This window comes from Streptomyces sp. NPDC107654 (genome assembly GCF_055639035.1).
In genome coordinates this window covers 1-56,500 of sequence record NZ_JBVKBI010000003.1, presented here as the reverse complement: position 1 = coordinate 56,500, position 56,500 = coordinate 1, and the positions used below count along the sequence as shown (strand labels likewise).

The 56,500-nt window shown below is 74.3% G+C and carries 47 protein-coding genes and 2 pseudogenes (1 of these 49 cut by a window edge); 15 read left to right on the top strand and 34 right to left on the bottom strand.

Annotated elements, in window-relative coordinates; genetic code table 11:
* The 14 genes from ACZ7N4_RS06305 to ACZ7N4_RS06240 all read right to left on the bottom strand — a co-directional run.
* On the bottom strand, positions 1 to 49 hold the 5' portion of the coding sequence (locus tag ACZ7N4_RS06305) for a hypothetical protein (protein ID WP_471354390.1). 158 nt of this gene lie to the left of the window's left edge; the window shows 49 of its 207 coding nt (coding positions 1-49); the start codon lies at positions 47 to 49; the stop codon falls past the left edge of the window.
* Positions 50 to 99: 50 nt separating this feature from the next.
* Positions 100 to 690, bottom strand: a complete 591-nt coding sequence (locus tag ACZ7N4_RS06300) for a DUF5947 family protein (RefSeq protein WP_471354388.1) — start codon at positions 688 to 690, stop codon at positions 100 to 102.
* Positions 687 to 1,229 (bottom strand): NifU family protein, encoded by a 543-nt coding sequence (locus tag ACZ7N4_RS06295; RefSeq protein WP_471354386.1) that lies wholly within the window; start codon positions 1,227 to 1,229, stop codon positions 687 to 689. Before ACZ7N4_RS06295 ends, ACZ7N4_RS06300 begins: the two co-directional genes overlap by 4 nt.
* Positions 1,222 to 3,021: a nickel-dependent hydrogenase large subunit gene (locus tag ACZ7N4_RS06290; protein ID WP_471354384.1), complete on the bottom strand. Its 1,800-nt coding sequence runs from the start codon at positions 3,019 to 3,021 to the stop codon at positions 1,222 to 1,224. Before ACZ7N4_RS06290 ends, ACZ7N4_RS06295 begins: the two co-directional genes overlap by 8 nt.
* A 51-nt stretch (positions 3,022 to 3,072) precedes the next feature.
* The gene (locus tag ACZ7N4_RS06285; RefSeq protein ID WP_471354382.1) at positions 3,073 to 4,167 is read right to left on the bottom strand and encodes an NADH-quinone oxidoreductase subunit B family protein; all 1,095 of its coding nucleotides are present in this window, start codon (positions 4,165 to 4,167) and stop codon (positions 3,073 to 3,075) included.
* Complete coding sequence (locus ACZ7N4_RS06280) at positions 4,164 to 4,709, bottom strand: hemerythrin domain-containing protein (RefSeq protein WP_471354380.1); 546 nt, start codon at positions 4,707 to 4,709, stop codon at positions 4,164 to 4,166. Before ACZ7N4_RS06280 ends, ACZ7N4_RS06285 begins: the two co-directional genes overlap by 4 nt.
* On the bottom strand, positions 4,696 to 6,462 hold the full coding sequence (locus ACZ7N4_RS06275; protein WP_471354378.1) for a hypothetical protein: 1,767 nt from the start codon (positions 6,460 to 6,462) through the stop codon (positions 4,696 to 4,698). Before ACZ7N4_RS06275 ends, ACZ7N4_RS06280 begins: the two co-directional genes overlap by 14 nt.
* A gap of 721 nt (positions 6,463 to 7,183) precedes the next feature.
* Entirely contained in the window at positions 7,184 to 7,792 is a 609-nt protein-coding gene (locus tag ACZ7N4_RS06270; protein ID WP_471354376.1) for a hypothetical protein, read from the bottom strand.
* A gap of 100 nt (positions 7,793 to 7,892) precedes the next feature.
* The gene (locus ACZ7N4_RS06265) at positions 7,893 to 9,080 is read right to left on the bottom strand and encodes a PP2C family protein-serine/threonine phosphatase (RefSeq protein ID WP_471354374.1); all 1,188 of its coding nucleotides are present in this window, start codon (positions 9,078 to 9,080) and stop codon (positions 7,893 to 7,895) included.
* A gap of 47 nt (positions 9,081 to 9,127) precedes the next feature.
* Positions 9,128 to 10,255, bottom strand: coding sequence for an FUSC family protein (locus ACZ7N4_RS06260; RefSeq protein ID WP_471354372.1), 1,128 nt, complete (start codon positions 10,253 to 10,255; stop codon positions 9,128 to 9,130).
* Between the two features lie 155 nt (positions 10,256 to 10,410).
* Positions 10,411 to 10,728, bottom strand: a complete 318-nt coding sequence (locus ACZ7N4_RS06255) for a cupin domain-containing protein (RefSeq protein WP_471354370.1) — start codon at positions 10,726 to 10,728, stop codon at positions 10,411 to 10,413.
* A 292-nt stretch (positions 10,729 to 11,020) separates the two neighbouring features.
* The gene (locus ACZ7N4_RS06250; RefSeq protein WP_471354367.1) at positions 11,021 to 11,434 is read right to left on the bottom strand and encodes an SRPBCC family protein; all 414 of its coding nucleotides are present in this window, start codon (positions 11,432 to 11,434) and stop codon (positions 11,021 to 11,023) included.
* 76 nt (positions 11,435 to 11,510) lie between these two features.
* Positions 11,511 to 11,741, bottom strand: coding sequence for a response regulator transcription factor (locus tag ACZ7N4_RS06245; RefSeq protein WP_059247198.1), 231 nt, complete (start codon positions 11,739 to 11,741; stop codon positions 11,511 to 11,513).
* 320 nt (positions 11,742 to 12,061) lie between these two features.
* The gene (locus ACZ7N4_RS06240) at positions 12,062 to 12,877 is read right to left on the bottom strand and encodes a serine hydrolase (RefSeq protein WP_471354365.1); all 816 of its coding nucleotides are present in this window, start codon (positions 12,875 to 12,877) and stop codon (positions 12,062 to 12,064) included.
* 276 nt (positions 12,878 to 13,153) lie between these two features.
* Here ACZ7N4_RS06240 and ACZ7N4_RS06235 point away from each other — a divergent pair, with 276 nt between their 5' ends.
* From ACZ7N4_RS06235 to ACZ7N4_RS06215, 5 genes are all read left to right on the top strand, one after another.
* Complete coding sequence (locus ACZ7N4_RS06235; protein ID WP_471354363.1) at positions 13,154 to 14,191, top strand: permease; 1,038 nt, start codon at positions 13,154 to 13,156, stop codon at positions 14,189 to 14,191.
* Complete coding sequence (locus tag ACZ7N4_RS06230) at positions 14,188 to 15,024, top strand: TIGR03943 family putative permease subunit (RefSeq protein WP_471354361.1); 837 nt, start codon at positions 14,188 to 14,190, stop codon at positions 15,022 to 15,024. Before ACZ7N4_RS06235 ends, ACZ7N4_RS06230 begins: the two co-directional genes overlap by 4 nt.
* A 176-nt stretch (positions 15,025 to 15,200) precedes the next feature.
* Positions 15,201 to 15,803, top strand: a complete 603-nt coding sequence (locus ACZ7N4_RS06225; protein ID WP_471354358.1) for an Rv1733c family protein — start codon at positions 15,201 to 15,203, stop codon at positions 15,801 to 15,803.
* A 176-nt stretch (positions 15,804 to 15,979) separates the two neighbouring features.
* Positions 15,980 to 16,435 (top strand): peptidoglycan-binding domain-containing protein, encoded by a 456-nt coding sequence (locus ACZ7N4_RS06220; protein WP_471354356.1) that lies wholly within the window; start codon positions 15,980 to 15,982, stop codon positions 16,433 to 16,435.
* Positions 16,436 to 17,420: 985 nt separating this feature from the next.
* Positions 17,421 to 18,428, top strand: a complete 1,008-nt coding sequence (locus ACZ7N4_RS06215; RefSeq protein ID WP_471355107.1) for a YihY/virulence factor BrkB family protein — start codon at positions 17,421 to 17,423, stop codon at positions 18,426 to 18,428.
* A 31-nt stretch (positions 18,429 to 18,459) separates the two neighbouring features.
* Here the strand turns inward: ACZ7N4_RS06215 and ACZ7N4_RS06210 are convergent, their stop codons facing one another.
* From ACZ7N4_RS06210 to ACZ7N4_RS06200, 3 genes are all read right to left on the bottom strand, one after another.
* A complete protein-coding gene (locus tag ACZ7N4_RS06210) occupies positions 18,460 to 19,209 on the bottom strand; it encodes a 3-oxoacyl-ACP reductase family protein (protein WP_471354354.1) in 750 nt (249 codons plus the stop codon).
* 82 nt (positions 19,210 to 19,291) lie between these two features.
* Positions 19,292 to 19,951 carry a response regulator gene (locus ACZ7N4_RS06205; protein WP_471354351.1) on the bottom strand — a complete coding sequence of 220 codons (660 nt, stop codon included), beginning with the start codon at positions 19,949 to 19,951 and terminating at the stop codon, positions 19,292 to 19,294.
* A gap of 8 nt (positions 19,952 to 19,959) precedes the next feature.
* Positions 19,960 to 21,330, bottom strand: coding sequence for a phosphotransferase-like protein (locus ACZ7N4_RS06200; RefSeq protein WP_471354349.1), 1,371 nt, complete (start codon positions 21,328 to 21,330; stop codon positions 19,960 to 19,962).
* Between the two features lie 162 nt (positions 21,331 to 21,492).
* Here ACZ7N4_RS06200 and ACZ7N4_RS06195 point away from each other — a divergent pair, with 162 nt between their 5' ends.
* The gene (locus ACZ7N4_RS06195; protein WP_471354347.1) at positions 21,493 to 22,389 is read left to right on the top strand and encodes an NAD(P)-dependent oxidoreductase; all 897 of its coding nucleotides are present in this window, start codon (positions 21,493 to 21,495) and stop codon (positions 22,387 to 22,389) included.
* 16 nt (positions 22,390 to 22,405) lie between these two features.
* Here the strand turns inward: ACZ7N4_RS06195 and ACZ7N4_RS06190 are convergent, their stop codons facing one another.
* Entirely contained in the window at positions 22,406 to 23,098 is a 693-nt protein-coding gene (locus ACZ7N4_RS06190; RefSeq protein WP_471354344.1) for a hypothetical protein, read from the bottom strand.
* Positions 23,099 to 23,448: 350 nt separating this feature from the next.
* Here ACZ7N4_RS06190 and ACZ7N4_RS06185 point away from each other — a divergent pair, with 350 nt between their 5' ends.
* Complete coding sequence (locus tag ACZ7N4_RS06185; RefSeq protein ID WP_471354342.1) at positions 23,449 to 24,255, top strand: FG-GAP repeat domain-containing protein; 807 nt, start codon at positions 23,449 to 23,451, stop codon at positions 24,253 to 24,255.
* 162 nt (positions 24,256 to 24,417) lie between these two features.
* Here the strand turns inward: ACZ7N4_RS06185 and ACZ7N4_RS06180 are convergent, their stop codons facing one another.
* Both ACZ7N4_RS06180 and ACZ7N4_RS06175 read right to left on the bottom strand, forming a co-directional pair.
* On the bottom strand, positions 24,418 to 25,074 hold the full coding sequence (locus ACZ7N4_RS06180) for a maleylpyruvate isomerase N-terminal domain-containing protein (protein WP_471354340.1): 657 nt from the start codon (positions 25,072 to 25,074) through the stop codon (positions 24,418 to 24,420).
* Between the two features lie 73 nt (positions 25,075 to 25,147).
* Positions 25,148 to 25,339, bottom strand: coding sequence for a hypothetical protein (locus ACZ7N4_RS06175; RefSeq protein WP_471354338.1), 192 nt, complete (start codon positions 25,337 to 25,339; stop codon positions 25,148 to 25,150).
* A gap of 388 nt (positions 25,340 to 25,727) precedes the next feature.
* Here ACZ7N4_RS06175 and ACZ7N4_RS06170 point away from each other — a divergent pair, with 388 nt between their 5' ends.
* Entirely contained in the window at positions 25,728 to 26,960 is a 1,233-nt protein-coding gene (locus ACZ7N4_RS06170) for a glycoside hydrolase family 88 protein (RefSeq protein WP_471354335.1), read from the top strand.
* 43 nt (positions 26,961 to 27,003) lie between these two features.
* On the opposite strand, the gene ACZ7N4_RS06165 is transcribed toward ACZ7N4_RS06170, so the two are convergent.
* Positions 27,004 to 27,798: an SDR family NAD(P)-dependent oxidoreductase gene (locus tag ACZ7N4_RS06165; RefSeq protein ID WP_471354333.1), complete on the bottom strand. Its 795-nt coding sequence runs from the start codon at positions 27,796 to 27,798 to the stop codon at positions 27,004 to 27,006.
* A 310-nt stretch (positions 27,799 to 28,108) separates the two neighbouring features.
* On the opposite strand from ACZ7N4_RS06165, the gene ACZ7N4_RS06160 reads away from it, so the two are divergent.
* The 3 genes from ACZ7N4_RS06160 (at position 28,109) to ACZ7N4_RS06150 (ending at position 33,591) form a co-directional block, all read left to right on the top strand.
* A complete protein-coding gene (locus ACZ7N4_RS06160) occupies positions 28,109 to 28,477 on the top strand; it encodes a hypothetical protein (RefSeq protein WP_471354331.1) in 369 nt (122 codons plus the stop codon).
* Positions 28,478 to 28,691: 214 nt separating this feature from the next.
* Positions 28,692 to 32,588, top strand: a complete 3,897-nt coding sequence (locus tag ACZ7N4_RS06155; protein ID WP_471354329.1) for an nSTAND1 domain-containing NTPase — start codon at positions 28,692 to 28,694, stop codon at positions 32,586 to 32,588.
* A gap of 142 nt (positions 32,589 to 32,730) precedes the next feature.
* Positions 32,731 to 33,591, top strand: a complete 861-nt coding sequence (locus tag ACZ7N4_RS06150) for a C40 family peptidase (protein ID WP_471354326.1) — start codon at positions 32,731 to 32,733, stop codon at positions 33,589 to 33,591.
* Between the two features lie 19 nt (positions 33,592 to 33,610).
* Here ACZ7N4_RS06150 and helR read toward each other — a convergent pair whose 3' ends face one another.
* Both helR and ACZ7N4_RS06140 read right to left on the bottom strand, forming a co-directional pair.
* Positions 33,611 to 35,794 (bottom strand): RNA polymerase recycling motor ATPase HelR, encoded by a 2,184-nt coding sequence (gene helR, locus ACZ7N4_RS06145; RefSeq protein WP_471354324.1) that lies wholly within the window; start codon positions 35,792 to 35,794, stop codon positions 33,611 to 33,613.
* Between the two features lie 80 nt (positions 35,795 to 35,874).
* Positions 35,875 to 37,086 carry a glycosyltransferase gene (locus ACZ7N4_RS06140; RefSeq protein ID WP_471354321.1) on the bottom strand — a complete coding sequence of 404 codons (1,212 nt, stop codon included), beginning with the start codon at positions 37,084 to 37,086 and terminating at the stop codon, positions 35,875 to 35,877.
* A 269-nt stretch (positions 37,087 to 37,355) separates the two neighbouring features.
* On the opposite strand from ACZ7N4_RS06140, the gene ACZ7N4_RS06135 reads away from it, so the two are divergent.
* Entirely contained in the window at positions 37,356 to 39,509 is a 2,154-nt protein-coding gene (locus ACZ7N4_RS06135; RefSeq protein WP_471354319.1) for an FUSC family protein, read from the top strand.
* A 550-nt stretch (positions 39,510 to 40,059) separates the two neighbouring features.
* On the opposite strand, the gene ACZ7N4_RS06130 is transcribed toward ACZ7N4_RS06135, so the two are convergent.
* Both ACZ7N4_RS06130 and ACZ7N4_RS06125 read right to left on the bottom strand, forming a co-directional pair.
* Positions 40,060 to 40,410: a GNAT family N-acetyltransferase gene (locus ACZ7N4_RS06130; protein ID WP_471354316.1), complete on the bottom strand. Its 351-nt coding sequence runs from the start codon at positions 40,408 to 40,410 to the stop codon at positions 40,060 to 40,062.
* A gap of 684 nt (positions 40,411 to 41,094) precedes the next feature.
* The gene (locus ACZ7N4_RS06125; protein WP_471354314.1) at positions 41,095 to 41,670 is read right to left on the bottom strand and encodes a PadR family transcriptional regulator; all 576 of its coding nucleotides are present in this window, start codon (positions 41,668 to 41,670) and stop codon (positions 41,095 to 41,097) included.
* Between the two features lie 136 nt (positions 41,671 to 41,806).
* On the opposite strand from ACZ7N4_RS06125, the gene ACZ7N4_RS06120 reads away from it, so the two are divergent.
* Positions 41,807 to 42,193 carry a nuclear transport factor 2 family protein gene (locus ACZ7N4_RS06120; RefSeq protein WP_471354313.1) on the top strand — a complete coding sequence of 129 codons (387 nt, stop codon included), beginning with the start codon at positions 41,807 to 41,809 and terminating at the stop codon, positions 42,191 to 42,193.
* Positions 42,194 to 42,462: 269 nt separating this feature from the next.
* On the opposite strand, the gene ACZ7N4_RS06115 is transcribed toward ACZ7N4_RS06120, so the two are convergent.
* The 6 genes from ACZ7N4_RS06115 to ACZ7N4_RS06090 form a co-directional block, all read right to left on the bottom strand.
* Entirely contained in the window at positions 42,463 to 43,557 is a 1,095-nt protein-coding gene (locus ACZ7N4_RS06115) for a lytic polysaccharide monooxygenase (protein ID WP_471354311.1), read from the bottom strand.
* Positions 43,558 to 43,671: 114 nt separating this feature from the next.
* Positions 43,672 to 43,941: a hypothetical protein gene (locus tag ACZ7N4_RS06110; protein ID WP_471354309.1), complete on the bottom strand. Its 270-nt coding sequence runs from the start codon at positions 43,939 to 43,941 to the stop codon at positions 43,672 to 43,674.
* Positions 43,942 to 43,992: 51 nt separating this feature from the next.
* Positions 43,993 to 46,176, bottom strand: a complete 2,184-nt coding sequence (locus ACZ7N4_RS06105; RefSeq protein ID WP_471354307.1) for a glycoside hydrolase family 3 N-terminal domain-containing protein — start codon at positions 46,174 to 46,176, stop codon at positions 43,993 to 43,995.
* Positions 46,177 to 46,402: 226 nt separating this feature from the next.
* Positions 46,403 to 47,521 (bottom strand): glycoside hydrolase family 12 protein, encoded by a 1,119-nt coding sequence (locus ACZ7N4_RS06100; RefSeq protein ID WP_471354305.1) that lies wholly within the window; start codon positions 47,519 to 47,521, stop codon positions 46,403 to 46,405.
* 220 nt (positions 47,522 to 47,741) lie between these two features.
* On the bottom strand, positions 47,742 to 48,764 hold the full coding sequence (locus ACZ7N4_RS06095; RefSeq protein ID WP_471354303.1) for a LacI family DNA-binding transcriptional regulator: 1,023 nt from the start codon (positions 48,762 to 48,764) through the stop codon (positions 47,742 to 47,744).
* Between the two features lie 131 nt (positions 48,765 to 48,895).
* On the bottom strand, positions 48,896 to 51,511 hold the full coding sequence (locus tag ACZ7N4_RS06090; RefSeq protein WP_471354301.1) for a SpoIIE family protein phosphatase: 2,616 nt from the start codon (positions 51,509 to 51,511) through the stop codon (positions 48,896 to 48,898).
* Between the two features lie 559 nt (positions 51,512 to 52,070).
* On the opposite strand from ACZ7N4_RS06090, the gene ACZ7N4_RS06085 reads away from it, so the two are divergent.
* Positions 52,071 to 53,198, top strand: coding sequence for a PP2C family protein-serine/threonine phosphatase (locus tag ACZ7N4_RS06085; protein WP_471355105.1), 1,128 nt, complete (start codon positions 52,071 to 52,073; stop codon positions 53,196 to 53,198).
* 42 nt (positions 53,199 to 53,240) lie between these two features.
* Here ACZ7N4_RS06085 and ACZ7N4_RS06080 read toward each other — a convergent pair whose 3' ends face one another.
* Positions 53,241 to 54,104, bottom strand: a complete 864-nt coding sequence (locus ACZ7N4_RS06080; RefSeq protein ID WP_471354299.1) for a maleylpyruvate isomerase family mycothiol-dependent enzyme — start codon at positions 54,102 to 54,104, stop codon at positions 53,241 to 53,243.
* A 231-nt stretch (positions 54,105 to 54,335) separates the two neighbouring features.
* Entirely contained in the window at positions 54,336 to 55,481 is a 1,146-nt protein-coding gene (locus ACZ7N4_RS06075; protein ID WP_471354297.1) for a carboxylate-amine ligase, read from the bottom strand.
* A gap of 470 nt (positions 55,482 to 55,951) precedes the next feature.
* Between ACZ7N4_RS06075 and ACZ7N4_RS06070 the strand changes: the two are divergent.
* Positions 55,952 to 56,092, top strand: a pseudogene (locus ACZ7N4_RS06070) (GNAT family N-acetyltransferase); the annotation flags it as partial.
* 48 nt (positions 56,093 to 56,140) lie between these two features.
* Here the strand turns inward: ACZ7N4_RS06070 and ACZ7N4_RS06065 are convergent.
* Positions 56,141 to 56,500, bottom strand: a pseudogene (locus tag ACZ7N4_RS06065) (sodium:solute symporter); the annotation flags it as partial.

Sequence of the window (56,500 nt, the reverse complement as noted above, 5' to 3'; positions counted from 1 at the left end):
CGGGCGTGTCCGGTTTCACGTGGGGGCGGCCCACTCGGATGGTGCCCATCTCGATCTCCTCTCAGGTCCTCATGTCAGGCCCTCGCGACGCTCACGTCCTCAATCCCGCTCGGTCAGCTCCGCGAAGAACCGCTCGACGGCCGGCCACACCCGGCCGCCTCCGGCGAGGCCCCGCCACTCCCGGCGGACCAGCGCGACCATGCGGAAGCAGTCGTCCACCGGCACGATCCAGTGGTGGTCCAGGCCGCGCACGGTGTTCACCAACAGAGCCTCCACCTCCGGAGCCATGGTCACCAGCGGGGGACACACGGCGCGCATCCGGGCCCAGCGGTCCGCCTCGACCTCCCAGCGCATCGCCCCGGCGGGGCTCGGCCCCTGCGCCGTGACCGTGCCGTCGGTGTGCGGCACGAAGAAGACCAGGCCCACCGGCACCCCGAGCGGCCCGGTGTCCACCGGTTCCAGGCGTACCCGCCGCCGCGGCACCAGCAGGTACCGCCCGCCGCCCGCGCCGTCCCCGGCGAACAGGACCGTGCACGCGCCGCAGGCGCACAGCAGCTCCTCGCGCTCGGCGGCGTACAGATGGCGGTGTTCCTCCGGCACGGGCTCCGCGCACAGCTCGCACCGCTCGCCGGCGTCCCGGTCGGCGGCGGCCGAGCGGATGACCCGGGCCAGCGCCCCGTCCACGCTCACCGGGCCTCCCGCACCAGCAGGGAGTCCAGCGGTACGAAGGCCGGTGCCGTCGGTGTGGGCAGCTGTTCGACCTCGGTCAGCTCCGGTGCGGCGGCGAGCACCGCCTCCCGTACCGCGTCCGCGACCGTGGGCCCGCCGCCGCAGCCGGCCCCGCAGCCGCCGCTCTGGCTCACCCGCACCCGGGCCACCTGCCCTTCGACGCCGACCAGCTCCACGTCGCCGCCCCGCTCGCGCACCGCCGGGCGGAGCCGGTCGACCGCGCGCTCGGCCCGTCGCCGCGCCGGTTCGGGGTGGAGCTGGTGCAGCACCAGCAGATGGTCCAGCAGCTCGTCCTCGGCCAGCCGGGCGGTCAGCTGCCGCCCCGCGAGGTCGAGGATCCGGGCCAGCGCCTCGCCGTAGACCTCGGTCAGCACCCGTACCGCCTCGACGGCCGTGGCGCCCATGGGCCCCGGTGCGGTCTCCAGACGGCCCAGCAGCTCGTCCAGCCGTGCCAGCCGTCCCTCCACGTCCGTGTCGGCGAGCCGCCCGGCGTCAGCCATGGTTCGCCCCGTACGTCGGCGAGTGCACCGTCGTCAGCGTCTTGCCCTTGCCCATGTACATGTGCACTCCGCACGGCAGACAGGGGTCGAAGCTGCGCACGGTCCGCATGATGTCGACGCCCTTGAAGTCGTCGGGCCCGTTCTCCTCGAAGATCGGCTGGCCCTGGACGGCGTCCTCGTAGGGGCCTGGGGTGCCGTAGATGTCACGGGGGCTGGCGTTCCAGGGGGTGGGCGGATACGGGTGGTAGTTGGCGATCTTCTTGTCCCGGATCACCAGGTGGTGGGAGAGGACGCCGCGCACCGCCTCGTGGAAGCCGCAGCCGATCGCCTCCTCCGGAACCTCGAAGTCCTGGAAGACCTTCGTCTCGCCGGCCCGCAGCAGCCCCATCGCCTCCTCCAGGAACTGCAGGGCCATGGCGGCGGCGTAGGCGACGAAGTAAGGCCGCGCGCGGTCCCGTTCGATGGTGTTGCTCCACTTCGGGATGTGCCACTCCAGGGTCGTCTCCGGGAGGGTGTCGCCCTGGGGCAGGGAGATGCGCACGCTGCTGCCGGTGGCCTTGACGTACGGCGTGTCGACCAGGCCGCTCAGAGCGGTCGACCACAGCCGGGCCAGCGGTCCGCCGCCGGTGTCCAGGGCGAGGTGCTGACCGCTCTCCTGGTGGTACCAGCGCGGGCTCATCACCCAGCTGTACTTGCCGTCGAAATTCCTCTTCTGCGGCACCGGGACGGTCGTCTGGTTCCACGGGTGACGCATGTCGACGGGGTTGCCGAGCGGGTCGTGGGTGACGAACGGCTCCTCGTTCACCCAGTCCTCGTAGTAGGAGCTGCCCAGCATGATGCGCAGACCGAGGTTGATGTCGACCAGGTCGTTGGTGACCAGCTTGCCGTCGACCACGATGCCGGGGGTCACGTACATCGCCCGGCCCCACTCGTTCATCGTCGCGTACCGGTAGTCCACGACATCGGGGTTCTGGAACGCGCCCCAGCAGCCGAGCATGATCCGGCGCCGGCCGACCTCCTCGTAACCGGGCAGGGCCTCGTAGAAGAAGTCGAAGACGTCGTCGTTCATCGCCACGGCCTTCTTGATGAAGTCGATGACGTGGATCAGACGGCTGAGGTAGTCGGTGAAGGTGTTCGGCTGCGGCATCGTGCCGACACCGCCCGGGTACAGCGTGGAGGGGTGCACGTGCCGCCCCTCCATCAGGCAGAACATCTCCCGGGTGACCCGGGAGACCTTCAGCGCCTCCTTGTAGACCTCGCCCTCGAAGGGGTTGAAGGCCTTCATGATGTCGGCGATGGTCCGGTAGCCGTGGATGTCGCCGCGCGGCGCGTCCGTGCGCTCCGCGCGGGCCAGGACACCGGGGTTGGTGGCCTTGACCATCGCCTCGCAGAAGTCCACGAACACCAGGTTGTCCTGGAAGATCGTGTGGTCGAACATGTACTCGGCGGCCTCGCCGAGGTTGGTGATGTGCTCGGCCATCTTCGGCGGCTTGACGCCGTACGCCATCTGCTGGGCGTAGTTGGAGCACGTGGTGTGGTTGTCGCCGCAGATGCCGCAGATCCGGGACGTGATGAACCCGGCGTCGCGCGGGTCCTTGCCCTTCATGAAGACCGAGTAGCCGCGGAAGAGCGAGGAGGTGCTACGGCAGTCCACCACCTCCTGGTTGGCGAAGTCGATCTTCGTGTAGATGCCGAGGTTGCCGATGATCCGGGTGATCGGGTCCCAGGACATGTCCACGATCTGCGCGGGCTTGCGCCCCGGGGCCCGGCTCCGGTCCTCGGTTGTCGTCATGTCTTCTCCTGCCCCTCGTTCCTTGTACGCACGGGTCGCTGGGGGTGCCGTTCAGGCACGCCAGTACGGGTCGTAGCCGGTGGTCAGTTCCGGGCCGTTGTGGTGCCACTTGGGTTCGCGGTTGACGGCGACACTGGTCAGTCCGCGCAGCCGGCGGATGACGGCGCCGTACGGCTTGATCAGCATCGACGACAGGGATCCGCCGGTCGGCTCGTCCATGAAGGGCATGAACGCGTCCGGGAATCCGGGCATGGTGCAGCCGATGCAGATGCCGCCGACGTTCGGGCAGCCGCCGATCCCGGCCATCCAGCCCCGCTTGGGCACGTTGCAGTTGACCACCGGTCCCCAGCACCCCGACTTCACAAGGCACTTGGGGGAGTTGTAGTCCTTGGCGAAGTCGGCCTGCTCGTAGTACGCGGCCCGGTCGCAGCCCTCGTGCACGGTCTTGCCGAACAGCCACTGCGGACGCAGCATGTGGTCCAGCGGGGGCGGCGGCGCGGCCCCGGCCGCGTGGTAGAGCACCCAGATCAGGGTCTCCATGAAGTTCTCCGGCTGGATGGGGCAGCCGGGTACGTTCACCACGGGCAGGGCGCCCTGGGACTTGAAGTCCCAGCCGAGGTAGTCGGCGAGACCCATGCAGCCGGTCGGGTTGCCGGCCATCGCGTGGATGCCGCCGTACGCCGCACACGTCCCGGCGGCCACCACCGCCCAGGCCTTCGGCGCGAGCTGGTCGATCCACCAGTTCAGGGTCTGCGGCTCGCCGGTCTCCGGGTCGTTGCCGAACGACGTCCAGTAGCCGTCGCCCTCGATGATGTTCTGGTTCGGGATGGAACCCTCGATGACGAGGATGAACGGGGCGGGCAACTCGCCGCGTGCGGCCGCCCGGTAGGGGGCCAGGAAGTCCTCGCCGCCCAGGCTCGGGGAGAGGACCTTGTTGACGAGGTTCACCTTCGGCAGACCGGGGATCAGCCCGAGCACCACGTCCTCGATGGAGGGCTGGCCGGCGGCGGTCAGCGAGACGGTGTCCCCGTCGCAGCTCATGCCTTCCGAGATCCACAGGATGTAGATCTCCTCCAGCCCTCCTCCGCGCGCCTCCGCACGGTCGGGCTCACGGCTCACCTCGGTGGTACCGCTCTGTGTGGTCATGTCGTGGGCCTCCGCTGCAGTCGGTCTCGGAGTCGGTCGTAGGCCGCGGCCAGGGGGGCCGCCAGGCTCAGGGCCGGGGGCTTCTCGGGGGCGTTCGGGTGCGGCCGGGTCGGCGCGCCCTGCTTGGCCCGGGCGATCGTCCGGCCCAGCTCGTCCAGTTCCTGCTGGGAGACGGCCTCGCGCAGGCGGGGCATCATGACGCCCTCCTCCTCGCGGATGTGCTCCTCGACCTCCCGGCGCAGATGGTCCACGAGTTCGTCGGCGTGCGGGTCGCCCTCACCGAGCCGGTCCAGTTCGAGGAGGGCCTTCTTCACCGCCATGTGCTCGCTCAGATGCTCGTCCACCTCCCGTTCGCCGTCCGGCAGTGCCGTCCTGGCCAGTGGGTAGAGGAGCATCTCCTCCAGCGCCGCGTGCCTGGACAGCTCACGGACCAGCAGCTCGGCGACGCCGCGCCGCTGCCGGTCGGAGGCCGCCGCGTGGTAGTCGCGGAACAACTGTTCGACCATGCGGTGGTCGTGCGCCAGCACCTCAAGGGCATCCATCGAACCGTCCCTCCTCCGGCCGTTCGGCCGGACGCGCGGGCCGCGGGGACTGCGGCCGGGGTGGTTGGGCCGGACCCGGTGTGTCCGCCCCGCCGAGCGGTGCGACCTCGTCGGGCCGGAAGTAGTGGAACCGGCCGTACCAGCCGTGGAGTTCGGCGGCGGGATCGTCGTCCACCGTGACCGCCAGGTGGACGCCGCCGTCCACGTCGGGGAGGACCGCGGCCACCCGTGCGGTCCGTCCGTCCAGGAACATGTCCTGGGCGTCGGCACCCCGGCCGCGCGGACACAGCCGCACCCGGCTGCCGCCGCCCACGGGCACCCCGTCCACCAGCACGGTGTCCGTCGACGGGGACAGCCCGTCGTCCCCACCCTCCTGCCACCAGACGGGCCGCCCGGCGGCGGGACCGTGCGCGGGGGCCAGAGGGACGGGGCTCTGTTCGGGGGACGCGATCGCCGGGCTGTGTGCGGGGGGCAGGGCGGCCGGGTTCCGTGTGACCGCCGGGACCTCGGAGTTCTGCGTGGCCGCCTGCACCGCCGGGTTCCGTGTGGCCGCCAGGGGGGCCGGGCTCGGTGCGGCGGTGAGGGTGGCCGGCTTCTGAGCGGCTGGCGGAACTGCCGGGCCCAGTGCGGTGGACACGGTGGCCGGGCTCTGTGCGGCGGCTGGGACCACCGAGCTCTGCGCGGGGGTGAGGGAGCGGATGGCGCCGTGCAGCCGGGCGAAGACCTCCCGGGGCATGGTGTCCACCCGGTCGAGGATCCGCGCGGCCCGTGGATCGGTGGCCCGGGCCTCCGCCTTCTCCTCGTCGGTCAGCAGCATCGTGCGCAGCGTGAGGATCTCGTCGATCTCCGCCGCGTCGTGCAGGTCGCCCGGACTCTCCGGCGCCACCTGCGGGTGGTCCGGGAGGATGATCGGCGCCGACAGCAGCAGCGGGCCGGTCTCCCCGTCGTCGCTCGCCGGGTCCGGCGGTGGCCCGCCGAGCACGGGGAACGTGAAGGCGTTGCGGCAGCCGCGCGCCTGCTCGGTGAGGCCCGCGGGCGGATCGATCAGCGACACGAACTCCGCACCCTCGCCTTCGAGGAGGGTGTGCGTGGCGAGCAGCGCCTGTCCCAGCACCGCACCGCGCGGCGCCCCCGGGTCGGCCCCGGCGGCGGTGTTCTCGGTGCGCACCCGCAGCCGGTACAGCTGCGGACCGAGCGGCTCGGCCACGACCGAGGTCTCCGCCCGTACCTCCCGGCGCCGGCGCACGGTGCGTCCCGCCCCCGCCGGCAGCGGCTCGTACTCCGCGCCGGCCGGCGCCCCCACGGTGGCGGTCCGCCCGTCCCGCAGCAGCTCGGCGAGCGGGACCACCAGCTCGGTCTCGCGGGGCACCGCCTCCTCGAACGACAGGTGGGTGACCCCGTCCGCCGTCCGCAGGGACTCGACCGGGCGATGCCCTCCGTCGGCGTCGGCGGCCTCCACCTGCTTGTGCTGGAGTTGCAGGTACCGCACCCGCACCCGCACCACCGCGTCGGCGTGCCGGGCGCGCACCAGGCACTCGGTCCGCTGGTACCAGGAGTCGGCGGAGCCGGAGACACCGGGCGTGACCGGTCCGTCCCGCTCCACCCAGTTACGCGGCAGCAGCACCCCGAACTGCCAGCGGACCCGGTTCTTCGCCGAGGAGCGGCGATAGGGGTAGAGCAGATAGCCCTCGTAGAGCACGGCGTCCGCCACGGCACCCAGCTGCGCACAGCCCTCGCCGACTCCGTTCGCCATGCCCGCTCCTCGCCGCTCGTGACCGCCGACCTCTCCCCACGGTCACACCCCTCACGCCGGCCCGCTTCCCCGGCGCACCGTCATTGGGCCGGACAGGGGAGGGGGCCCCTCCGCTCAGTACTTCCGAAGGCGGCCGGATGGCTCGCTCTGACCGGCGCGAGGAGGCGAAAACTCGTGAAGGCCGAGAAAACCCGCTTTCGAGCAGCGCCGGCGGCCCCGGCCGGCGCTGCTGGAGGCGGTCGGAGCGGCGGGAGCGGTGCTCGGGTTGCCGGGTGTACGTCCGTTGGGGCTCGCCGACGGTACGGGGCTGGTGCTGTTCCACGGCGGCGCGGTGGCCGCCGCCCTGTGCGGGCGCGGGTGTCCGGCGCGGTCGGCTTGCGGGCGCCGTTCCCGGCCCCGGCGGCCGCGGCCCTGGCGCGCATGCCGGTGGCGCCTCCGCCGCGGGCGCCGACCTACGGGCCGGCCCGTGAAGGGTGTGGCCCAGTCTGGCGGGGCTGGTACTCGGGCTGCCGGGTGTACGTCCGCTGGGACTCGCCGACGGTACGGGGCTGGTGCTGTTCCACGTCGGCGCGGTGGCCGCCGCCCTGTGCGGGCGCGGGTGTCCGGCGCGGTCGGCTTGCGGGCGCCGTTCCCGGCCCCGGCGGCCGCGGCCCTGGCGCTCACGCCGGTGACGCCCCCGCCACGGGCGCCGTCCCACGGGCCGACCCGTGAACGGTGTGGCTCAGTGCGGCAGCAGATAGTGGGTGACCAGGGACCGGGCACGGTGGGCGTCGACGCCGAGGGCCCGGCCGAGGTCCTCCCAGCGCTGCTCGCCGTCCTCCTCGATCAGGCAGGCCGCTTCCCGGCCGGCCCGCCGGATCAGCCGGTCCAGAGCGGTGACGGCCCGCAGCGCGGCGGCCGGCGCGTCCTCGGCCAGCGCGAACAGCTTGTCCTCCAGGGCGTCCAGCAGCTGGGCCAGTTCGTCCGGCAGCGGCACCGTGCGCCGCTCGACCGTCCGGATGTGCTCGCTCCAGTCCCGGCGCGGCCCCGAGACGTCCAGCTCCTCCAGCCCGTCCCGGTCCAGCTCGTCCCGGTCCAGCCCGTCCCGGTCCAGCTCGTCCCAGGCCAGGGGGCTGCTCGGCCCGCGCCAGCCGCAACTGCACGAGGCCCGCACCGCCGCCGCGCGTGGCCGGCTCAGCCGGCCGTCGTACGCCCACCACTCACAGGTCCGGTACATCTCGGCGCCGCTGCCGATGTCGAAGTACGCGGGCTTCGGCTCACTGCCGTCGGCCAGGACGGCTCCCACGATGCCCTCGTGGGCCTCCCCGAACTCCTCGGTCGTCCATCCCACGGCCGCCTCCCTCCCCTCGCCGGCTGCGTCCCGCCCATCATCGGCGACCCGGTGCCCGGCCGGACGGCGGACGGGAAAAACGGTCCGAAAAGGGGACCGTTCACGGCCCGGGGCGCCGGTGGTCGCCCTCCGGTGGTTCCGGGGCTTCGGGCAGCCTCTCCAGCGCCACCAGTGCCGCGTCGTCCCCGAGGTCGCCGCGCACATGGCGCAGGAGGTCCCGGCGCAGACCGGCCACCATCGCCTCCAGGGGCCGGCCGGCGTGCGCCTCGACGTGGGCGGTCAGGTCGAGGAAGCGGCCCCGCCGGTTCCGGGCCTCGATGAACCCGTCCGTGTAGAGCAGCAGCCGGTCGCCCGGGCCGAACGGCGCGGTCTGCGCGGCCGGTTGCGTCTCCAGCAGGTCGCCGAGGCCGAGCGGGGCACCGGGCCGGTCGGGAGGCAGGACGTGCACCTGCCCGGCGCGGACCAGGAACGGCTCGGGGTGCCCGCAGTGCACCAGGCGGACCACGGGCTCGCCGGGCGGGAACTCCACCAGGAGCGCGGTCGCGAACCGCTCGGCGAACAGCGCCCCGGACGCGCTCGGCCGTTCCTCGCCGGCGACGGAGTCCACGGCGGCGATCTGCCGCCGGGCCCGCTCGTCCAGCCGCTCGGCGACCCGGGTCAACGACGGCTCCTGGTGGGCGAGTTCGCGGAACGCGCCGAGCAGGGCGGCGGAAGCACCGACGGCAGGCAGCCCCTTGCCCCGGACGTCGCCGATCAGGATCCGGTGGCCGTACGGCGTCTGCAGGGCCTCGTAGAAGTCGCCGCCGATCCTCGCCTCCGACTCGGCCGGGAGGTACACCCCGCGCAGCGCCAGCGGGCCGAGCCGGTGGGGGAGGGGGTGCATCAGCGCCCGCTGTGCCGTCTCCGCGACGGAGCGGACCTGCTGCAGCTGGCGCTCCCGGCGCCCGCGCAGCGAACAGGCGGCCATCGAGGTCAGCCCGACCACGAACAGGCTGAACAGCACGACGTCGGAGTCGGGATGTCCCCACTGGCCCGCGTCCGCCTGGAGCAGGGCGGTCACCGCCAGCGCGGCGCAGGAGAGGGAAGCGGTGGCCCACAGCGGGAGCAGCACCGAGGCCAGCACGGGCACGGCGGCCATGACCGGCGAGACGTGCAGCCAGTCGGGGGTGAGCAGATCGGTCAGGGCGACGACGGCCATCAGCAGGACGGGGGCGGCCGCCGGCAGCGGGTGGGCTCCGGCGAGGCGGCCGCGCGGGGTGCGGGCCGGTCGCCGGGGGGCGGTACTCACGGGGGTGGCGGATCGAGGGGCGGTGTGCTCGGGCGTGGGGTGCTGGGTCATCGTCGCGTGGGGGGTCGTAGCGGGCTGCGTGCCCGGTGGCGGGTGGTGCGGGCCGGTGGGGCGGGGGCCGGGGCCGACAGGCAGGACAGGGCCGACTCCAGGTGCCGGAGCAGGCGGCCGGCCTCGGCGCCGGTGGCCGGGGGATCGCCGGTGGCGGGGGGATCGCAGCCGGCCGAGCCGAGCCGGTGCAGGGCCTGCCGGGTGGCGGGCAGGGCGGGGTGCGGCCGGCCGCCCCGGCAGGAGTAGGCGCACAGAGCGGTCGTGCGCAGCAGCCGGGCGTACGGCTGGGCGAAGCGGGCTTCGGAAGCGGCGGCGGCGCCGGGGTGCGCGTCGAGGAGCCGGCCCTGGGCGGCCAGTTCGCGCGCCACGTCGGACAGGGTCCGCAGCACCCGGCGGTCCAGGTGCCAGCGGCGGCGCCGGGCGACGGGCCGTACGTTCCAGCGCAGGCTCTCCTGCGCCTCCTCCACGGCGGTGCGGGCGCGTTCCAGCGCCGCTTCGAGGTCCCGCTCCCAGGCGGGGCCGAGCACGTCCCGGGGGCGCCGCCGGGCCACGACCGTGTCGGCCAGTCCGTCGAGATACCGGGCGACCAGCGCCCGCAGCTCCTCCAGCGCCCGCTCGGCGGACCGTACCCGCACGGCGGGGAGCAGCAGCGCGCTGCACGCCAGCCCGAAGGTGATGCCCAGCACGATCTCCGCCAGATGGGAGAGCACCTCGCCGGCGTGGTGACCGCGCACCAGGGCGAACGTGATCAGCGCGGTCGTCGGCACATGGATGCCGTGGTGCCCGAGGAAGCCGCGCCGGGCGATCAGCACGGAGGCGAAGACGACCAGGGCCAGGCCTGCCATGCCGGGCCGGGCGTACAGGGCGCCGGGTACGGCGATGGCGACGCCGAGCAGACAGCCCGCGCCGTAGCGCAGGGCCGCCGAGACCGTGCGGACCACCGTTGTCTCGACGATGAGCAGCGCCGCCACGGCCCCCGCGTACGGGTCGGGCGTGTGCAGCAGCGCCGTACAGGTCTGCCAGGTCAGCCCGGCGGCCACGGTCGCCCGCGCGGCCTCGGCGCCGTCGGTGCGGACGATCCGTCGCATCCGCGTCGGCAGAGCGGACCATCGTGCGCCGCGCATGCCGTCCTCGCCCCCTTCCTCGTCGGGATCCGCGGGCCGCTGGGTCGGCCCGGCACGGCCGCCCAGGATAATCGGACAAATGCGGCATGAGGCAAATAAAGGTTGTGTAGGAAAGGGTCGTCCTGCGTACCTCCGCCGGGTACGCGTCCCCACCTCTACAGAGCCAATCCACAGACATGCGGCCGGAGTCGACCGGAGAGAGCCATCATGTCCAGGGTCCCGCCCGGCGCGTACAGGGTCTGCCCGGCGCGCACCGGGAGGCGGCGCATGGCGGTGTCGAAGTCCTGTGCGAGCGGCGCCCGGCACAGCCGCTCCCGGTCGACGCCGGACCGCACCCCGACCGGCGCGGTGGCGCCCGGTACGGCGTCCAGCACGTGCCAGGCCTCGGTCACGCCGTTCGGCTCGCCCTCCAGGCGGCGGGCGGTGGCGTCGTCGGCGTGCGGATGCACGGGAAGGGCGTGCGTGCCGTCCATGAACTTGGGGGGAGGGGGAAGCGGGGCACGGAGGGGTGCACGGGCGGGGGCGGTCGCCGAGCAGGCCGCGGGGATCGTCCGCCGGCGGTTCCCGCAGGGACCGCCCGGCGAGCGGGCCCTCGGTCACCGTGGCGCCCTCCCCGTCGGTGTCGCTGACCTCCCAGGTCTCGGCGACCGGGCCGTACGGCAGTCCCGTCCGGCCCGGCCGGACGGCCAGGCGGGGCCGCCGAAATCGTGCTGTCTGACGGGGGTGCTCAGACGCAGTGGGGACCGGTCCACCGGGTGCGCCGGGTCAGCCGGCCGCGTTGTCGGCCCGCATCCGCACCTGTTCCTCCAGCCGGCGCAGGCTGCCGTCCAAGGCGTCGCTCACCGCCCGCTCGCCCGGGTCGTGCCCCTCGTCGAAGAAGGACAGGTGCACGGTCACCTCGCTTGCTCCACTGCCGATGCCGGCGACCTGGAGCCAGCCGGCGTAGCTGCCCTGTTCACGGGTGCCCCACTCCAGGCGCATCTGGTCGGGCTCCGATCGCAGCAGCGCCGGCGTGTCCTCGCCGGAACGGTCCTCGTGGACGGTCACGGCGGGCGGGTCCTGGACGTCTACGTGCAGTTCGCCCGGGAGCCAGGCGTCGAGCTGGGCGGTGTTGGCCGCCTGGTCGAAGACCTGCTCGGGCTGTGCGGGCATCGTGCGGGAACGTTCGTACTCGGCCATCGCGGTACAGCTCCTCCGGTCGGAAGTCGTACCCCGACCGCGTGCCCCTTCCTCGGCGGCCGAAAAGCCCCGGCGGTCACAGACCCAGGGCGATGGCCATGCGGGTCAGCTCGGCCGTGTTGGTGATGTTGAACTTGGCCCGGATGCGGCGCAGGTACGCGTCCACGGTGTGGGTGGACAGTCCCATGTGGCGGGCCGTCTGCAGGTAGGTGCGACCGGCGGCGATGTGCCGGAGCGTCTCCCGCTCGCGCGGAGCCAGCGCGGGGGCGGGGGCTTCGGTGGGCGACGGGGCGAGAGTGGCGCTCATGGTGTTTCCTCCGGCGGAACTGCTGAGGGAGCTGTCCGTTTAGGGCGTTTTGCCCTTGTTCCTCCAGACTGTTCGCCGGACTTCATGACGCTGTCCGCCAACTGTCACAGGCGCGTCACAGGGGCGGGGAAACGGTTTGAGTCGCTAAGGGTCGAGGCGGGTCGGCGAGCACTCTCCGTGCGCCGGAGTCGGCAAGGGGTGACGCGCCGGTCCGCCGGAGTCACCGAGGGGCGGTGCGTCGGCGCACCGGAGTCGTCAGGGGCGGTGCGTCGGTCCGCCGAGTCGCCACGGGTCGACGCGACGGTTCGCCGGAGCCTCTCTCACGCCACCGCCGCGCGAGCCGTCCGCTCCACCAGGGCCACGCCGTCGCCCATGGACGTGCTGCCGTTCGTCAGGACCGCCACGAGACACCGGTGGCCCCTGACGGTGACCTCGCCGACGCTGTTGACGTCCCAGAGGCCCGTGGTGCTGCGCTGCAGCCAGCCGTTCTTGAGCGCCTGCCCGGAACCCGCGGCGCCGGCCGCGGAGACTCCCCAGCGCTGTTCCGCCACGACGTGGCCCATCAGGGTGCGGAGGTACGCGCGGGAGTGCGCGTCCAGCCCGCCGGTGCCCTTGCGTACCGTGCCGCCGTCGTCGAAGACGGCCCGCAACAGCCGGATCTGGTCGCTCGCGGTCGTCCGGGTAAGGCCCCACTTGGCGCCGGGTCCGCCCGCCGTCGACGTCAGCCCCAGGCGCTTGTTGGCCGCGGCCAGCCCGGAGGCCCCGCCGATCTGTCGCCACAGGGCGTTGGCGGCCGCGTTGTCGCTGCGGCGGATCATCGGCTCGGCCCGCTCCCGCTCGCGCGCGGTGAGCTGACGGCCCGCGTCCTGGGCCTGGAGCAGCAGTGTCGCGAGGATGTCGACCTTGACGATGCTGGCGGTGTCGTACGCCCTGTCCTCACCGTGCACCACCGGGGTCCTGCCGGGGCCGTCCAGGTCGAGCACGGCCGCCGTGGCGTGCGCCGGGGCGTGTCCGGAGGGTGCGGTGGCGGCCGTCGCCGGGGCCGGGTGCAGCAGGCCGGCGGAGAACAGGGCCGCGGCCGAGGCCAGCAGGGCGCCGGCCTTGGTCCGCGCGGTGCGGGAGCGGTGGAACGACATGGGTCACGAACGTAGCCACCCGGCGCTCCCGGCGACGTGGCACCGGTCACCTTCGTCCCCGAATCGCCCTGAATGTGAGAAGAGACACCGAGGGCCTGCCGAGGGGCCGCGGTGGCGGCGATGGGCCGAGGGGTCACCGGAGCGTCGCGCAGGAGCGTCGGCGCGGCCCGAAGGGGTGCATTTGTGCCGCCCGGCCCGCCTCCTCGGCGGCGTGTACGCGGGGCCGGGCCGCCCTCCTCGCCTATCGTCGCCGAGACGCCGACATCCGGAGCGATGATGGAAAAAACGGATGAACTGGTGGGTGTGACGGAGGGCGCGGCCACCGTGGTCCTCGGCCCGCCCGTGCGCCGTGTCCGGCCCTGGCCGCTCGGTGCCGCCCTCGCGATCACGGCCGGTGCCACGGCCGTGCTCCTCCTCGCCGGCACCCCGTGGCTGCACCATCCCGCCGTCCAGGCCTGGCGCACCGTCTGCCTGGCCATCACCGTCCAGGCGCTTCCGTTCCTGCTCCTCGGCACCGCCCTGTCCGGCGCCATCAACGCGTTCGTGCCGACCGACCTGTTCACCCGGGTGCTGCCGAAGCGGCCGGCCCTCGCCGTACCGGTCGCCGGCGTCGCCGGGGCGGTCCTGCCGGGCTGCGAGTGCGCCTCCGTCCCCGTCGCGAGCAGCCTGATCCGCCGGGGCGTCACCCCGGCCGCCGCCTTCGCCTTCCTGCTCTCAGCCCCGGCGATCAACCCCGTCGTCCTCACGGCCACCGCCGTCGCCTTTCCCGGCAGCCCCGCGATGGTGGCCGCCCGGCTTGCCGCATCCCTCGCCACGGCTGCCCTGATGGGCTGGCTGTGGCTCTGGCTCGGCAAGGAGGAGTGGCTGCGCCCCCTGCTGCGCCACCGGCACACCGGCCACCGGCACGGCCACAGCCGCTGGACCGAGTTCCGGCTGGGCTTCCAGCACGACTTCCTGCACGCCGGCGGCTTCCTCGTACTCGGTGCCATGGCCGCCGCCACCTTCAACATCGCCGTCCCGCGGTCCGTCCTCGACACCTTCTCCGGCTCACCGTGGCTGTCAGTGCTCTTCCTGGCCGGGCTCGCCGTGCTGCTCGCCGTCTGCTCGGAGGCGGACGCGTTCGTAGCGGCCTCCCTCACCGGGTTCTCGCCGACCGCCCGGCTCGCGTTCCTCGTGGTCGGGCCGATGGTCGACCTGAAGCTCATCGCGCTTCAGGCCGGGACCTTCGGCCGCGCCTTCGCCTGGCGGTTCTCCACGGCGACCACCGTCGTGGCGGTCGCCGTCAGCGTCCTGACCGGAGGCGCGCTGCTGTGAAACGCACCGTCCAGACCCTGCTCCTCGCACTGACCGGTGTCGGGCTGCTGCACACGGCCCTCTTCACCGACCTCTACCTGCGCTACGTCAAGGCCGGGCTGCGCCCCGCGCTGATCGCGTCCGGAGTGGTCCTGCTGCTCCTCGGCCTGGCGGCGGCGGCCACCCGCCGTCCCGTCCACGAGGGGGACACCGGGGAGGCGCACGCCCACGACAACGCCGGGGAGGTGCACGGCCACGACACCACCGTGCACGCGCAGGGCCACGACACCACCGTGCACGCGCACGGCCACCTCACCACCGTGCACGCGCACGGCCACGACCACTCCGGCGCCCCGCGCATCGCCTGGCTGCTGTTCCTCCCCGCGCTCAGCCTGCTCCTGCCCGCCCCGCCGGCGCTCGGCGCCTACACCGCGGCCCGTTCGAACGACAAGCCGGTCGCCGTGCAGAAAGGGTTCGCGCCGCTGCCCGCGACCTCACCCCTGCCGCTGACCCTGACCGACTTCACCAAGCGGGTCCGGCAGGACCGCAGCCGGGCCATCAGGAACCGCGCCGTCCGGCTGACGGGCTTCGTCACCCCGGCCGGCGACGGCGGCTGGTATCTCACCCGCATCATCTTCTCCTGCTGCGCGGCCGACTCGCAGACGGTCAAGGTGCGGATCTACGGCTCCGAGGCACCGCCCGCCGACACCTGGCTGGCGGTGACCGGCACCTGGCACCCGCGCGGCACCCTCGGCACCGGAAGCGCGGAGGCCGCCCTCGACGTCCGGGACGCCCGGCCCGTCGCCCCGCCGGTGAACGCCTACACCGACGACCTCCCGCTCACCCCTTCCTAGCACCTCTCGGAGAACGGCCGCGGCACCTCCCGGAGGACGGCCACGCCCGGCAGCGGACGTCCGGCGCGGAGAGGTGCAGGATGGTGTCATGACCTCCGCGCGGGCGACCCGGGTCCGGGAGACCGCGGGGGCCGCCCCGGCTTCGGGCCGCCGGTGTGCGAGAGGAGGCGGTGACGATGACACGGACACCCCCCATGACGGTCTCCCGGGTGCGGTTGTGGCGATGGCGGCGCAATCCGCTCCGGCGGCACAGCGATGTCGTCGAGGCCTGGATCGTCCTCGCCGGCTGGGTGCTGGCCCTGGTCGCCGGGGTGTTCGCGGGCATAATGGCGGCCCAGGCCTCCGACGTGGCGTTCACGGCCCGGCAGGCCCGGTTGCACCCCGTGTCCGCCGTACTCACCGACGACGCGGCGCGGACCCCGGCCGCGGGCACCGGTTACGACGACGGGCGGGTGTGGGCGGCCGTGCGCTGGACGGACACGGACGGCTCGGTCCACAGGGACCGGGCGAAGGTCTACCCCGGCGCCCCCGCCGGAACCCACGTCACGGTGTGGACGAACCAGGCGGACCGTGTCGTGGCCGCCCCCGTCACCGGAGCGGCGGCCGACCTCCAGTCGGCGCTCACCGGCGCCCTCGTCGCCCCGGCGGCCGGCGCGCTGGTCTGGGGCACGGGATGGCTGGTCCGCGGCCGGCTCATCCGGCGGCGCATGGCCGAGTGGGACGAGGAGTGGAAGCAGATCGGGCCCCGGTGGGGGAACCTCAGCGGAGGCAGGGGCTGACGGCGCACGGCGGCCGGCACGCGCCCCCCTTGGACCTACCGCGGAGGTTGTACACCGGCCGGGAGCTACCGCGGCCGGTGGAGCCGGGTGTCAACTCCCGGGTTGGCGACGTGCCGTGCCCCGGCACGTAGCTTGTGTGACGTGCCGTGAGGCACTCGTCAACCAGGGGGAAACACATGCGGACCAACATGTTCAGCAGGACCCTGCTCGCCGCCGCGACCACCGTGGCGCTGGCCGCGGGCAGCCTCGCGGCCGCGGGCACCAGCTTCGCCGCTCCCGCGCCCGCGGCGGCCCAACCGGCGGCGGTCAGCGAGGCCGTCACCCCGCAGGCGGTGAACAACCTGGGCCTGACCGCCTCCCAGGCCAAGAAGGTCCAGCGCTGGCTCAAGACCTTCTGGAACTACCGGAGCTCCATCGACGGCAAGCTCGGCACCAACAGCTGGAAGGCCTTCCAGCGCTGCCTGAAGAAGTACTGGGGCTACACCGGCCCGATCGACGGCGTCGTCGGCAAGGGCACGATCAAGGGGCTCCAGCGTCTCCTGAAGGACAGCTACGGCTACCGCGGTCCCATCGACGGGATCGCCGGTGCCGGCACCAAGGCCGCGTTCAAGCGGTTCGCCAACGCTCACTGAGACGGTGGCACGGCGGCTCGTCCGGAGCACCTTCCGCCCCACCGCGGGGGAGGGGCCCGGGCGGGCCGTCCGGCGTGCGGCGCTCCTGCCGGCCGGGGTTCGGGGGCCCGGCCGGCCGATCCCGTAGAGCGGCGGTGGCCTCCGCTTTCCCGGCATCTCTCCCGGCATCGTGCACCTCGCCGGTGGCACCTCGACCGACCTCTTGCGTGAGCGCTCACCTGTCCGCCCGCTCCGCCGACGCCCTGCGGGAGGCCGGCCGGCGGCGCGCCCACCATCGCGGATTCACCGCCGTAACCGCCACCGCCGCCGTAACCGCCCTCGCATGCCCGGCCTCCCCGGCACCGCGCTGCTCGCGGCCCTGCTGCTGCGCCCCCGCCGAACGGGGGAGTGAACGGTGTGAACGGCGGTCCGGGGGCGTGAGGCCGCCCGACGGGGATACCCGGCGGGTATGGCGAAGCTGCACGTACCCTGGCGGCACCAGCGACAGACCGCCGAAGAGACCCGGGCGCCGCGCAAGGACCCCGACGAGTTCCGGGCATCGCCCGGGGTCGGTGGGGAGAGCCGGGCGCCGCGCGAGGCCGTTGGCGAGACCCGGGCGCCGGGCGAGGCCGTCGGCGCGCGCCGGGCGCCGGAGGAGGCTGTCGGCGAGACCCGGGCGCCGCGCGAGGCTTCTGGGGAGAACCGGGTGTCGGATGAGGCCGTCGGCGGGACCCGGGTGCCGCGCGAGGCCGTTGGCGAGACCCGGGCGTCGCGCGAGGCTTCTGGGGAGAACCGGGTGTCGGATGAGGCCGTCGGCGAGACCCGGGTGCCGCGCGAGGCCGTTGGCGAGACCCGGGCGCCGGGCGAGGCCGTCGGCGCGCGCCGGGCGCCGGGCGAGGCTGTCGGCGGGACCCGGGCGCCGGGCGAGGCCGTTGGCGAGACCCGGGCGTCGCGCGAGGCTCCCGGGGAGGCCCGGGCGCCGGGCGAGGCCGTCGGCGGGACCCGGGTGTCGCACATCCCGACGCCGGACGAGGCCGGTCCGGCCCCGGAAGTCGAGCGGCGGGCACCGGCCAGCCCCGCGAAACTGCCCCGGCGGGCGTGGGCCGCGGTGTTCCGGGGCGCCCTGCGCGAGTTCCGGGACGATGAGCTGACCGACCGGGCCGCGGCGCTCACCTACTACGCCGTCCTGTCCCTGTTCCCCGCCCTGCTGGTACTCGTCTCGCTGCTGGCCGTCGCCGGCCGCTCGGTCACGGACCGGGTGCTGGCCAACCTGAGGAACCTCGCCCCCGGCCCCGCCCGCGACATCATCACCCGGGCCGTGGAACAGCTGCGCAACGGCGCCGGCGTCGGCTCGGTCGTGGCCCTCGTCGGCCTGGTGCTCGCCGTGTGGTCGGCGTCCGGCTACGTGGCCGCGTTCATGCGCGCCGCCAACGCCGTCTACGACATGCCCGAGGGACGCCCGGTGTGGAAGATCCTGCCGGTGCGGGTCGGCGTCACCGTCGTGCTGATGGTCCTCGCCGTGGCGAGCGCGCTGATCGTGGTCTTCACCGGCGGCCTGGCCCGCCGCGCCGGGCAGGCCGTCGGGCTCGGCGACACCGCCCTGACCGCCTGGTCGATCGCCAAGTGGCCGGTGCTGGTCCTGCTCGTCACCGTGATGATCGCCATCCTGTACTGGGCGACCCCGAACGCCAAGGTCAAGGGCTTCCGGTGGATCACCCCGGGCAGTGTCCTCGCCCTGCTGATCTGGATGGCCGCCTCCGCCGGCTTCGCGTTCTATGTCGCCAACTTCGCCTCGTACAACAAGACGTACGGCGCCATGGCCGGCGTCATCGTGTTCCTGGTCTGGCTGTGGATCACCAACCTGGCCATCCTGCTGGGCCTGGAGTTCGACGCGGAGGCCGTACGGCAGCGGGCCATCGCCGGCGGCCACCCGCCCGACGCCGAGCCCTACACCCGGCCCCGCGACACCAGGAAGTGGGACGAGGAGGACCTGCGCCGCCTGGAAGAGCCCTGACGAGCGTGCGGCGCAGGCCCTCCCCGGCCTGTCAGGCGCTGTGTCCGCCGTCCACCGAGAACTCCGCGCCCGTCACGTACGCGGCCTCCGGCCCCGCGAGGAACGCCACCATCGACGCCACCTCCTCGGCCCTGCCGAAGCGGCCCAGCGCGGTCATGTCCGCCTGGCCCGACGCGTACGGGCCGTCCGCGGGGTTCATGTCGGTGTCGGTCGGGCCCGGGTGCACGACGTTCGCGGTGATGCCGCGCCCGCCCAGCTCCCGTGCCAGGGCCTTCGTCAGGCCGATGACGGCCGACTTGCTCATCGCGTACAGCGTCGCCCCCGGCCCCGGCACCCGCGCGGCGACACAGCTGCCGACGGTGATGATCCGTCCGCCGGACCCCATGACCGAGGCGGCGGCCTGGGCGGCCAGGAACACACCGCGCACGTTCACCGCGAGGAGCCGGTCGACGTCGTCGAGGGACAGGCTCTCCAGCGGCCCCATCACCCCCATGCCCGCGTTGCCCACCAGCACGTCCAGCCCGCCCAGTTCCTCCGCCGCGCGCCGTACCGCGCCCGCCGCCTCCGCCGCGTCCGCGGAGTCGGCGCGCAGGGCGAGCGCCCGCCGCCCCAGCGCCTCGATGTCCCGTACGACGTCGTCGGCCGCGTCCTTGCCGTGCACGTAGGTCAGGGCCACGTCCGCGCCCTCCCGCGCCAGCCGCCGTGCGGTCGCCGCGCCGATGCCCCGGCTGCCGCCGGTCACCAGTGCCGTCCTGCCCTGCAGATCAGTTCGTGAAGTCATGCCCTCATTCCAGCCGAGGGCCCGGGGGAACACCGGCGGGCAACGGACATCGACCTCGGCGGCCGGGCTGGCCGGTGCGCGGTCAGCCCAGCGGGACGCCACCCGGACTGATCAGACCGGTCTCGTAGGCGAGGATCGTGGCCTGGACCCGGTCGCGCAGCCCGAGCTTGGACAGCAGGGCGTTCACATGGCTCTTGACCGTGCCCGTGGTGACGCCGAGTTCGGCGCCGATCTCGGCGTTGGTCAGCCCGGAGGCGATCTTCAGCAGGACCTCCCGTTCCCGCTGGGTGAGCCGGCCGAGGGGGCCGCCGTCCGGGGCCGGGGGCGGGCCACCGGGGGCGAAGGTGTCGATGAGGCGGCGGGTTACGGCGGGCGCCAGGATGCCGTCGCCGGCCGCGACCACCCGGATCGCGGACAGCAGCTCCTCGGGCCGGGCGTCCTTCAGCAGGAACCCGGACGCCCCGGCGCGCAGCGCCTCGTACACGTACTCGTCCAGGTCGAACGTGGTGAGCACCAGCACCCGCGGCGCGTCGGCCGGCGCGGTGATCAGCCGGGTCGCGGTGAGGCCGTCCATGCCCGGCATCCGGATGTCCATCAGGACGACGTCAGGCTTCTCCCCGGCGGCTAGCGACACCGCCGTGGCCCCGTCACCGGCCTCGGCCACCACGGTCAGATCGGGCTCGGCGGCCACGATGGCGGCGAATCCGGCCCGGACCACGGCCTGGTCGTCCACGACGATCACGCGTACGGCTACGGGGACACCTCCTGGGCGGAGGCCGGAACGACTCCGGCCGGCAACGACACCCGTAGGGTACCGGCCGGTTCGCACCGGATCCGCCCCTCGCCCGCCTGGACCTGCACCTTCAGACGCTCGGCGACCGGGCCCGCGACGGCGAGCCGGACCCCCGTCACCGTGATCCGCAGGGTGCCGCGGCGCCGTCGCAAGGTCACCCGGGCCGGACCCGGGTCGCCCGCGCCGAGCGCCGCCTCGACGATCCGGTACACCGAGACCTGCACGGACGGCGGGAGTGCCCGGGCGGCCTCCGTGAGCCCCCGCACCCGCACGTCACGGCCGCCGGACCGCAGCGCGCCGCACAGCGCGTCCAGATCGGCGACGGCCGGCGACGGAGCGAGCCGACCGCCGGGCCCCTCGCCGTCGCCCGTGGTACCGCCCAGCCCGTGCAGCATCTCCCCCATCGCCCCCAGCGCCGCCCTGGCCGTGTCCGCCACCTCCGCCAGGCCGCCCCGCCGGGCCGCGACGACCAGCGCCCGCGTGTGCTCCAGCACGGCGTCGCGCAACGTGGCCGCCAGCCGCTGCCGTTCGGCCTCGGCGGCCCGGTCCGCCTGCCACATCGAGGCGGCGAACGCGAAGTCGTCGTACGCCAGGGCACGCAGCCGGCGCCGCCGCACGAACAGACCGGCACCCCACACGGCGGCGAACACCGGCGCCAGCGGGACGGCCAGCAGGAAGGCCAGCAGAACGGCGCCCCCCGGGCCCACCGGCTCGTCCCCCACCGAGCCGTCCGCACAGGCCAGCGCCGTCACGGCACAGGCCGTCACGAGCGTCGCCGCGGCGGGCGCCGGCCAGGTGTGCCCGGGCCCCTGCCCGTACCCGGCGACCGCGTACACCGCGAGCAACTCCACGAGCGTCCCCAGGACGAGGAACTCCGCGACACCGGGCGGCACATGGCAGGCGACGACGGCCACCGGCCCCAGCGAGGCCGTCGCGAGCACGGCACCGCATACGGTCCACGGAGCCCGTCTGCGCCACAGCAGGGGCAGCGCGTGCAGCACCAGCAGTCCGCAGACGAGCAGCAGCGCCGGCAGCGCGGCGCGCCGGGCGGCGGCCGACCAGTCCTCCGTGAGCGCCAGCGCGAACGAGACGGGCAGGATCATCGCGGCCAGCGCCAGCGCGGGATCGGCGAGCCGCTGCTCGCGCAGCACGTCACGCCGCCGGCCCGGCTCGTGCGGCCCCCGTTCGACGCCGTCGGGCAGCGTCGCGCGCACCGCGTCCACGAACGCGTCGATCCCGAACGCCGGCCGGCGATCGGGCAGTACGGCCTGCGGACACCGCACGATCCCGGACTTGCCCGCGCTGGAAGCACCGTTGAGAAGGATCACCCGAGTCCGGCCACGGTACGCAACCCGCGGGGCCGGCGGACCACCCTCCTCTCGACCGTTGGGACGGCGCGCCGGGGGAGGGGCTTGGCGCGCCGTACGCCCGTCTGGTGGAAGATCTCCTCAGTGGCCGTGCAGGCCCTCCCGCGTCAGGAAGTTGAGGTCATGACCGACAAGCTCACCGTGAGCGTCCTGGGTACCGGCATCATGGGCGCCGCGATGGCCCGCAATCTACTGCGGGCCGGACACACCGTCCGTGCCTGGAACCGCACCCGCGCCAAGGCCGAACCACTCGCCGCCGACGGCGCCCAGGTCGTCGGCACGCCCGCCGAGGCCGTCGAGGGCGCCGACGTCGTCCTGACCATGCTCCACGACGGCCCCGTCACCCTGGACGTCATGCGCGAGGCCGCTCCCGCCCTGCGCTCCGGCACCGCCTGGGCGCAGGCCGGCACCGCCGGTGTCGGGGCCCTCGGTGACCTGGCCGCGTTCGCCCGCGAGTACGGCCTGGTCTTCTTCGACGCGCCGGTGCTGGGCACCCGCGAGCCCGCCGAGGCCGGACGGCTCCTCGTCATCGCCGCCGGCCCCGGCGAGCACCGTTCCGCCGTGCACCCGGTGTTCGACGCGGTCGGCGCACGCACCGTGTGGACCGGGGAGGACGGCGCGGCCGGTACCGCGACCCGGCTGAAGCTGGTCGCCAACAGCTGGGTCCTCGCGGCCACCGCCGCGACCGGCGAGGTGCTGGCCCTGGCCAAGGCGCTCGGCGTGGACCCGCAGGGCTTCTTCGACGCGATCGAGGGCGGCCCGCTGGACATGGGATACCTGCGGGCCAAGTCGGAGCTCATCCTCGAAGACCGGCTGACCCCGGCACAGTTCGCGGTGGCCACGGCAGTCAAGGACGCCCGGCTCATCGTCCGGGCGGGCGAGGAGCACGGCGTGCGTCTGGACGTGCTCGCCGCGAGCGCCGCACGTCTGGAGCGCGCCGCCGCACAGGGCCATGCCGACGAGGACATGGCCGCGGCCTACTTCGCCAGCTTCGACACCGGCGACCGGCCGCCGGTCTGAGCGAGGCCCCGTACCGTCAGGCGGAGGTGTGCGGTCCCTCCGCCTTCTCCGCCGGCGGTGCCGCCGCCGATTCCCCTGCCGCCGTCTCCGCCGAGTCGTCCGCCGCCTGCCCCGGCACGGTGTAGAAGACGGACGAGCCCTGCTTGGTGCGCTGGGCGCCGTTCCTGGCCACGAGGTTCTCCAGAGTGGTGCGTACGACCTTGGTCTGGATGCCCCGTTCGGGGTGCGCCCGGACCAGCGCCTCGGCGACCTCGGCGGCGGAGCGCGGTTCCCTCTGCTCCGTCAGGTGCCGGCGGACGAGTTCGACGAGCGTGGGCTGAGCCGGCTCGGGAGCCGTCTTCCGGGCCGCCGGCTTCCGCACCGCCGGCTTCTTGGCCGCCGCCTGCTTCACCTCCGGCTTCTTGGCCGCCGGTTTCTTCACTTCCGTCTTCTTCACCGCCGGCTTCCTGGCGTCGGCGCGCCGCGTGCCGCCGCTCTTCTTCCGGGGGGAGGGGACGACCACCCCACCGGACGGAGCGGTGATGCCGAGGGCCTGCCGCATGCTGAGCAGGATGGCGTGGTCGTGCTGCAGGGTGGTCAACTGCTCCTGCAGGGCGGCGATCTCCGCCGTGATGCGCTCCTGCTCCTTGAGGTTGTGTTCGAGGTCGTTGGTCACCTGGCTGACGTACTGAGAAGCCAGCTCGGTGACGGGCCCAGCGCTTTCCGGCATCTTTCCCTCCGCTCCTGACGGTGCGACACCTGGATGATACGGGCGGGTCAACCCGTTTTCACCGTTGGCGCAGTCACCGGCAGGGTGAGCGTAGCCGGGCCGAGCCCCGTGAGGGCCAGGCCGCGCCCGTTCCCGAGGACCGCACGCACCGCGTGAGCCGGTGCCGTCAGCCCTGGACCAGGCCGGCGACTTCGGCCTGGCCGAGCGCGCGGCCGTGACCCGGAAGAGGTGTCCGCGTCGCTGAGCGGGGTCAGAGGCATGGTGACGTCGACTCCGGTGCCGTAGCTGAGGTCCGGGCCCGAAGGACCGGCTTCCGATATCGATGGCGCACGGGGCTACGATCCCTGCCCATGGCAGTGCGCGGACGCAGCGGACCCTCCCGGTCCCGACGCCTCACCCGCCCCGCGTCCCTGACGGCGGCGGGTCTGCTGCTGCTCGCCGGGGGCGAGGACTCGCTGGGCGCACCTCCGCCGCGGCCGGCCGCGCCGCCCGCCGTCACCGCGTGTCTGACCACGTCCGGGGAGCTGATCGCCGATGTGGACAACGACGGCCGACCGGACCGGATCACCGACCCGTCCCACCACGGCGCCCTGCTGGCCGTCACGTTCGGCCTCGGCTCGTCTCGCGAAGTGACCGTCTCCGCCCGGGGATTGGCGGACCGGCCCGGGCGCCGGCAGGAGTACGTGCGCGCCGCCGTGGCGGACTTCGACCGGGACGGCTGGAGCGATCTGGTCGTCGTGGCAGGCGAGGAGCAGGGCGGCGACGACCCGGTCCCGCCCCGCGTGGCCGAGCTGAGGTTCGGCCCCTTCTCCGGCACCGGCCGCAGCCGGCGGACCCTCCGGCTCGACCTCGGCGCCACGAAGGACATCGCCGTGGCCGACTACGACCACGACCGCTACCCCGACCTCGCCGCGTACACCTACTCCGGCGACGGCACCTACGAGACCCAGGCCCGCCTCGGCGACCCGCACACCGGCCTCGCCCCCGGCACCCGCGCCCACACCACTGAGGCCCCGGGCACGGGCTACCACCCCCCGGCCACCCTCTCCCACTCCGGCCTCGCGCCGTTCTACCCGGCGTGCGGGGCACGGAGGCCGGCCGGACGACAGGTCACGGGAGACGGCCGTGGCCCGGGGGCTCCCCGTATCCCCAGGTGAACGGTTCGTCGAGTCCGGCGGCCGCTCGCGCCCCGGTCCGGGCCTCGAACCCGGCCGCGGGGCCGAGTCGGGCGGCGTCGGGGCCGGATCCGGCGGCGGGTCCCGGCTCGGCCGGTCCGCCGTAACGGTGGACCCCGTGGCGGTGGACCGCGTGGCGGGCGCTCAGCCGAGGACGAGCGGGAGTCGCGCGGCCCGTTCGCCCAGTTCGGCCCGCTCGGCGCCGGTCGGGGTGCGGCGGCCCGTGCCGATGCGCAGGGCGTCCTGGTCGGACCACGAGGCGGGGAAGGGCGCTCCCGCGATCTCCTCCAGCAGTGCGCGGGAGCCGGCGAGGCTCTCGGCGGGCGGTTCCGGTGCTCCGGGGAGGTGGGCGGTCAGGTCCAGGTGGTGCAGGGTCCACTCCAGGACGTACGCCGAGAGGTAGTCGCCCACGGTGAGGACCATGTCCTGGGTGCGCACCCGCTGTCCAGGGTCGGCCAGCCGCGCCGCACGCCCGGCGGCCGAACCGACGTCGTCCAGATGGAACTTCAGCAGTTCCGCGTCCTCGTAGGCGGCGGCCAGCCGGACGGTCAGCGCGTCCAGCGGGTCGTCGCCGGTCGGCGGTGTCCCGGTGACGTTCCAGTACGTCGCCGCGTTGCGCGTCGGCTCCTCCGCGGCCGGTGTCACGAGGGTGATCAGCACGTCCTGGGCGTCGATGACCAGATGGCACACAAGGTCCCGGACCAGCCAGCCGGTACAGCCCGACGGACGCGTGAAGTCCTCGGCGGGGAGTTCGGCGACCGCCGCGCGCAGGGCCGTCCACGAACGCGAGAAGAGATCCACGGCCGCAAACTAGCAGCGCTCCGCCGTTGTTTCGAGCCCGTTCCCGTCGGCCCGGGACGGCTGCCGCGTCGCCTCAGGAGGCCGCGAGGGCGACGCCGAAGCCGATGAGCACGACACCGGCGATCCGCCCGAAAGGCCGGTGGACGCGTGGCCGTTCCAGTACCGGGCCCGCCTCGGACGGCAGGAGCACACAGCCGCTCAGCCGTCCGACGGTCGGCGTGGCGTGCAGCAGAACGAGGAGCGCCACGGCCCACGCCGCGGTCATCGCCGAGGAGCACCCCGGCAACCCCGACCCCCGGCCGCCGGGCGTGGAGGAGGACCTGCTGGACGACCTCTCCGCCTCGCCCTGCCCGGGCCGGACCGCGGGCCGGTGACGGCCGGCCCCCCGGCGTCCCTGCGCGCCCTCGCCGGCCGAAAGGCCGATGCCGCCTCAGCGGCCCGGCGCGCCGCGCGCCCGACAGCACCTCCGTGCCCCGCGAGGCCTCCGGCCCAGCGAGGCCTGAGCCTGGTCCCCGCTGCGGCAGCCGGGCGGGGAGCCGGATCCCACTACGCGTTCACGGTGATGAACATTGCTCACGTGGGTGTACATGCCCGACGGAGCTGTGCGAAGCTCGGCCGACTTCTCTTGTCCGAGACGGAGTGGGAGGGCGACCATGAGCGTGTCCCGGCGTGCGCTGCTGGCGACGGCGGCCGGTGCGGCGGCCGTGGGAAGCTCCGCGGTGCCGGCCGCGGGAGCGACGGACGGGCAGGCACCGGGGGCGGCGACCCTGCGGACGCTCCGGGCGGCGGCGGACTACGCCGTCGAGAAGGTCCGAGCCGTCGCCCCGGGCGTGACCGGCTTCCCGGTCGGCACGAAGTTCGAGAAGTGGACGTACTCGCGCACCGGGGACTGGGTGGGCGGATTCTGGCCGGGAACGCTGTGGATGGCCTGGCTTCACACCAAGGACGACTCCTTCCGCACGTGGGCGGTCGACTCGGCCCGCGGCCTCGCCCCCCGTCAGTACGACACGAGCACCCACGACCTCGGCTTCCTCTTCACCCCCTCGTGGGTCACCGCCTGGCGGCTGACCGGTGACGACACATGGCGGACCGGCGCGATACAGGCCGCCGACTCCCTGAGCCGGCGGTACAACCCGCGCGGACGGTTCATCCGGGCCTGGGGCGCGCTGACGGACCGTGCCAACGCGGGCCGCGTCATCATGGACACGCTGATGAACCTCGACCTGCTGGCGTTCGCCGGCCGGGAGACCGGCGACGGCAGATACCTGGACATCGCCGTGGAGCACGCGAGGACCGCGCAGCGCGTCTTCCCCCGCCCGGACGGATCCACCCCGCACGTCTTCGACTTCGACCCGGACACCGGCGCACCGCTCGGCCCCGGCACGGTGCAGGGGTACAGCCCGGCCTCCTGCTGGTCACGCGGACAGGCCTGGGGCATCTACGGCTTCACCACGATGTACCGGCGCACCGGGCACACGGAGTTCCGGGACACCGCGCGCAGACTGGCCGACTTCGCCATCGGGGCGCTGAGTCCGGACCACGTCCCGGTATGGGACTACCGCGCGCCGCAGCAGCCGTACGACGTCAAGGACGCCTCCGCCGGCGCCGTCATGGCCTGCGGACTGCTCGACCTGCACGCCTCGACGGGCAGCCGGACCTACCGCGAGGTGGCGCTGCGTCTGCTCACCGCGCTCGCGGACACCTGTCTGACGAGGAACTCGGCGCGCGCCGACGCGGTCGTGGCCCGCTGCACCCGCAACCGCCCGGCCGAGGACGGGATCGAGATCTCCCTGCCGTACGCCGACTACTACCTGCTCGAAGGCATCCTCCGCGTGCTCCGGCCCGACGACGTCGACCGGGCCATCGACCTGTCGCAGCCGAGCTGACGCCCACGCCGTCCCCCGGACCCCGCCCACCGGCGTACCGGCGTCAGGGCAGGATCGAGTCGATGTACCCGCCGTCCACACGCAGCGCCCCGCCGGTCGTCGCCGACGCCTGCTCCGAGCTGAGGTAGACGACCATGTGGGCGATCTCCTCCGGCTCGATCAGCCGCTGCAGCAGGGACTGCGGGCGGTGCTCGCGCATGAACGCGCGCTGCGCCTGTTCCCAGGGCAGCTCCCGGTCGACGAGGTCGTACACGAAGTCCTCGACGCCGCCGGTGTGCGTGGGACCGGCGATGACCGAGTTCACCGTGACGCCCGTGCCCGCCGCCTTCTTGGCGAAGCCGCGGCTCACCGCCAGCAGCGCGGTCTTCGACATGCCGTAGTGGATCATCTCGGCGGGGATGGCCACCGCCGAGTCGCTGGCGACGTACTGGACGCGACCCCAGCCGCGCTCGGTCATGCCCGGCAGATACCGCCGGGTCAGCCGTACGGCGGCGAGGACGTTCACCTCGAAGTAGCGCCGCCACTCGTCGTCGGTGATCTCCAACGGGTCCGCGGCGCCGAAGACGCCCAGGTTGTTGACGAGAATGTCCACCTGCGGCAGCAGCCGGGCCACCCGGTCCGCGCCCTCGTCGGACGACACGTCGGCGGCCACCGGCACCAGTTCGGCGCCGGGGGCCTGTTGGGCCAGCGCGGCGACGCTGTCGGCCACCCGCCGCTCGTCGCGGCCGTTGACGCCCACGCGGGCCCCGGCCCGGGCGAGGGCGACGGCGATGGCGGCGCCGATCCCCTGGGTCGAGCCGGTGACCAGCGCGGTGCGTCCTGTCAGTTCGATCTGCATGGGCGGGAGGGTTCCCTTCGTGCGCGCGTGGATGCCACGGTCCGTCAAGTGTGACGGGCGGGCGCGCGGGAACGGCGAACGGCGCGACCACGCTGGGCCGTTCGGCCCCGCCCGTGGGAAGGCGCCCCGGCCCGTCCGCGCGCCGTTGCCCTTTGCTCCTCCCCCCGCTGGTCACGGGCGGTTTCCCGGGTGCGGGCGGGACGGGCGACGGGAAACCCGTCGACCCCGGCCGGGCGCCGCGGGACCGTGAAGCCGTCAACACCAGGCACGGCCTGCGACCACGACGCAGGAGAACTGCAAGGGGGAAACCATGCGCACGATGATTCGCGGGGCCGCCGCGTTCGCGACCGCCACGGCGGCGGTGCTGGCGATGAGCGGCGCGGCCCACGCCCGGCCGGCGGCCGACCCGTGGGCCGGCTGCCCGGACGGCGCGGTCTGCGTGTACCCGCAGAACCAGGACCCGGCCCGGTCGCCGAGCCTGGTCTTCTACAGCTACGGCCCGCACAACCTCAACAACCAGGTCGGCCGGCACTGGGTCCTCAACAACCAGTACGGCGGGGCCACCGCGAGCCTGTGCACCGGCTACAACGGCACCGGCTGCGGCGCACCCATCGCCGAGGGGACGGGCGTGTACGCCGACCTGACGCCGATCAACTCCATCACCCTCAACCGGCCTTAGGCGAGCGGCGGAAGAGGACCACAGACCCTCGGCCGCCGTACCCCACCCACGGCCGGCCGAGGGGCAGCACGGGGGAAGCTTCCGGAACCGCGACCGCGGTTCCGGAAGCTTGTTTTCGGCCACTGTGCACGCATGGCTGGGCCACCTGTCCGACCCCGGCAGTAACCTGGGCTCCCGCCGTCTCACGGCCTGGCACGCTTGCCATGGGGGACCCTTGGGGGAACCGCGACAGGGAGCCGGCAACGGCAACCCGAACGAGAACGACGGGGACCGGGCGGTGCCGACCACACCGTCCTTCCCCGCACACCTACGACGACTGAGGCAGCAGCGCGGTCTGTCACTCGCCGACCTGGCCCGGCAGACCCACTACAGCAAGGGGTATCTGAGCAAGATCGAGACCGGCGCGAAGCGCCCGACCGTCGACGTGGCCCGCCGCTGCGACCGGATCCTGCGCGCGGACGGCGAGTTGCTGGCCCTGGTCGCCCCACCGCGCCCGGCCAGACCCGCCGACGGCAACGATGTCATGGGCCGCGCCTGCCCCTACCCGGGTCTGTCGGCGTTCACCACCCAGGACGCCGGCCGCTTCTTCGGCCGGGAACGGGCGACGGCCGCCCTCGTGGAACGGGTCTTCGGCAGGATCGGCAAGGGGCCGCTACTGCTCGTCGCCCCCTCCGGCGCGGGCAAGTCGTCCCTGCTGAACGCCGGTCTGGTGCCCGCCCTCCGGCGGCCCGGCGGCTTCCCGATGGCCGGCGCCGACCGCTGGCCCGTCGTCACCCTCACCCCCACCGGGCACCCGACGCGGGAACTGGTGGAACGCGCCGCCAAGGTGCTCGGCGGCGATCTGGCCCTCACCCCCGCCCGGCTGGCCGAGCGGCCCGAGGCCCTCCTCGACGCCGTACGGACCCGTGCGGACACGCCACCGGCCGGGCGTCGGCCACCGCCACCGCCCCGACTCGTCCTGCTGGTCGACCAGTTCGAGGAACTGTTCACCCTCTGCGCCGACGAGGACGAACGGCGCACCTTCGCCCGTGTGCTGTGCGCGCTGGCCGCGCCCGCACCGTCGGCCGCCCACGATCCCGCGGCGGTCGTCCTCGGCGTACGCGCCGACTTCTCCGGTCACTGCCTCGACCTGCCCGAACTCGCCCCCGCCTTCACCGACGGCCTCCACGTCCTGGCCCCGATGACCACGGCGGAGCTGATCGAGTCCGTCACCCGCCCCGCCGAACTCGCCGGCGTCACCCTCGAACCCGGGCTCGTCCCGCTGCTGCTGCGGGACGCCGGACTCACGGGCGAACCCGGTGAACCCGCCGACCACGGCAAACCCGGCGTATTCGGCGGGCCCGGTGCGCGGGGGGTGCCCTCCGGTGCGCTGCCCCTGGTCTCCCACGCGCTGCTCGCCACCTGGCGGCACCGCGAGGGGGACACCCTCACCGTCGCCGGGTACGAGAGCACCGGCGGCATCCAGGGCGCCGTGGCACGCACCGCCGAGGACGCCTTCGCCCAGCTGTATCCCGCCGAGCAGCAGACCATCCGGCGCATCCTGTCCCGGCTCGTGCAGGTCTCCGACGACACCGGCACCACCCGCCGCCGGGTCCGCCGCACCGACCTCGTGGCACAGCCGTCCGACGCGGCGGGCGCCGACACCGCGCTCGACGTGTTCGTCCGCGCCCGGCTCGTCACCGTCGACAGCGACAGCGTGGAGATCACCCACGAGGCCCTGCTGCACAGCTGGCCCCGGCTGCGGGACTGGATCGACGCCGACCGGGCCGGCCTGCTCGCCCGCCAGCAACTCGGCCATGCGGCGGCCGCCTGGGAACGCGAGGGCCGCGACCCGTCGGCGCTCTACCGCGGCACCCGGCTCGACACCGTGCGCTCCTGGGCGGCGGACACGGACCGACTCGGCCCGCTGGGACCCGTGGAGGAGGCGTTCCTGCACGCCAGCGAGGCCGAGGAGGAGACCCGTCAGCGGCAGACACGGCGTCAGAACCGGCTGCGGGAGGCGATGACGGCCACCCTCGTCGTCCTGCTCGGCTGCGCCCTGGCCGCCGGCGGCCTCGCCTACCGGCAGCGCACCGACGCGCTCGCCCAGGAGCGCCTCGCCCGCTCGCAGGCCCTGGCCGTCCGCTCCACCCTGCTGGCCGGGGGCCGCCCGGAGGCCTCGATGCTGCTCGCCGCCGAGGCCTACCGCACCCAGCCCACCGCCACCACCCGCGGCGCTCTGCTGAGCACCCAGTCCGAGCCCTTCGCGGCCCGGCTCGGCGGCCACCGCGGCCCGGTCAACGCGGTCGCCTTCGCACCGGACGGCCGTCTGCTGGCCACCGCCGGCTCCGACGGCACGGTCCGGCTGCGGCGCCTGACCGACCACCGGACGACCGCGACCCTCACCGTCCCCGGCCGCATCCGTGCCCTCGCCTTCAGCCCGGACGGCCGTACCCTCGCGGTCACCTCGACCGACGGACCGGTACGGCTGTGGTCCCCGGCCCGCCCGTCCCGCACCACCCTGCTGCCGGACACCACAGCGGCCCGCGCGGTCGCCTTCGCCCCACACGGGCACACCCTCGCCGTCGCCGCCCCCGACGGGGCCGTCCAGCTCTGGGACACGGCCCGCGCCCCGCGGCGGACGGCCCGCCTCACCGGCCACTCGGGCGAGACCGACGCGCTCGCGTTCGCCCCGGACGCCCGCACGCTCGCCTCCGCCGGCGCCGACCGGACCGTACGCCTGTGGGACCCCGGCCGGGCCCGGCAACTGGCCGTCCTGCGCGGACACACCGACGCGGTGCTCGGCCTGGCGTTCGCCCCCGACGGCCGCGGCCTGGCCAGCGGGGGAGTGGACCGGACCGTGCGGCTGTGGGACGTCGGCCGCCGCCGGGCCACCGCGACGCTCACCGGGCACAGCGACGACGTCAACGCGGTCGCCTACACCCGCGACGGCACCACCGTGATCAGCGCGAGCGGGGACGGCACGACCCGGCTGTGGGACGTCCGCGCCGGACGGCTCGTCACCACCCTCAGCGGCCACACCGACTACGTGATGTCCGTGGCGGTCGACCCCACCGGCACACTGCTCGCCACCGGCGGGTTCGACCAGTCCGTGGTTCTGTGGGACCTGCGCGGCGGCACCCTGGCCGCCCGCCCGTTCACGGAGGTATCCGCCGTCGCCTACCGGCCCGACGGGCGGAAGCTGGCCACCGCGGACGCCGACCACACCGTACGGCTGTGGGACCCCGGCCCGGCCCGCCGGCGCGGCACGCCCACCACCCTGGAGGGACAGCCCGGCAGCATCACCACCGTGGCGTTCGCGCCGGACGGGCACACGCTCGCCGCGGCCGGTTCCGACGGCACGGTGGTGCTCTGGGACACCCCGGCCCGCCGCCCGCGCGCCGTGCTGCACGGCCACCTCGGAGCCGTGTTCGCCGTCGCGTTCGCCCCCGACGGCCGTACCCTCGCCTCCGCGGGCGCCGACCGCACCGTCCGCCTCTGGGACGTCCCCGGCCGCCGCCCGCTCGCCGTCCTCACCGGCCACACCGACTACGTCAACGGCGTCGCCTTCAGCCCCGACGGACGGCAACTGGCCAGCGTCGGCGACGATCTGACGGTCCGGCTGTGGGACGCCCGGACCCACCGTCCGCTGGCCAGACTGACCGGCCACACCGGCGCCGTGCGGGGCGTCGCCTTCAGCCCCGACGGCCGCACCCTGGCCAGTGCGGGCAACGACGGCACCGTACGGCTGTGGGACGCGGGCCGCCGCCGGCTCCTCGACTCGCTGACCGGCCACACCGGTTCGGTGCGCGGCCTGGCCTTCTCACCGGACGGCCGGCTGCTGGCCAGCAGCGGCAACGACCGTACGGTACGGCTGTGGGACGTGCCCGGACGGCGGCCGTGGGCCACGCTCTCCGGGCACACCGACGCCGTGTGGGGCGTGGCCTTCGCCCCCGACGGGCGGACGGTGGCGAGCAGCAGCTACGACGGCACGGTACGGCTGTGGAACCTGGACACCGGCACCCGGCTGGCGGAGATCTGCCGCCTGGACCGCGAGACGGACCCGGCGACCCGCCGCTCCCTCCTGCCGGGGGAGCCCGCCCCCGGTGCCTCCGCGTGCCCGCCGCACTGAACGACCCGGCCGTTCCGAAGGGGGTTTCCCGAACGTTTCCCGTTGCCCGTCCAGAAAGGTCCACGCGTCCCCGTCGACCGGCACGCCGTACCCGGGAAGGCTGTCCACCGACCACACCACAGAAGGAAACGGGGGTTCCGGCATGGTCCGGCGGACCGGCGCCATCGGCGCACTCATCGCCCTGCTGACAGCACTCCTCCTCACCCGGCCCGCGCTCACCGCCGACCGGCTCCCCGGGCCGGCCGACGGCGGTTGCGCCGTCCTCGCCCCCGGCGCGACGGCCGAGGCCGAACGGGCCGTCGACGCCGCCTGCGCGCAGGTCGCGGCCGGCGTCTGGTACACCTGGGGCGGCGGCCACGGCGCGCAGCCCGGCCCCACCCACGGCAAGGTCGACCCGACCGACCCGGCCAGCGAACACGACCCCGAGCGCATCGGCTTCGACTGTTCGGGCCTCGTCCGCTACGCCTACGCCCGGGCCACCGGCGCCGACATCCTCGACGGGGACGCCAGCGCCCAGTACTACACCCACCGCACCGCCGCCCGCTTCACCGCGGCCGAGGGCCTCGCCCCGCTGCGCCCCGGGGACCTGCTCGCCTACGGAACCTCGGCCGACCTGCACCACATCGCCCTCTACCTCGGCGCCGGCAGGATGGTGGAGGCCCGGCAGTCCGGGACCAGGCTGATGGTCAGTGACGTCCGCCTCGGCGGCGACTACTTCGGCGCCGTCCGCGTCGACACCGGCACCGTCGAGGGCCCCGTCTTCCGCACCTGGGGCACCGGCGTGTGGACCAAGGCCCAGCCCTCCGTCCGGGCCGCCCGCGTCTACGCCTTCCCCGGCCCCACGACGATCCGTGTCGCCTGCCAGAAGCACGCCGAACCCGTCACCGCCGAGGGCTACACCAACGACGCCTGGTCCTACCTCCCCGACTACCGAGCCTGGGTCACCAACATCTACATCAAGGGCCCGGCCTGGCTGGACGGCGTACCGACCTGCACCGCCTGAGCGGCCGGGCCCCGCGGGTTCAGGAGCTGGTGAGGACGACGAGCTGCCGGGTCGCCCGGGTCATCGCGACATAGCGGTCCACGGCGCCCTCCACGCCCTCACCGAACCCCCGCGGATCGACCAGGACGACCAGGTCGAACTCGAGGCCCTTCGCCAGCTCCGGGGTCAGCGAGCGCACCCGGGACGTCGACCGGAACGCGGGATCGCCGATGACACAGGCGATCCCGTCGGCGTGCTCGGCGAGCCAGGTGTCCAGCAACGGGCGCAGGTCCGCCACGGACCCGTGGACGACGGGGACACCGCCGCCGCGGATGGAGACCGGCACGTTGGCGTCCGGGAGCACCGCCCGGATGACCGGCTCGGCCTCCGCCATGATCTCCTTGGGCGTCCGGTAGTTGATGCTCAGCGAGGCCAGTTCGATCCGGTCGAAGCCGACCCGTTCGAGCCGTTCCCGCCAGGACTCCGTGAAGCCGTGCCGGGCCTGGGCGCGGTCCCCGACGACGGTGAAGCTCCGCGACGGGCAGCGCAGCAGCAGCATCTGCCACTCCGCGTCGGTCAGTTCCTGCGCCTCGTCCACGACGACGTGCGCGAACGGGCCGGCGAGCCGGTCCGGGTCGACGGCCGCCAGCTCCGACTCGTCCACCAGGCTGACCTTGGCGTCCTCCCCGCGCAGCATCCGCACCAGGCCCTCGCCGTCGTCACCGTCGGCACCGGAGTCGGCCACCGCCTGGACGAGGTTGTCGACCACCTGCGCCATGCGCTCGCGCTGCGCGGCGAGGACGGCCTCCTGCCGGCGCCGGCGCCGGGCCGTCTCCGGGTCGCCGAGCCGCTGTCGCGCCGCGTCCAGGAGCGGCAGGTCGGACACCGTCCAGGCGTGGGCGTCCGTCCGTTGCAGCCGCCGTACCTCCTCGCGGGTCAGCCAGGGGGCGCACAGCCGCAGGTAGGCGGGTACCGACCACAGGTCCCCGACGAGGTCGGCCGCCTCCAGCAGCGGCCACGCCCGGTCGAACGCCGTGCGCAGCTCCCGGTTCTGCCGCAGCGCCCTGCGCAGCAGCTCGGGCGAGGCACCGCCGTCGACGCCGCCGTCCTGCTTGTCCACCAGGATCGTCAGCAGCTCCTCCCAGACCTGGTGGCGCGCCTCGTTGTGCGCGGTGCCGGGCTCCGCCGCGTCGAACGCCACGGCCCAGTCGCCGGGGCTCAGCCAGACCTCGGACCAGGGGGTGACGACCGCCATGCCCTCGGCCGGCGGCTCCTCGTAGAACCGCACGGCCTTCTCGATCGCCTTCACCATGTCCGCCGACGACTTCAGACGGGCCACCTCCGGATCGGTCTCGGCCACCGCGTCCGCCCCCTCGGCGACGAGGTCCCGCAGGACGCAGGTCTGCACGCCCTCCTCACCGAGGCTGGGCAGCACGTCGGAGACGTAGGCCAGGTACGGCCGGTGCGGGCCGACGAAGAGGACGCCGCCCCGGCGGTGACCCACCCGGGGGTCGGAGTGGAGGAGATAGGCGGAGCGGTGCAGGGCGACGACCGTCTTTCCCGTCCCCGGGCCGCCGTCGACCACCAGGGCACCGCGGGACCCCGCCCGGATGACGGCGTCCTGGTCGGCCTGGATGGTGCCGAGCACGTCCCGCATCCGCGGCGAACGGGTGCCGCCGAGGCTGGCGATGAACGCGGACTGGTCGTCCAGGGCGGCATGCCCGGCCAGTCCGTCCGGGGTGAACACCTCGTCCCAGTAGTCGGTGATCCGGCCGTCGGTCCAGCGGTACCTGCGGCGGCTCACCAGCCCCATCGGGTTGGCGTGGGTGGCGCCGAAGAAGGGCTCGGCCGCGGGGGAGCGCCAGTCGACCAGCAGCCGGCGGCCCGTGCTGTCCGTGAGACCGAGGCGTCCGACGTACAGGGGCTCGGAGCCGTCCGCACCGACCATGCGGCCCAGGCACAGGTCGAGGCCGAACCGGCGCAGGGTGCGCAGGCGAGCAGTGAGGCGGTGGATCTCCGCGTCCCGGTCCATCGCGTGCCGGCCCATGCCGCCCGGCGCCCTGCGCTCGGCGTCCAGGCGGCGGGTCAGTTCGGCGATCGTCTGCTCAAGACACTCCGCGATGGCCGCGAAGTGCTTCTCGTCACCGGCGATGAGGGCCGGGTCGGCCTTGGGGGCGAGGCGCTCGGGAAGGTCGAAGGCGCCGGTGGTCAGGGGCTGTGTCATATCAGTGGGCTCCGTGGTGAGGCCGCTCGCGACCGTGCGCGCGGCAGGGCGTCCGGACGGCTGGGACGAACCTGGTGGTCTCAGCCGTGCGCGTCGAGCAGCAGCCGTGCCGCCACCTCCGCTCCGTCGGCGCGGATCCGGTCCGCCAGGGCGCCGGCCCGGGCGCGGGTATCGGGGACGAGGGCCGTTCCGAGCGCGGCCGACAGGGAGTCGACCGTCGGTGTGGGGCCGTCGTGGGCCGCGCCGATCCCCAGCTCGGCCACCCGGCCGGCCCAGTAGGGCTGGTCCGCCGCCTGCGGTACCACCACCTGGGGCGCGCCGGCCCGGGCGGCGGTCGTCGTGGTGCCGGCGCCGCCGTGGTGCACGACGGCGGCCACCCGGGCGAACAGGGCCTGCTGGTTGACCTCACCGACCACGCAGCAGTCGTCCTGCCCGTCGACCGGGGACAGGCCGGCCCAGCCGCGCGCCAGGACCACGCGGCGGCCCTGCGCGCGGACCGCCTCGACGACGACCCGGGCGGCGTCCGGCGACGCGTGCAGGGGCATGCTGCCGAAACCCACGTACACCGGCGGCGCGCCGGCGTCCAGGAACGCCGTCAGCTCGGCGGGCAGCGGGCGCTCGTCGGGCAGGATCCACGCGCCGGTCTGCACCACGTCGAGGTCCGGCCGCTCGTACAGCGGGTCCAGGGCGGGGTCCGTCGCCACCCACGGCCGGCCGCCGACGACGTAGTCACGGACGTGGTCCACCGCCGGCAGGCCGATCGCGGCCCGGTTCGTGTTGAGCGCCTCGCCGAACAGCGCGTCGGTGTGCCGGGTGTCCAGGTCCCACAGCGCCTGGTGGTCCGTCACCTCCGGCGGGAGCGGCCGTCCCGGATAGGCCAGGGGCGGGTGGTGCGGCGACGGCAGGGTGAGCTGCTGGAAGGTCACGGACACGGCGTGGACGCCGAGCCGCTCGGCCACCGACAGTGCGCCGGCCGCGGCGGGCAGCGGACCGGTCGCCACCAGCACGTCACACCCCTCGGCCGCCGCCGGGAGCGTCTCCAGCTGGCCGGCGATCAGCCGGGCCGCGCGCTCCGGCAGGGACGCGGGCGCCGGCCGGGCCGTGGTGAGCGCGCGCGCCGACGGGCCGACCGGTGTCAGCGGCACGCCGACATCGGCCAGCCGCCGCGCGAAGTCCTCGTCCGGCGGCGCGCACACCCGCACCCGTGCGCCGTGCTCCCGCAACCGCACCGCGAGTCCGGCCATCGGTTCGACATCTCCGCGCGAACCGTACGTCGACAAAAGAACACGCACTGAGCGAATCCCCCATTTCCACAGCTTCCTGGCCTCGGCCGGCAATTCTGCGGGACGACGGGGGCCTTGCCGCAAGCCCCCCAGTGCGCTATAAGTTGAGAGTGGCAAGGAGCGCGTGACCTCCTTGCCTTTGTTGTTGCCGCTGCCTTCCGCGTGTTTTCCGCGGCTTCCCGCGCGTTTTCCGCGCCGGTTTCGCCACCCTCCGCTCAGCCGCCCGCTCCGCCGGGCCGTGAGGTGCCGGACTCCCGGTCGTCGGCGATTCTGTAGGGGTGTGGGGTGTCCCGGCGGCCCGGCTGCCGACGGCCTACGCCGCCTCCGGCCGTCGTGCGCTGCGCGTGACGCTGGTCGCGGCGGCGGGCTTCTACGCCTTCCGCTACGGCCTCGACCGCCCCGTGGCGGCGACGTACGCGCTGTTCACCGTAGTGGCCCTGGGCGGACTGTCCAGGATCCCCGGCACCGGCCGGCAACGCGCGGCGTTCATCGCACGCCTGCTGCCGGTGTGCTGGGTCCTGGTCGTCGTCGGCACCTGTCTGTCGGTGCGGACGTGGAGCGCCGTCCTCGGCATGCTGGTGATCGGCTTCACGCTGGCCTTCTCCGCCGTGGGCGGACCACGTCCGGCGGGGGCGGCGCCGGGCCTCCAGCTCCTCTACATCCTGCCGTCCTTCCCGCCGTACGATCCCGGCTCGCTCGGCGATCGACTGCTCGGAACGACCACGGGCGTCGCCCTGTTCGTCGCGGCCGAGGCGCTGCTCCTCCCCGAGCCCGCCCCGCCGTCGTACCGGGAGCGGGCCGCCCGCGCCGCCCTGGTCGCCGAGCGGTGCGCTGCGCGGCTCACCACGGCCCGCGGTGCCCTGACCGGCTCGGACATCCGGGCGGCCCAGGAGGCGGGCCAGGCGCTGCGCCCGCTCAACGTGCCGGAGGCCGAGCGCCCGGCGGGGCCCGGCGTGCGCGAGCGTGCCCTCACCCACACCGGACTGGCCATCCGCACCCTGCTCGGCAGACTCGCCCAGCTGCCCCCCGTACGGGACGACGAGACGGCACCCCACGTGACCGCCGTTCTGCGGACGGTGGCCCGCCTCGCCGAGGCCACCGCCGGCTGTCTGCGCACCGGGACGTCCCCGGTGGCCCTGCGGGCGGAGCTGCTCACGGCACGCGCACGCCTGTCCGCCGTGTCCGCCGGCCCCCCGTCCACGGGCGCCGGCGTCTGCCTTGCGCCCGATGTCCTGCGCTGCCACGCCGCCGTGCTGGAGGTCGCCGACGCGGCGCTCGCCATGGGCGCGGCGGCCGATCTCGCGTTGGGCGGACGGCACGCCTCGGTGCCACTGCCGCCCGGTCGCTTCTGGTACGCCACGACCCCGGCCCCGCTGCTGTGGTGGCACCGGGCACGCGGCCACGCGGGACGCCGGTCGGTGTTCTTCCAGAACGCGGTGCGCATGGCCCTGGCCCTGACGGCCGTGCGGTTGGTGGCCGGGGTGGACACGCTGCCGCACGGGTTCTGGGCGATGCTGGCGACCCTCACCCTCACCCGGACCACCCTGGGCGCGACGTGGAGCACCGTCCGCCTGGCGCTCGCGGGCACCCTGGCCGGGGCCCTGGTCAGCGCGGGCGTGCTGATCCTGGTGGGGTCCGACACCGCCGTGTACGCCGTCCTGCTGCCGGTGTGGATGCTGTGCGCCTTCACCGTGGGCCCGGTCCGGGGCGTCGGATGGGCGCAGGGGATGTTCACCGTGCTCGTCGCGCTGGTCTTCGCGCAGCTGGCGCAGCCGACGTGGCGGCTGGCGGAGGTCAGAATGCTGGACGTGCTGGTCGGCAGCGCGATCGGCGCCGTCTTCGGCGTGCTGGCCTGGCCCCGCGGCGCCCATGACGAACTGCGCCGGGCGGCGGCGGAGCTCCTGCGCCGGGCCGCGGAGATCGTCGTGGCGACCAGCGCCTCGGTCGCGGCCGACGCGGCGCCGGACTCGCCGTCGGGGGTGCCCGGCCACCGCTCGCTGCAGCGGGCCGTCGTCCTCGCGGAGTCCGCGTACGCGCAGGTGCAGAGCGAACCGCCGCCCTTCGGCGGAGGCGGGCGCGGGGCGGATCCGCGTACGGTGGACTGGCAGGCGACGCTCATCGCCGGTCACCACACTCTGTGGGGCTCGGCCCGGCTGCTGGAGCCACCGCTGACCGCGCTGAGCCCGGAGGCCGCCGAATCGGCCGGCACGCTGGGGGAGCGGGTGGCGGGACGCATGCTGCTCGTCTCGGCGGCCCTCGACCCGGCGGACGACGCCCCGGCCGCGGCTCCCTCCTTGACCGACCCGGTCCTCGTCGGTTTCACCGCCGAACCGCCCGGTGCTCCCCGGCGCTACTACGCGACCGTGGCGTGGCTGAACTCGTTGATGACCGACCTCGCCCGGATCGGGCACGGCGCGGCGAGGAAGCCGTGACGTCCTCACCGGCTCCCGCGCCCACGGACGGGCGGCCACGCCGGGCGGGCCGCCCGTCACCACAGAACACACCCTGAACGTTACAGATGGAAAGCGTACGAGCGCAGAGCGTGACGGGGCGCGCGTCGTGGGCGCGTGGAGCCCGGCGGTGTCGCGGTTCAGCTTGTGATCGCCCTTGACAGGCAGGCGAGTTGGCGGGCGAGGTGAACCCCTTGCGTCGCCATGGACGGACGTCCCCGCGCCCTCCGGAAGCCGCCGCGGGGCGGGCAGTGGGACGCGCAGGGCGGATACGGCGGGCCCGGGACGGGCTTGATGCCGGTCGCGCCGCCCTGGGGGGATCGTCGACCCGACCCTGCTCCCGGAGGCATGGGTGCGCCAGGTCGAAGGCCTGCTTTGCCCCGGTGCCGGCGAAGACACGCCGGTGCACGAAAGCATCCGCGCCCGGGTCGGTCATCCGGGCCCGGAGGTGTGGACCGGCGTGGGCGTTCGGCATCAGAGGACACCGGATGAAGAGGGGCGGCCCCGCAGGGTGCGGGTGGCGCGGGTGGTTTCAGCTGTCGGCGGGGGCGGCGAGTACGGTCCGGGAGGCGAAGTTGCGGTAGCCGGCGCGGTCGAACGCGGCTGCCATGGGGCGGTCGGCCAGGTCGGTGTCGGCCGTGATCCGGCGGGCGCCCGCGTCGAGCAGGACCCGGGTGGTCTCCGCCAGCAGCTCGTCCACGTATCCCCGGCCGCGCAGGGACGGCACCACACCGAGGTAACCGACCACGAAGCTCCGGTCGTTGCGGGACGGGACGAGGAGCCCGGCGATGGCGCCGTCCGGGGTGTGGGCCAGACGCCACCAGTCCCGGTCGCCGGGCATCGCCCGGTAGCCCTCCAGGTCCTCCCGGGCCGCCTTCTCCACCGTGCTCGGCGACCACGCGCCGGGTCGAGGTGTCGAGGCTTCCCTCGGCCACCTCGCGAAAGGCGCCGAGGAACACCTCGTCGTCCGGTTCGGGCCGGAACACCAGCCGCCCGGTGACCGCGGGTGGTGGTGTCCGGTCGGCGGTCCACTCGTAACGGAGCCTGCGCAGCACGTCGGTAAGGCCTGCGCCCCCGGCCCGGTCGGCGGCCGCGCTCGGCTGGCGGCTCGGGGTGGCCGCGGCCGAGCGCTCGCGGCGTACGCCGTGTGCGGCGCCAGGGTCGGCACGGAGAACGCCAGCGCGGCGGCCCCGGCGACACTCCCGACGACCCGGCCCGCCGAGCGGCGCGGGGTGAGCTGCCGTGGGGCGAGCCGCCTTGGGGGACGTGCCGGACGCGGGTGCGGATCGGTCACGATGACCTCCACTGTGGGGGTGTGGGAACGCTCCCATGCCGGTGCGAGGGTAGAAACGCGGCTGACGCGTCGTCAAGGATTCTGTCGGGATCGGTGTTCGGGGCTGTTGGGATCCGTGGCTCTGCGTCGCCTTCCCGCCGGAGTCGGGTGCACCGGCCCTTTGCTGTCGCGGGCCGCCAGGCCAAACGACCCGCGCTGCTTACGGTGACCCCGCTCGCCGGGGACGCCTCCTTCGTCGGCGGGGCGACGGCGCGCCGCCGACCTGGGGCCGGGTCAGCCGTGGGCGCGGGGGGCCGCCATGCGCTGGTCGAGCCTGCGGAGCGCCATGTCGCCCCAGTGGAGGTTCTCCCGCTCGAACGCCATCCCGCGCATCAGGGTGAGGTACGGGCCGATGCGCTCGGCCTCGGCGAAGTACGCCTCCTCCGAGCGCCCGTCGAGCAGGCGCTGCCGGATCCGTTCGTAGCGGGCCAGCTTGGCGGTGGCCCACTCCATGCGCTCGGCGACGGCCGCGCGTACCGCCGCGATGTCGCCGGCGTCCAGGCACTGCACCTTGACCAGCAGCTCGTCCCGGATCACCGACGGCCGGCCCGGAGGCTCGGCCGTGTAGGCGCGTACGGCCTCACGTCCGGCCTCGGTCAGGGAGAACAGCCGCTTGTTGGGGCGGCGCTCCTGCCGGACGACGCGCGCCGTGACCAGCCCCTCGGCCTCCATGCGCTCCAGCTCCCGGTAGAGCTGCTGGGGTGTCGTCATCCAGAAGTTGGCGACCGTCGCGTCGAAACCCTTCGCCAGGTCGTAACCGGACGCCTCACCCTCCAGAAGGGCCGCCATCACCGCGTTCCGCAAAGCCATGGGGCACAAACTAGCAGCAGGGTGAGTAGTCAACGAAGTGAGTGATACAGCGCGCTCTCCGCCATGGACAAGCGCTTGATCACAGCCGTAGCCTGCCAGCCCGGATACTCAATTAATTGACTAACAGGAGTGGTGTATGCATCCCTTCCGCGCGGCCGTCGAGAGCGGCGACCTGGACGCCGTCGCCGGTCTGCTGGCCGACGACGTCGTCTTCACCAGCCCCGTCGCGTTCAAGCCGTACCGCGGCAGGGCGATCACCGCGGCGATCGTGCGCGGGGTGTCCCGGGTCTTCGAGGACTTCACCTACGTCCGTGAGATCGCGAACCCCGACGGCCGCGACCACGTCCTCGTCTTCACCGCCACCGTCGCGGGGAAGCAGCTCCAGGGCGCCGACTTCCTGCATTTCGACGAGGACGGCAGGATCGACGAGTTCACGGTGATGGTGCGCCCGCTCTCCGCGGCGCAGGCGCTGGCCGAGGCCATGGGCGCCCAGTTCGAGCAGATCGCGCGGGAGGCCGGCTGACCCGCGCGCGCCGGATGGTGACGTGGCCGGCGGCCGGGGCGTGAGCCTCGTGCCGGGCCCAGGGCGTCGAGACCCTGCCGGTCCCGCGCACCGCCCCTGACCGCGCCCCGCGCTTGACCGGTGCCACGGCAGGGCGGAGGGATGCGTCCAGCCGACGGGGGTGGGGCACGTGGCCGGCGTCGAACCCGTGCCGCCGGGCACGCCCGGAGCCGTGTGACGCTCACCGCCCCACCCGGGACGGACCGGTGAGGCGGTGAGCGAGGCGCGGGTCAGGTGGTGCCCTGTGCCGTGACGCAGCCGATCGAACCGGCGGGGACGTTGTTGCCGGTCGAGGTGGCGGTGAAGCCGAAGGTGACGCTGCCGTCGGCGGGCACGACCCGGTTGTGGTCCACGTTGCGGACCGTGACCGTGCCGTCGGCGGCGGTGGACTGCGTGCCGTTCCACAGACTGCTGATCTTGGTGCCCGCTCCCGGCCGCCAGGCCACGGCCCAGCCGTCGAGCGGCTCCGTGCCGTGGTTCATGACCTCGACGGAGGCCTGGAAGCCACCGTTCCAGGAGTTCACCACGGAGTAGACGGCCATGCAGGAACCGGTGTGCGGATCCGTCGGTGTCGGGGTCGGGGTGGGCGTGGGCGTCGGTGTGCCGCCGGAGCCGCGGATGCCCGTGACCTCCCCGTGGCCGCCGTCGAAGGCGATGTCCGAGCAGGAGAAGAAGTTCTCCTGGCTGTCCGAGCGGACCCACTGGATGAACATCAGCGCGTCACCGGACCGGCCGGAGGGGAGCTTCATGTCCCAGTAGTAGTGGCCCCCGTCGGTGCCCGGCGACCCCTGCTGCGGCGGGTTGGTGACCGTCTGGACCGGTTCGAGGTCCGCCCAGCGCAGCGCGGAGGTGGGTGACCAGCCCTGCTTGGTGACGTAGACCCGGAAGTCGCCCGGGTGCGCCGCCCAGTTGCTGTACTGGGCCTGGATGGTGGCCCCGCTGGTCAGATGGGTGCGCGGCCAGTCCGACCGGGCCGCGTTGTAGGCGCGGAAGTCGTACGGGGACCGGTCGCCCGCGCTGCACAGCGTGCCGTCGGGGACGTAACCGGCGCCGCGGCCCCCGGCGTTCGAGTCGAGCACGGCGAACCAGTTGTACAGCGCCGTCGCACCGCTCTGCGCCAGCGCGTCCCGGCACGCCGGGTTGGTCGGGTCCAGCCCTCCCGTCGTCGTGTGCGCGTCGAGATAGCACAGGTAGGTGCGCGATCCGGGCAGCATCGCCACCCCGTGCGCCTGGGCGCTGGTCTGCCCCAGCAGGGTCAGGGCGAGTGCGGCCAGCAGGGTCGAGAGGGCCGCTGCCGCCGACACGAGTCTGTTGCGTCGAGCCACGTTCTGCTCCTTCCGGTGTGGATCAGGCGGGTGGTGCGCCCCGGGCGGGTGCCGTACCGAGGCACGCGGGGATCGCCGGGGCGCGCCGGTGTACGTCGGGCGCCGTGACCCCGCTCAGGCCGACGGACGAGACAGCGGTGTCCTCGCCGTGGAGGGCGTGGTCGGGGCAAGGGGAGTCGTGGTGGGGTGGGGGCCGGCGGGGGACGAGACACCGGCGAACGGGGTGTCGACGTGGACCGGCGCGGCGGACACGGGGTGCGCCGTGAACCGGCCGGTCAGGCCCAGTGCCAGGGCGGCGAGCGCCGCGCTCAGAGCGGCCGCACGGCGCCGTCGGCGCCCTGGTCCCGACGGGGGTGCGGGCGCTCGGCGGGTGGCGGGTGCCATGGGTCCTCCTCGTGGGCGCGGGGGGTACGAGGTGGTGCTGCCGGCGGGCGCTCAGGTGCCGGCGCAGTGGAGGCCGGGGGTGCCGGCGGTGCCGTCCGCGGTGAAGCCGAACGAGGCGGTGCCGCCGGGCGGCAGGGAGCCGTTGAAGGCGGCGTTGCGGACGGTGGCCCGGCCGTCGGCCGTGCTCAGCGCACCGTTCCACAGGCTGGTGACGCGGGAGCCGCCCAGGTCCCAGTCCACCGCCCAGCCCGTCAGCGCGGCCGAGCCGGTGTTCTCGACGGTGACCTCCGCCTGGTAACCGCCCTGCCAGGACGACGCGGTGCGGAACCGCGCGGTGCACGCCCCCGGTGCCGGCGTGGGCGCGGGACCGGTACCGGAGTACGTCAGCCCGTACCCGTAGGGGAAGAGCGGGTCCTTGCCGTCGCCGTCGTTGACGGGCTCCTGGGAGGACGTCCTCGGCCAGCTCACCGGCAGCTTCCCGGTGGGGGCGTGGTCGCCGAACAGGACGTCGGACACGCCGGCGCCCTCCGTTCCGGGCAGCCAGGCGGCCAGCAGCGCCTGCCAGTCGGGCAGTCGGTCGGCGATGTCCAGCGGACGGCCGGACACCAGGACCACGACGACCGGCACCCCGCTCGCCTTCAGCCGGGCGAGGGTCCCCAGGTCCTCCTGGTCCAGCCCGAGGCCGCCCGGCCGGTCGCCCTTGCCCTCGGCGTACGGGGTCTCGCCGATGACGGCGACGGCGGCGCGGTAACTGGAGTCGATGCCGTTGCCGTAGCGGTCGTAGGTGACCCGGGACGGGTCGGTGACGGCGGCGCGGATGCCCTGCAGGATCGTGGTGCCGTCGGTGACGGGACCGCTGCGGCCCTGCCAGCCGACGGTCCAGCCGCCGCTCTGGTTGCCGATGTCGTCGGCGGACCTGCCGGCGACGAACAGCTTGGCCGACTTCGGCAGGGGCAGCACACCGCCCTCGTTCTTCAGCAGCACCTGTGAGGCGCGCACCGCCTGCCGGGCCAGCTCCCGGTGCGCGGCCGAACCGACCGTGGCGGTGTACGTGCGGTCGGTGAACGGCTCCTCGAACAGCCCCAGTTGGAACTTCCTGCCGAGGATGCGGCGGTTGGCGTCGTCGATCCGGGACTGCGGGATCCGGCCCGCGGTGACCTCGCCGCGCAACAGGGTGAGGAACTTCTTGTAGTCGTGCGGGACCATCACCATGTCGACGCCCGCGTTGACGGCCGTGGCGATCTCGGCGCCGGTGAAGCCGCTCTGCCCGTCGAGCTGGTCGACCGCGGCCCAGTCGGACACGACGAACCCGCTGAACCCGAGTTCGCCCTTCAGCACGTCGGTCACCAGGTACTTGTTCGCGTGCGACCTGACCCCGTTCCAGCTGCTGTACGACAGCATCACCGCGCCCACCCCGCGGCGCACCGCCTCCCGGAACGGCGGCAGGTGGACGGCGCGCAGGTCGGCCTCGGACAGCCGGGTGTCGCCCTGGTCCACGCCGCCCGCGGTGCCGCCGTCGCCGAGGTAGTGCTTGGCGGTGGCGAGCACGGACGCCGGGCCCGCACCGAGGGTGTCGCCCTGCAGGCCGGTGATGAACGTGGTCAGGGCGGAGGGCAGTTCGGGTGTCTCGCCGTACGACTCGTAGGTGCGGCCCCAGCGGTCGTCACGGGCGACGCACAGGCACGGCGCGAAGTCCCAGTCGATGCCGGTGCCCGACACCTCCTCGGCCACCGCCCGCCCGATCCGCTGGACGAGCGCGGGATCGCGGGTGGCGCCGAGGCCGATGTTGTGCGGGAACAGGGTGGCCCCGCGGACCGCGTTGTGGCCGTGCACCGCGTCGATCCCGTAGATCACCGGGATGCCGAGCGGTGTGGTCAGGGCGGTGCGCTGCAGGGAGTCGTAGGTGTCGGCCCAGGTCTGGGCGTTGTTGGGGCTGACGGTGGAGTCGCCGCCGGACAGCACCGATCCGATGCGGTAGGCGGCGAGGTCGGACCGCGGGACGAGGGCGTCCTTCTCGATCTGCGTCATCTGGCCGAGCTTGTCGTCCAGGGTCATGCGTGACAGCAGGTCGGTGACGCGGTCCGGCACGGGTAAGGACGCGTCCTGGTAGGGGAGGACCGCGGCCGGTGCGGCCACGGGCTCCGGTGCGGCCGCGGCCGGCGCGGTGAGGGCCAGGGCCGCCGCACACACGGCCAGGGCCGTCAGCGGACGGCGGCGGGCGGACAGGAGGCTCATGCGGGCTGGCCTTTCCTGGAGTCCTTGAGGCGGCCGGGAGCGCGGCGCCTGTGGAACCGGGACCCGCCCGATCGGCGGGTGCGGGACGAGCGGGTCCCGGGGCGGGTGGGGTGCGCCGGCTGCGGGGTTGGCGGGATGCGCCTCGCTGCGCGGAGCCGTTGGGCTGTGCGGTGGTGTGCGGTGCCGGTGGGGCTTCGCCGCGCCGGCGCGTCCTTGGGGGCGTGCGTCAGGCGGTGGTGCAGGTGGCCCCGTTCAGGCTGAATCCGGCCGGCTTGGCGAAGGTCCCGGTGTAGCTGCCCTGGAACCCGAAGGACACCTGGCCGCCTGCTGCGATCTGCGCGTTGTAGGCCAGACCGCTCGCCGTGACCGCGCCGGCGGACGGCGTCACGCCGGCCCCCCAGGCGCTGGTGATCCGCTGCCCCGAGGGCAGGGTGAAGGCCAGCTTCCAGTCGTTGACGGGGGAGGAGCCGGTGTTGGCGACGGTGACGTCGGCGGTGAAGCCGCCCTGCCAGACGTTCGTCGCGTACGCCACCTTGCAGGCCGCCGGGTTACCGGAGCCGCCGCTGCCGGTCTCGACCGTGGAGGAGAACGAGTTCACGGCGAGGCCGGCGCCGTTCTGCCAGGGCTCGAAGCCCGCCTGCACACTGGTCAGGTACCAGCTGTCCTGCGCGAGCCCCCGGGAGACGGCCTGCCGGACGAAGTCCATGACGTCGAAGCTCCAGCTGGTGATCGCCGACGGGGCGACGAACGACAGGACGTCGTTGGAGCCGTTGTTCCCGGACCACACCTGCCAGGTGCGTCCGGCGACGGTGGCGGTGCCGACCTGCGAGCCCACCGGCTGGATGGAGCCGACCTTGTTGAACCACACCATGATCTCGGTCCTGTTCACGCCGTCGGTACGGGGCGTGGGGTCGAGCCAGATGTCGTACGCGGCGTCGTACACCGCGTTGCTCACATAGCCGTACGAGATGCTGGTGGGCGCGGCGGAGATGGTGGAGAGCCGCGCCGGGAGCCTGGTCCCCGGCGAGCAGTTGGTGTAGTGGCAGCCGTTGTACACGGACGGGTAGGACTTCGGGGCGCCGTTCGTCGGCACGGAGCCGTCGGCCTGGGTCACGCGGAACCCGGAGTCCGTGGCGGTGATGCACTGGGTGTCGGCGGTGCCCCAGCGGTTGTTCTGGACGACGTAGCGGTCCTGGATCGTCGTCGACCCGTACTGTTCGCAGATCGCGGTGTCGGCGTGGGCCGCCGGGGCGACGGTGAGCAGCGCCCCGAGGGCGGCGAGGGCGGTGAGGAGCGCGCCCAACAGGCCGCGCGTTCCACGGGCATGGTGCTTGGACGGTCGCATGCGGGTCCTCTCCGTGACGGTGGGGAGGGTGCGGGAGCGCTCCCAGGCACGTCTGGATGGGAGCGCTCCCATTCCCTCCGTTGGGCAGGGACTGTAGGGAGAGTTCATGCCCCTGACAAGACTGGCGGGCGGGGCGAGTGTCGAAAGAGTTTCGAAAGCCCAGGTCAGGTTTCGGGACGACGGCAGGTCAGAGACGTTTTGGGAGCGCTCCCGAGAGCACTCACGCCGAGTCGCGCACCACCAGCTCCGTACGGAGGATCACGTGGCGCCACGCCACGGGCGACTCCTCCAGCTCCTCCAGGAGCAGCCGCACCATGGCCCGCCCGATCTCCTCCAGCGGCTGCCGTACGGTCGTCAGCCGCGGCTCGGTCCGATCGGCCAGCGGGAAGTCGTCGAAGCCGATGACGGCGACGTCCTGCGGGATCCGTCGGCCCGCCGCGCGCAGCGCCTCCAGGGCGCCGGCGGCCGTGGTGTCCGAGGCGGCGAGGACACCGTCGATCTCCGGGTGCCGCTCGATCAGCCGGGCCATGGCGCGCCGGCCGCTCTCCTCGGTGAAATCGCCCTCGGCGACCCAGGACGGCCGCGCCTCCACACCGGCCTGGGCCAGGGCCTCCCGGTAGCCGCGCAGCCGGCACCGGGTGACGTACATGTCGAGCGGCCCGGTGATCGTCGCGATGGTGCGCCGGCCCGACTCCAGCAGCCGGGCGACCGCGTCGCGGGCGCCGCCGACGTTGTCCGCGTCGACGTAGCTGACGTGCTCGTCGGCCGAGCGCCGGCCCAGCAGGACGGTGGGCAGCCGGGCCTCGGCGAGCATGTCGGGCAGTGGATCGTCGGCGTGCACGGACATCAGCAGCACCCCGTCGACCCGGCCGCCCCGGGCGAACTCCAGGAAGCGCCGCCGCTCGGTGTCCGAGCGGACCAGGGTCAGCAGCAGCTGCATGCCGGTGTCCGTCAGGGCGTCGCCGATCGAGGTGACGATCTCGGAGAAGAAGGGCTCCGCGAAGTTGCGCCAGTCCGGTTCCGTCATGACGAGCGCGACGGCGTCGGCGCGCCGGCCGGCCAGCGAACGGGCCGCGAGGTTGGGCACGTAGCCCAGTTCCGCGATGGCCTGCTGCACGGCCCGGCGCGTCGATTCCCTCACGCCCGCCTCGTTGTTGACGACGCGGGAGACCGTGCCCCGGCCCACTCCGGCGTGAGCGGCCACCTCCTCCAGCGTCGGCGTGCCTGGGCGCCGCTTGCCCATGACCACCTCCCCCCACGAGATCACCGATATTACGGCTCCGGCGGCAGCCGGCCCACAGCGTGTCCCGTGCCGGGGGCGCGGACCGGACACCCGCGCACACCCGTCCGGACCGGCCGCGTCGGACGTCCGGGTCAGATGTCCAGGGCGTCCAGCAGGGCCGACGGGTCCGGCTCCGCGGTGCTGTCCAGCGACTGCTCGGTCCAGATGACCTTGCCGCGCGCCGCGTAGCGGGTGCCCCACATGTCGGCGAACTGGGAGACCAGGAACAGACCGCGACCGCCCTCGTCGGTGGTGGCCGCGCGGCGCAGCCGGGGCGAGGTGTTGCTGCCGTCCGACACCTCGCAGACCAGGGTCCGGCCCAGCAGCAGCCTCACGCGTACGGGCGGGGCGCCGTACCGGACCGCGTTGGTGAGGAGTTCGCTGAGGATCAGCTCCGTGGCGAACGCCGTCCCCTCCAGTCCCCAGTCGGCGAGCCGCCGGCCGACCTCCCTGCGCACCCGAGATACGGCCTCGACGTCGAAGGGGACGTCCCAGGTCGCGACGCACGAGGGGGTGAGCCGCCGGGTCCGGGCGACCAGCAGCGCCACGTCGTCACTGGGGTGCGCGGGCAGCATCGTCTCCACGAGGGCCTGGCAGGTTTCCTCCGGTGACCGGTCCGGACGGGCGATGGCCGAGGAGAGCAGCTCCAGGCCCTCGTCGATGTCCCGTCCCCGGTTCTCGATCAGTCCGTCGGTGAACAGGACCAGACGGCTGCCCTCGGGCAGGTCCAGCTCCCCGGCCTCGAAGGGGTGCCCGCCCACCCCCAGCGGGGGTGACAGGGGGAGGTCGGGGAAGGTCACCCTGCCCTGGGGGTCCACCACGGCGGGCGCGAGGTGCCCGGCGCGGGACAGGGTGCAGTGTCCGCCGACCGGGTCGTAAATGACGTAGAGGCAGGTGGCCCCGGTCAGCGGCACCCGGTCGTCGTCGGTGTCGGTCGCGCCCTGGGTGTCCAGCCGGGTCACCATCTCGTCCAGGTGGCCGAGCAGTTCGTCCGGGGCCAGGTCCAGCGAGGAGAAGTTCAGTACGGCCGTGCGCAGCCGACCCATGGTCACCGCGGCCTGCAGCCCGTGGCCCACGATGTCACCGACGACCAGCGCCACCCGGAAACCGGGCAGCGGGATGACGTCGAACCAGTCGCCGCCCACGCCGGACCGCGCCGGCAGGTAGCGCGAGGCGATCTCCAGCGCGTCCTGTTCCGGCAGGCCCAGCGGCAGCAGATTGCGCTGCAGCGTCACCGCCAGCTCGTGCTCGCGGGAGTACCGGCGCGCGTTGTCGATCGCCACGGCGGCCCGGGCCACCAGTTCCTCGGCCACCGCGACGTCCTCCTCCTCGAACGGGCCGGAGGCCGCACCGCGCCAGAAGTTGACCATACCGAGGACCACTCCACGGGCCCGGAGCGGCACCGTGATCAGCGAGCCGATGCCGTAGTCCAGCGCCTGCCGTGCTCCCTCGGGGTCCTGGGCCCGCCAGTCCTGGGCGGTGCGCAGATCGGACACCAGGACGGCCTTGCCCTGCCGGAGCGCCGCCACCATCGGCGTGTCGGCCATCACGAACCGGATCACATCGCCCACCGGCTGCAGGGGGTGCCCCGTCCGCGAGGCCCGCAGCGCGGTGCGGCGCATCTCGTGGACCGCGCTCGTGGGCTCCTGGCCGCGCAGCACGGAGTCGAGGAGTTCCACGGTGACGAAGTCGGCCATGCGGGGGACCGCCACCTCGGACAGTTCCTCCGCCGTGCGCCGTACGTCGAGGGTGGTGCCGATCCGCACGCCCGCCTCGTACAGGAACGACAGCCGGCCCCGCGCGACCTCCGCCTGCCCGGACAGGGCCCTCAGCTCCGTGGTGTCCCGGAAGGTGGCGACCACCCCCTGGACGCCACCGTAGGGGGCGGTGGGCCGGACGTTCACCGCCAGCAGCCGGTCCCCGGCCGGGATCACCTCGTCGGTCGCGGTCTCCTGCGACTCCAGCAGGCGGGTCAGACGCGGCCCCAGACCCAGCTCCCGCACCTGCCGCTGGTCGCCCTTCCCGGGGAGGCTCAGCAGCCGCTGCGCCTCGTCGTTGGCGAGCAGGACGCGCCCGTCGCCGTCGAGGATCAGCACCCCCTCGCGCACCGCGTGGAGCACGGCGTCGTGGTGCTCGTACATCCGGGTCATCTCGGCGGGGCCGAGCCCGTGGGTCTGGCGCAGCAGGCGGCGGCTGACCAGGGCCGCGCCGCCGGTCGCGAGGAGGAGCGCCCCCGCGGCCGCGCCGAGCAGCTTCGGCATCTCCTGGTTCAGCACCTCGCTGACGTTGGCGTACTCGATCCCGGCGGTGACCATGCCGACGACGCGCCTGCTGGCGTCCGTCACGGGCACGACCGCGCGTACGGCGTCGGCGGGCCGGCCGTGGAACGTCTCGGTGAACGTCTCGCCGGCGATGGCCCGGCCGACGCCCTGCGCCTTGGTGCCGATCAGAGCGGGGTCGGGGTCGGTGAGCCGGACCCCGTGCCGGTCCAGGACGGTGACGAAGTCGACGCCGGCGCCCACGCGCGCCTGCTCCGCCGCCGGCTGGAGCCGGGCCGTGGGGTCGGGGGCGCGCAGCGCGAGGGCCGTTCCGGGTGCGTGCGCGAAGGACTCCGCCGCCGCCAGGGCACGGTCCTCCGCGTTGCGCTGGGCGTCGTACCGGCCCTGGACCACCAGAGCGGCGGCGGCCACCGTGACCAGCACCAGCATGATCAGCGCCTGCAGCAGGAAGACCTGCGCGGCGAGCGTACGGACGCTCAGGGACGACGAGAGGCGCCGTCCGCGTGACGGCCAGGGCCATCGTCCACGGGACGGAACGGATGACCCACGTGTGCCGGGCGGCGGCGCGCCTGCCCGTGGCCAGCGGGAACGTCCGCTCATCTCCCTTTTCTAGCACTGGAGCTCCGTCGACGGCGACCGGTGACCCCACCGATGGCTCAGACCCGTGGCGGACGGGCGGCGGCGGAGTCCGGACCGCGCCGCCGGCGCGGCGACGCTCCCCGGCACGCGGATCGACGCCGCGCGCGGACCGGGGACGGGGGCGGGCGCGGGTGATCCGGAACCCCTGGGCGCCGGCCCGGTCGAACATGCCGCTGAGTGGAGCAATACCGGCGCGCCGCCGCCCCGCGGACCAGGCTGGGAGTCTTGTCGAGTTCCCCTGACAGGAGTCCGTGTGCGCAGACCCCGTATGCCGAGGCCCGGACATACCGGTCGGGAGCCGGAGGACGGTGCCGGTGCGCGGACGCGGTTGCCGGAGGCCCCGGCGTGGTTGCGGTGGCTGCCGGTCCTGTACGTCGTGGTCCTTCTGCTGCTGGAGCCCGCGACCCCCGTGCAGTGGCCGGTGAGCTTCGTGCTGATCGCCCTTCCCCTCGTGGCCGCCTTCGCCCACGGACCGGCCGTCGTCGCCGGTGCCACGGTCTTCGCCATCGTCATGGAGGGCGTCCTGGCCGGCACCCCGTGCTGTGCGGGCCGTTCGGTGGGCTACCTGTGGGACCGGCACTACGTCGCCGCCTACGTCTGCACCGCCCTGGTGGGCGTCCTCGGCACGATCCTGGCCGCGCACCGCACGCGCCGCGAGCGCACCCTGGCCGACGTCCGGTTCGTGGCCGACATCGCCCAACGGGTCCTGCTCAGACCGGTTCCGCACCGGATCGGCACGCTCCGGCTGGAGAGCCTCTACCTGTCGGCCGCGGCGGAGGCCCGCATCGGCGGCGATCTCTACGAGGCCGTCCCCACCCGGTACGGGGTCCGGCTGCTCATCGGGGACGTCCGGGGCAAGGGCCTGCTCGCGGTGGAGACGGCCGCTGCCCTGCTCGGCGCGTTCCGCGAGGCCGCGTTCGACGAACCGGCCCTGCCCGCGCTGGCCGACCGGGTGGAGACGAGCATGAACCGCAGGGCGACGCTGCTGGGCGGGAGCGAGGTCGGCGAACGGTTCGTCACCGCCGTCTTCGCCGAGCTCCCCCCGAACGAGCCGCTGATCCGCGTCGTCAACTGCGGCCACCCGCCCCCGGTCCTCCTCAGGGCCGGTGAGGTCCGCGAACTGGACAGCGGCCGCTCGGCCCCGCCGCTCAACCTCGGCATGCTGGCCGGGGAGCCGTACCACGTCGACGCCTACCCCCTGCGGTCCGGCGACCAGCTCCTGCTGTACACGGACGGCATCACGGAGACCCGCGACGCGGCCGGCTCCTTCTACCCCCTGCTCCAGCGCCTCCGTTCCTGGTGCTCCCTCCCGCCCGGGGAACTGCTGGAACGGCTCCACCACGACCTGCTGGACCACAGCGGCGACCGGCTCCAGGACGACATCGCTGCGCTCGCCGTCTCCCTCACCGACGACGCGCGACCCGTCTCACCCGGCGCCGACGCGCCGCCCGTACCGCCCTCGCCCCCGGCCGTCTGAGCCGGACCGCGGCCCGACAGACCCGGGCTCGAAAACCAGAGCTCAGAAGGCGGTGTGAGCGAACCATCGGTCGAGCACCGTGACGTCGCCCGAGACGTCGAAGGCGGGCTCCTGGTACGACCGCCGGCCGTAGAGCAGCAGCAGAAGGTCCTCCGCACGCCCGTGCACGGCCGCCGTGTCCGGTTCGCAGACCGTGTCCCGTTCGGAGACCGTGTCCCCGTCGCCGCCGGTGCGCGGCAGCAGCCGGAACCCGTCGGGGTCCAGCCGCACCCGCCACTCCCCGCCGGACGCGCCGTCGCCGCCCGTGCACCGGAACGCCAGGACCTCCCCGTCGCCGCGCAGCTTCGTCACACCGGGCGCGAAGACCCCCGCGTACGGCAGGTTGACCAGGAACTCGTCCACCCCGTCCGCCGCGAGTACGGGATCCACCTCCGGTTCGCGGCCGACGGCCCGCTCCGCGTCCACCCGGTGCACCAGCGTCTCGTGGAGCATCCGGCGGGCCCAGAACCGCGCGTGCCGGTCCTCGCCCCACGCCCACATCACCGCACCCGGATCCGTCTCCCGCAGTACGGCCGCCACCTCCGGCACCCCGGCCGCCACCCAGTCGGCGAGTTCCCGCACGTCCTCGGGCATCCCCGGTTCCACCTCCCGGCTGCGCGGCGGCTCCTGCACGCGCCGGGTCAGCAGCGCGCAGAACCAGCGCTGCAACGCCCCCACGTGCCGGGTGAGGTCGGCCAGCGTCCAGTCCGGGCAGGCGGGCACGGAACGCGCGGGATCGGCACCCCGCACCACCTCGGCGAACCGCCGCGTCTCCCGCTCGATCGCCTCACGGTAGGTGTCGTAGGGCAGCGGATGCCCCGCCGCGCTCGTCGTCGCCATCTGCTGCCGCCGTTCTGTCCTGGGCACCGGTGCCCGTCTCCTCGTGACGGCCAGTGTGTCTGCTGGAGTCCGCTCGAAGGCAAGTCGGGGCGGTCGGGCGCCGGTGACGCCGGGGTCCCGGCACGCCGCCGGCGGCAGGCAGGGCCGCGAAGCGGGTGACGGGGGTGCCCGCGGAGAGGTGCGGCGGCGAGTGCGGGACGCAGGCGCGCCGGCGCCACTGCGAGAAACCGAGTCGATCGGCGCGATCGCGCCCGCGTGTCACCCAGGGACGGCGAGTTCGTCCACGACGGCCTGGAGGCGGCCCCCGTGGTCGTCGGCGAGCCGGCGTTGGCGCGCCGAGCCGGTGCCCTCGCGCTGGACGTCGCTCAGCCAGTCGCCGACCCACCGGTCGTCGCCGTAGCGGGTCAGGTGCGGTTCGACCCGCTTCCACAGTTCGTCCACCAGCCGGCCCACGGACGTGGGGGCGCAGTCGGGGGTGTGGGTGGCGGGCAGGGTGCCCCGTGTGCCGTACCGGGCGGCCTGCCAGCACGCCGCCCGCAGCAGCAGGTCGGGGACGACGGGCGCGGGCTCACCGGCGCGTACGGCGTCCACGGCGCAGCCGACGAGAGCGCGGACGAGCAGCGCGTAGGCCGTGGTGGACGCGGGATCCGGCAGCACGTCGGCGACGCGCACCTCCACGGTGGGAAGGTGCGGTGAGGGCCGGACGTGCCAGTAGACCATCGCCGGGTCCATCGCCGCCCCGGAGGCCACGAGCTGGCCGACGACCCGCTCGTGGTGAGCCGCGCCGTGCAGAAAGGGCGGCGGGCCCGCCACCGGCCACCGGCCCCAGAGCATGGAGCGCCAGCTGGAGTATCCGGTGTCCGTCCCGTCGCTGAACGGGGAGTTGCAGGTGACGGCCAGCAGCAGGGGCATCCAGCCCCGGAGGTGGTTGACCGCCCGTACGGCCTCCTCCCGGTCGTCCACCCCGACGTGCACGTGGCAGGCGTTCACCCCCTGGTCGTGGGCGAGCGGCCCGAAGCGGTGGGCGAAGGCGCGGTAGCGGGGCTTGTCCACGATGGGCGGTGGGCCGGGCCTGCCGAGCACCGCGGTGCCGCTGGGCACCAGGAGGCAGTCGTGCTCGGCCGCCGCCACGGCCGCGCCGCCGCGCAGCCGGACGATCTCCGCCGCCAGACCCTCGGCCGTGCGGCACACCGCGCTGACCGTCTCCACCTGGGCCTGCGACACCTCCGCCGTGACGTGCGGCGCACCGAGGCGACCGCGCGCGGCACCCACCACGGCCGGGGCTCTGTGCACCGCCGCCCTGCTGTGCCGATCGGCCAGGACGAACTCCTCCTCCACACCGACCGTCGGCGGCGCGGTCAACTCGGCCGGGATCACGGGCGTACCGGCGGCGGCAGGGGTCACGGCATCAAGCGGCTCTGGCACGACCAGCCCTTCCGGGGAGACACGGGGCACCGGCATCCGCTCGGCGCCGGCTCTGCGCGGCCCTCGATCACTGCTGTCACGCTCGGAGACACGGGCCACTCCCTGTTCGAACAGCGGGTGGGTCCCTCATGGTCGTCCCGGCCCCGAGGGCACGGCAAGCGGCTACCCGGACACCGTCGGGGCGCCCGGGACGCCCGGCCCGGGCGCCGGCCGCGGCCCGTGCCGTCCGCGGAAGACGCAGGTCCGGCAGCGGTTCCCGCGCGCCGGACCCCGGCGAACCGGTGCGCCGCGCCGTTCCACCGCGACGCACGCGGCCTGAGGGTCCAGCCCGCGTGGCCGAACTCCGACGTCCCACCGTCGCCGCAGCGCCGCGCCACGACCGGGAGAGGGCGCCGGGCACCGTCCGGGGACGTCATGATCCACCGGTGTCCCGTCGCCGTTAGCCCGTCAGGCTCCGCACGTACGAGGGGGCGCGGGCGACCGGCCTGACCCGGGCCACCCTGCACGCGACGGAGGCCGGGGCACCCGTGTATCCCCGCATCGGCTTCCGGCCGAACTCGCCGGTGCACTTCTACCGCCTCAAGGAGTGACGCGACGGCCCGGTCCGGCGCGGCGGCGCCGGACCGGGGCCGGGTTCCTCAACCGAGCGACGCAGCCGGCTTGTCCCCGGGGCGCAGGCCCGGCCGGTCCGTCGGCGGCATGTCCCGGGCGTCGGCCGTGTAGTCCTCCGGGCGGGTCGCGTCGACGCCATCGGGAGCCTTCAGCGCCCTCAGCGCCCAGGTGAGCACCACGGTGACGAAGACGTTCAGGACGAACGCGGTGAGGCCGATGTAGCCGGTCTCGCCGATGCCCGGGATCTCCTTCGCCGAGCCGCCGAAGTGCTTCTGCGTCGGCGAGGTGACACCGTAGGCGGCGGCGGTGCCGTAGATCATGCCGGCGGCCCAGCCGGCCAGCAGGGCCCAGCGGTGGAACCAGCGGGTGAACAGGCCGCCGACCAG

Excerpts from the sequence above, each read along its gene's own strand:
- ACZ7N4_RS06210 (WP_471354354.1), bottom strand. The coding sequence starts at position 19,209 with ATGACTTCACGAACTGATCTGCAGGGCAGGACGGCACTGGTGACCGGC.
- ACZ7N4_RS06175 (WP_471354338.1), bottom strand. The coding sequence starts at position 25,339 with ATGACCGCGGCGTGGGCCGTGGCGCTCCTCGTTCTGCTGCACGCCACG.
- ACZ7N4_RS06240 (WP_471354365.1), bottom strand. The coding sequence starts at position 12,877 with ATGTCGTTCCACCGCTCCCGCACCGCGCGGACCAAGGCCGGCGCCCTG.
- ACZ7N4_RS06105 (WP_471354307.1), bottom strand. The coding sequence starts at position 46,176 with ATGAGCCTCCTGTCCGCCCGCCGCCGTCCGCTGACGGCCCTGGCCGTG.
- ACZ7N4_RS06150 (WP_471354326.1), top strand. The coding sequence starts at position 32,731 with ATGGTCCGGCGGACCGGCGCCATCGGCGCACTCATCGCCCTGCTGACA.
- ACZ7N4_RS06170 (WP_471354335.1), top strand. The coding sequence starts at position 25,728 with ATGAGCGTGTCCCGGCGTGCGCTGCTGGCGACGGCGGCCGGTGCGGCG.
- ACZ7N4_RS06255 (WP_471354370.1), bottom strand. The coding sequence starts at position 10,728 with ATGGACGGCACGCACGCCCTTCCCGTGCATCCGCACGCCGACGACGCC.
- ACZ7N4_RS06185 (WP_471354342.1), top strand. The coding sequence starts at position 23,449 with ATGGCAGTGCGCGGACGCAGCGGACCCTCCCGGTCCCGACGCCTCACC.
- ACZ7N4_RS06260 (WP_471354372.1), bottom strand. The coding sequence starts at position 10,255 with ATGCGCGGCGCACGATGGTCCGCTCTGCCGACGCGGATGCGACGGATC.
- ACZ7N4_RS06280 (WP_471354380.1), bottom strand. The coding sequence starts at position 4,709 with ATGGATGCCCTTGAGGTGCTGGCGCACGACCACCGCATGGTCGAACAG.
- ACZ7N4_RS06295 (WP_471354386.1), bottom strand. The coding sequence starts at position 1,229 with ATGGCTGACGCCGGGCGGCTCGCCGACACGGACGTGGAGGGACGGCTG.
- ACZ7N4_RS06220 (WP_471354356.1), top strand. The coding sequence starts at position 15,980 with ATGCGGACCAACATGTTCAGCAGGACCCTGCTCGCCGCCGCGACCACC.
- ACZ7N4_RS06195 (WP_471354347.1), top strand. The coding sequence starts at position 21,493 with ATGACCGACAAGCTCACCGTGAGCGTCCTGGGTACCGGCATCATGGGC.
- ACZ7N4_RS06235 (WP_471354363.1), top strand. The coding sequence starts at position 13,154 with ATGGAAAAAACGGATGAACTGGTGGGTGTGACGGAGGGCGCGGCCACC.
- helR (WP_471354324.1), bottom strand. The coding sequence starts at position 35,794 with ATGACACAGCCCCTGACCACCGGCGCCTTCGACCTTCCCGAGCGCCTC.
- ACZ7N4_RS06120 (WP_471354313.1), top strand. The coding sequence starts at position 41,807 with ATGCATCCCTTCCGCGCGGCCGTCGAGAGCGGCGACCTGGACGCCGTC.
- ACZ7N4_RS06275 (WP_471354378.1), bottom strand. The coding sequence starts at position 6,462 with ATGGCGAACGGAGTCGGCGAGGGCTGTGCGCAGCTGGGTGCCGTGGCG.
- ACZ7N4_RS06160 (WP_471354331.1), top strand. The coding sequence starts at position 28,109 with ATGCGCACGATGATTCGCGGGGCCGCCGCGTTCGCGACCGCCACGGCG.
- ACZ7N4_RS06245 (WP_059247198.1), bottom strand. The coding sequence starts at position 11,741 with ATGAGCGCCACTCTCGCCCCGTCGCCCACCGAAGCCCCCGCCCCCGCG.
- ACZ7N4_RS06285 (WP_471354382.1), bottom strand. The coding sequence starts at position 4,167 with ATGACCACACAGAGCGGTACCACCGAGGTGAGCCGTGAGCCCGACCGT.
- ACZ7N4_RS06125 (WP_471354314.1), bottom strand. The coding sequence starts at position 41,670 with ATGGCTTTGCGGAACGCGGTGATGGCGGCCCTTCTGGAGGGTGAGGCG.
- ACZ7N4_RS06290 (WP_471354384.1), bottom strand. The coding sequence starts at position 3,021 with ATGACGACAACCGAGGACCGGAGCCGGGCCCCGGGGCGCAAGCCCGCG.
- ACZ7N4_RS06165 (WP_471354333.1), bottom strand. The coding sequence starts at position 27,798 with ATGCAGATCGAACTGACAGGACGCACCGCGCTGGTCACCGGCTCGACC.
- ACZ7N4_RS06110 (WP_471354309.1), bottom strand. The coding sequence starts at position 43,941 with ATGGCACCCGCCACCCGCCGAGCGCCCGCACCCCCGTCGGGACCAGGG.
- ACZ7N4_RS06095 (WP_471354303.1), bottom strand. The coding sequence starts at position 48,764 with ATGGGCAAGCGGCGCCCAGGCACGCCGACGCTGGAGGAGGTGGCCGCT.
- ACZ7N4_RS06090 (WP_471354301.1), bottom strand. The coding sequence starts at position 51,511 with ATGCTGGTGCTGGTCACGGTGGCCGCCGCCGCTCTGGTGGTCCAGGGC.
- ACZ7N4_RS06190 (WP_471354344.1), bottom strand. The coding sequence starts at position 23,098 with ATGCCGGAAAGCGCTGGGCCCGTCACCGAGCTGGCTTCTCAGTACGTC.
- ACZ7N4_RS06250 (WP_471354367.1), bottom strand. The coding sequence starts at position 11,434 with ATGGCCGAGTACGAACGTTCCCGCACGATGCCCGCACAGCCCGAGCAG.
- ACZ7N4_RS06225 (WP_471354358.1), top strand. The coding sequence starts at position 15,201 with ATGACACGGACACCCCCCATGACGGTCTCCCGGGTGCGGTTGTGGCGA.
- ACZ7N4_RS06100 (WP_471354305.1), bottom strand. The coding sequence starts at position 47,521 with ATGCGACCGTCCAAGCACCATGCCCGTGGAACGCGCGGCCTGTTGGGC.